This is a genomic window from Anaerolineales bacterium, assembly GCA_015075625.1.
In the GTDB taxonomy this organism is placed as follows: domain Bacteria; phylum Chloroflexota; class Anaerolineae; order Aggregatilineales; family UBA2796; genus UBA2796.
The window spans coordinates 519045-576715 of record JABTTZ010000001.1 but is presented as its reverse complement, the minus strand read 5'-3'; the positions used below and the strand labels follow the sequence as shown (position 1 = coordinate 576715).

At 56.6% G+C, this 57671-nt stretch carries 46 protein-coding genes (1 of these 46 only partly in view); 27 read left to right on the top strand and 19 right to left on the bottom strand.

Going from position 1 to position 57671, the window contains the following annotated elements:
• The 5 genes from HS103_02470 to HS103_02450 form a co-directional block, all read right to left on the bottom strand.
• A protein-coding gene (locus tag HS103_02470) for an alpha/beta fold hydrolase (GenBank protein ID MBE7511667.1) crosses the window boundary here: on the bottom strand, positions 1–450 show its 5' portion. 504 nt of this gene lie to the left of the window's left edge; only the first 450 of its 954 coding nucleotides appear in the window; its start codon is at positions 448–450; its stop codon lies off the left edge, out of view.
• 12 nt (positions 451–462) lie between these two features.
• Positions 463–1251, bottom strand: coding sequence for a class I SAM-dependent methyltransferase (locus HS103_02465; GenBank protein ID MBE7511666.1), 789 nt, complete (start codon positions 1249–1251; stop codon positions 463–465).
• Complete coding sequence (locus HS103_02460; GenBank protein ID MBE7511665.1) at positions 1248–2015, bottom strand: DUF2085 domain-containing protein; 768 nt, start codon at positions 2013–2015, stop codon at positions 1248–1250. The genes HS103_02465 and HS103_02460 overlap by 4 nt, the downstream gene beginning before the upstream one ends.
• Before the next feature lies 1 nt (position 2016).
• Positions 2017–2370, bottom strand: a complete 354-nt coding sequence (locus HS103_02455; protein MBE7511664.1) for a hypothetical protein — start codon at positions 2368–2370, stop codon at positions 2017–2019.
• A 113-nt stretch (positions 2371–2483) separates the two neighbouring features.
• Positions 2484–2954, bottom strand: coding sequence for a hypothetical protein (locus HS103_02450; protein MBE7511663.1), 471 nt, complete (start codon positions 2952–2954; stop codon positions 2484–2486).
• 225 nt (positions 2955–3179) lie between these two features.
• On the opposite strand from HS103_02450, the gene HS103_02445 reads away from it, so the two are divergent.
• From HS103_02445 to mltG, 4 genes are all read left to right on the top strand, one after another.
• Complete coding sequence (locus HS103_02445) at positions 3180–3320, top strand: hypothetical protein (GenBank protein MBE7511662.1); 141 nt, start codon at positions 3180–3182, stop codon at positions 3318–3320.
• Positions 3321–3714: 394 nt separating this feature from the next.
• The gene (locus HS103_02440) at positions 3715–5097 is read left to right on the top strand and encodes a tryptophanase (GenBank protein ID MBE7511661.1); all 1383 of its coding nucleotides are present in this window, start codon (positions 3715–3717) and stop codon (positions 5095–5097) included.
• 366 nt (positions 5098–5463) lie between these two features.
• Positions 5464–6744, top strand: a complete 1281-nt coding sequence (locus HS103_02435) for a glycosyltransferase family 39 protein (protein MBE7511660.1) — start codon at positions 5464–5466, stop codon at positions 6742–6744.
• A 167-nt stretch (positions 6745–6911) separates the two neighbouring features.
• Positions 6912–8081: an endolytic transglycosylase MltG gene (gene mltG, locus HS103_02430; GenBank protein ID MBE7511659.1), complete on the top strand. Its 1170-nt coding sequence runs from the start codon at positions 6912–6914 to the stop codon at positions 8079–8081.
• Between the two features lie 86 nt (positions 8082–8167).
• On the opposite strand, the gene mvk is transcribed toward mltG, so the two are convergent.
• Together mvk and HS103_02420 are read right to left on the bottom strand one after the other, a co-directional pair.
• Positions 8168–9124, bottom strand: a complete 957-nt coding sequence (gene mvk / locus HS103_02425) for a mevalonate kinase (GenBank protein ID MBE7511658.1) — start codon at positions 9122–9124, stop codon at positions 8168–8170.
• Positions 9121–10065, bottom strand: a complete 945-nt coding sequence (locus tag HS103_02420) for a decaprenyl-phosphate phosphoribosyltransferase (protein ID MBE7511657.1) — start codon at positions 10063–10065, stop codon at positions 9121–9123. Before HS103_02420 ends, mvk begins: the two co-directional genes overlap by 4 nt.
• Before the next feature lie 109 nt (positions 10066–10174).
• On the opposite strand from HS103_02420, the gene HS103_02415 reads away from it, so the two are divergent.
• Complete coding sequence (locus HS103_02415) at positions 10175–10813, top strand: MBL fold metallo-hydrolase (GenBank protein MBE7511656.1); 639 nt, start codon at positions 10175–10177, stop codon at positions 10811–10813.
• Between the two features lie 11 nt (positions 10814–10824).
• Positions 10825–11133, top strand: coding sequence for a hypothetical protein (locus HS103_02410; protein ID MBE7511655.1), 309 nt, complete (start codon positions 10825–10827; stop codon positions 11131–11133).
• A 128-nt stretch (positions 11134–11261) separates the two neighbouring features.
• On the opposite strand, the gene HS103_02405 is transcribed toward HS103_02410, so the two are convergent.
• From HS103_02405 to HS103_02390, 4 genes are all read right to left on the bottom strand, one after another.
• On the bottom strand, positions 11262–12998 hold the full coding sequence (locus HS103_02405; protein ID MBE7511654.1) for a M3 family oligoendopeptidase: 1737 nt from the start codon (positions 12996–12998) through the stop codon (positions 11262–11264).
• Between the two features lie 337 nt (positions 12999–13335).
• Positions 13336–15660 carry an amino acid ABC transporter substrate-binding protein gene (locus HS103_02400; GenBank protein MBE7511653.1) on the bottom strand — a complete coding sequence of 775 codons (2325 nt, stop codon included), beginning with the start codon at positions 15658–15660 and terminating at the stop codon, positions 13336–13338.
• Positions 15661–15723: 63 nt separating this feature from the next.
• Positions 15724–16974 carry an ABC transporter permease gene (locus HS103_02395; GenBank protein MBE7511652.1) on the bottom strand — a complete coding sequence of 417 codons (1251 nt, stop codon included), beginning with the start codon at positions 16972–16974 and terminating at the stop codon, positions 15724–15726.
• 6 nt (positions 16975–16980) lie between these two features.
• On the bottom strand, positions 16981–17703 hold the full coding sequence (locus tag HS103_02390; GenBank protein MBE7511651.1) for an ABC transporter ATP-binding protein: 723 nt from the start codon (positions 17701–17703) through the stop codon (positions 16981–16983).
• A 219-nt stretch (positions 17704–17922) separates the two neighbouring features.
• Between HS103_02390 and HS103_02385 the strand changes: the two genes are divergently transcribed.
• From HS103_02385 to HS103_02375, 3 genes are read left to right on the top strand one after another with little or no spacing between them, the layout of a single operon-like run.
• Positions 17923–18744 (top strand): MBL fold metallo-hydrolase, encoded by an 822-nt coding sequence (locus tag HS103_02385; protein ID MBE7511650.1) that lies wholly within the window; start codon positions 17923–17925, stop codon positions 18742–18744.
• A gap of 40 nt (positions 18745–18784) precedes the next feature.
• Positions 18785–19048 (top strand): hypothetical protein, encoded by a 264-nt coding sequence (locus HS103_02380; protein MBE7511649.1) that lies wholly within the window; start codon positions 18785–18787, stop codon positions 19046–19048.
• A complete protein-coding gene (locus tag HS103_02375) occupies positions 19045–20007 on the top strand; it encodes a GNAT family N-acetyltransferase (GenBank protein ID MBE7511648.1) in 963 nt (320 codons plus the stop codon). Before HS103_02380 ends, HS103_02375 begins: the two co-directional genes overlap by 4 nt.
• A gap of 22 nt (positions 20008–20029) precedes the next feature.
• Here HS103_02375 and HS103_02370 read toward each other — a convergent pair whose 3' ends face one another.
• The 4 genes from HS103_02370 to HS103_02355 all read right to left on the bottom strand — a co-directional run bounded on the left by HS103_02370 (position 20030) and on the right by HS103_02355 (position 26190).
• The gene (locus HS103_02370; protein MBE7511647.1) at positions 20030–21316 is read right to left on the bottom strand and encodes a tetratricopeptide repeat protein; all 1287 of its coding nucleotides are present in this window, start codon (positions 21314–21316) and stop codon (positions 20030–20032) included.
• Between the two features lie 4 nt (positions 21317–21320).
• The gene (locus HS103_02365; GenBank protein ID MBE7511646.1) at positions 21321–22652 is read right to left on the bottom strand and encodes a tetratricopeptide repeat protein; all 1332 of its coding nucleotides are present in this window, start codon (positions 22650–22652) and stop codon (positions 21321–21323) included.
• A 172-nt stretch (positions 22653–22824) separates the two neighbouring features.
• Positions 22825–24141 (bottom strand): tetratricopeptide repeat protein, encoded by a 1317-nt coding sequence (locus HS103_02360; GenBank protein ID MBE7511645.1) that lies wholly within the window; start codon positions 24139–24141, stop codon positions 22825–22827.
• 126 nt (positions 24142–24267) lie between these two features.
• Positions 24268–26190, bottom strand: a complete 1923-nt coding sequence (locus tag HS103_02355; protein MBE7511644.1) for an alpha/beta hydrolase — start codon at positions 26188–26190, stop codon at positions 24268–24270.
• Between the two features lie 193 nt (positions 26191–26383).
• Here HS103_02355 and HS103_02350 point away from each other — a divergent pair, with 193 nt between their 5' ends.
• The 11 genes from HS103_02350 (at position 26384) to HS103_02300 (ending at position 42268) form a co-directional block, all read left to right on the top strand.
• The gene (locus HS103_02350; protein ID MBE7511643.1) at positions 26384–26875 is read left to right on the top strand and encodes a low molecular weight phosphotyrosine protein phosphatase; all 492 of its coding nucleotides are present in this window, start codon (positions 26384–26386) and stop codon (positions 26873–26875) included.
• On the top strand, positions 26872–27759 hold the full coding sequence (locus HS103_02345) for a fructosamine kinase family protein (protein MBE7511642.1): 888 nt from the start codon (positions 26872–26874) through the stop codon (positions 27757–27759). The genes HS103_02350 and HS103_02345 overlap by 4 nt, the downstream gene beginning before the upstream one ends.
• A 226-nt stretch (positions 27760–27985) precedes the next feature.
• Positions 27986–29056, top strand: a complete 1071-nt coding sequence (locus tag HS103_02340) for an EfeM/EfeO family lipoprotein (GenBank protein ID MBE7511641.1) — start codon at positions 27986–27988, stop codon at positions 29054–29056.
• A gap of 103 nt (positions 29057–29159) precedes the next feature.
• Positions 29160–31520, top strand: a complete 2361-nt coding sequence (locus tag HS103_02335; protein ID MBE7511640.1) for an iron permease — start codon at positions 29160–29162, stop codon at positions 31518–31520.
• A gap of 256 nt (positions 31521–31776) precedes the next feature.
• Complete coding sequence (locus tag HS103_02330; GenBank protein MBE7511639.1) at positions 31777–32190, top strand: cobalamin B12-binding domain-containing protein; 414 nt, start codon at positions 31777–31779, stop codon at positions 32188–32190.
• A gap of 8 nt (positions 32191–32198) precedes the next feature.
• Positions 32199–33194: a methylmalonyl Co-A mutase-associated GTPase MeaB gene (gene meaB, locus HS103_02325; GenBank protein ID MBE7511638.1), complete on the top strand. Its 996-nt coding sequence runs from the start codon at positions 32199–32201 to the stop codon at positions 33192–33194.
• A 226-nt stretch (positions 33195–33420) separates the two neighbouring features.
• Positions 33421–34032, top strand: coding sequence for a hypothetical protein (locus HS103_02320; protein MBE7511637.1), 612 nt, complete (start codon positions 33421–33423; stop codon positions 34030–34032).
• Positions 33948–35339 (top strand): hypothetical protein, encoded by a 1392-nt coding sequence (locus HS103_02315; protein ID MBE7511636.1) that lies wholly within the window; start codon positions 33948–33950, stop codon positions 35337–35339. Before HS103_02320 ends, HS103_02315 begins: the two co-directional genes overlap by 85 nt.
• A 16-nt stretch (positions 35340–35355) precedes the next feature.
• On the top strand, positions 35356–39078 hold the full coding sequence (locus HS103_02310) for a tetratricopeptide repeat protein (protein ID MBE7511635.1): 3723 nt from the start codon (positions 35356–35358) through the stop codon (positions 39076–39078).
• A gap of 89 nt (positions 39079–39167) precedes the next feature.
• Positions 39168–41078, top strand: a complete 1911-nt coding sequence (locus tag HS103_02305) for a polysaccharide biosynthesis protein (GenBank protein ID MBE7511634.1) — start codon at positions 39168–39170, stop codon at positions 41076–41078.
• Entirely contained in the window at positions 41075–42268 is a 1194-nt protein-coding gene (locus tag HS103_02300; GenBank protein ID MBE7511633.1) for a DegT/DnrJ/EryC1/StrS aminotransferase family protein, read from the top strand. Before HS103_02305 ends, HS103_02300 begins: the two co-directional genes overlap by 4 nt.
• Before the next feature lie 13 nt (positions 42269–42281).
• Here the strand turns inward: HS103_02300 and recA are convergent, their stop codons facing one another.
• The 3 genes from recA to HS103_02285 all read right to left on the bottom strand — a co-directional run bounded on the left by recA (position 42282) and on the right by HS103_02285 (position 45390).
• The gene (recA, locus tag HS103_02295; GenBank protein MBE7511632.1) at positions 42282–43283 is read right to left on the bottom strand and encodes a recombinase RecA; all 1002 of its coding nucleotides are present in this window, start codon (positions 43281–43283) and stop codon (positions 42282–42284) included.
• On the bottom strand, positions 43280–43999 hold the full coding sequence (locus HS103_02290; protein MBE7511631.1) for a helix-turn-helix transcriptional regulator: 720 nt from the start codon (positions 43997–43999) through the stop codon (positions 43280–43282). The genes recA and HS103_02290 overlap by 4 nt, the downstream gene beginning before the upstream one ends.
• A 203-nt stretch (positions 44000–44202) precedes the next feature.
• On the bottom strand, positions 44203–45390 hold the full coding sequence (locus tag HS103_02285; protein MBE7511630.1) for a BMP family ABC transporter substrate-binding protein: 1188 nt from the start codon (positions 45388–45390) through the stop codon (positions 44203–44205).
• 164 nt (positions 45391–45554) lie between these two features.
• Here HS103_02285 and pheS point away from each other — a divergent pair, with 164 nt between their 5' ends.
• On the top strand, positions 45555–46583 hold the full coding sequence (gene pheS / locus HS103_02280) for a phenylalanine--tRNA ligase subunit alpha (protein MBE7511629.1): 1029 nt from the start codon (positions 45555–45557) through the stop codon (positions 46581–46583).
• 112 nt (positions 46584–46695) lie between these two features.
• Here the strand turns inward: pheS and HS103_02275 are convergent, their stop codons facing one another.
• Positions 46696–47913 carry an acyl-CoA dehydrogenase family protein gene (locus tag HS103_02275; protein ID MBE7511628.1) on the bottom strand — a complete coding sequence of 406 codons (1218 nt, stop codon included), beginning with the start codon at positions 47911–47913 and terminating at the stop codon, positions 46696–46698.
• Between the two features lie 373 nt (positions 47914–48286).
• On the opposite strand from HS103_02275, the gene HS103_02270 reads away from it, so the two are divergent.
• The 6 genes from HS103_02270 (at position 48287) to HS103_02245 (ending at position 56845) form a co-directional block, all read left to right on the top strand.
• Positions 48287–48925, top strand: coding sequence for a histidine phosphatase family protein (locus HS103_02270; GenBank protein ID MBE7511627.1), 639 nt, complete (start codon positions 48287–48289; stop codon positions 48923–48925).
• 203 nt (positions 48926–49128) lie between these two features.
• Positions 49129–50994: a phosphoenolpyruvate carboxykinase (GTP) gene (locus HS103_02265; GenBank protein ID MBE7511626.1), complete on the top strand. Its 1866-nt coding sequence runs from the start codon at positions 49129–49131 to the stop codon at positions 50992–50994.
• Between the two features lie 346 nt (positions 50995–51340).
• Positions 51341–51811 carry an Hsp20/alpha crystallin family protein gene (locus tag HS103_02260; GenBank protein MBE7511625.1) on the top strand — a complete coding sequence of 157 codons (471 nt, stop codon included), beginning with the start codon at positions 51341–51343 and terminating at the stop codon, positions 51809–51811.
• A gap of 6 nt (positions 51812–51817) precedes the next feature.
• Positions 51818–54385 (top strand): endopeptidase La, encoded by a 2568-nt coding sequence (gene lon, locus HS103_02255; protein ID MBE7511624.1) that lies wholly within the window; start codon positions 51818–51820, stop codon positions 54383–54385.
• 31 nt (positions 54386–54416) lie between these two features.
• Positions 54417–54776 carry a response regulator gene (locus HS103_02250; GenBank protein ID MBE7511623.1) on the top strand — a complete coding sequence of 120 codons (360 nt, stop codon included), beginning with the start codon at positions 54417–54419 and terminating at the stop codon, positions 54774–54776.
• Between the two features lie 65 nt (positions 54777–54841).
• The gene (locus tag HS103_02245) at positions 54842–56845 is read left to right on the top strand and encodes a putative DNA binding domain-containing protein (GenBank protein ID MBE7511622.1); all 2004 of its coding nucleotides are present in this window, start codon (positions 54842–54844) and stop codon (positions 56843–56845) included.
• Positions 56846–57671: the final 826 nt, after the last annotated feature.

Genomic DNA, 57671 nt, shown 5'->3' with positions numbered 1-57671 from the left:
GTCTTCTCCCGCCCCGTGAACGAGCAGCAAGGCGGGCGCCGGGCGGACGGGCGCCCCGTAAAAGCGTCCGGCAAGGCTCACCCCGTCGTCCATGACAAAATTCATCGGGATGCTTTGTTCGGTGGCGGCGGGCGGCGGGGTGATCGTCGCCCCGCCGATCACCTCTGGGGCGGCGGGGGTGAATTCAAGGACGTGTGTCCCCAAAAGCGCCACATCGCCGCTATCGCCGCCGCCATCCCCCTCTGACGAGGCGGGGGTGACTGGCGCGGGGTTCACCGTTGGGCTGGCGGGGAGGAGGTAGATCGTTGGCGTGATCGTGGGGTCGGGGGGGAGTGGCTCAACCTCGCAAGCGGCGATGAACAGCCCCAAGAGAAAGAGCGAAAGCCCGCCCGCCATGCTCGCCGGGAAGATGCGTCGGTGGGGGGAGGCGTTCAGGCGGATGTAAGACATGAAGTGGGTTGCTCAGCGCCGTCCGGCGAGGACGATCATCCGTTGGCTGCCATCCTCAAACGCGCCGCCCTCGTAATCGCCATAGCGTGCCTGAATTGCCAACCCAGAGGCGTTCAGCAGCAGATCGAACTCAGCAGGGAACACATAGCGCAACGTGAGCGGGGCAACCGTCCGCCGCAAAACGCCATCCGCCGCCGTCTCATCATAGACCCACGAAATATGCTGAATTTGCGCTGTGCGGTCTATGCGGCTGAGCGAAAACTGCATCACCATGCCGCCCGACTCCGGCTCGGTAAAAGAGCGCTCAAAGGTGAGCGTATCATCATCGCCGCCGGCAAAAACCTCTCCCGCGTTGGGCAGATCGAAGGCGATTACGCCGTCCTCAGTGAGGTGATCGCGCCAGTGTTTCAACGCCTGAATCTGCCCATCAAGCGTGCGAAAATGCATGAACCCGTTGTAGGGGACAAGGATCAGCGGGTAGCGCGTTGGGTAGGGATGGGCGGCGGCGTCACCCGTAAAAAAACGACACTTGTCACGGAGATCGGCGCGGGCGATGGCGCGGCGTTCCCCCCGCCGGAGCATCTCCACCGAGACATCGACGCCGTGTGCGGTGTAGCCCAACCCCGCCAGATGAAGCATGACGCGCCCCGTGCCGCAGCCAACATCAAGGATCGGATCGCCGTTTTCCTCGGCAAGCGCGGCATAGAAGGGCAGATCGTCCGTCATGAATTCGTTTTCGGCGTCGTAGTAACGGGCGATCCGATCATAAAAGGCGGCGGAGATAGTGTCTGTGCCTGTCATTGGGCAGCCTTTCGCAGGCTTCGGCGGGCAAACTTCACGGCAATTTCCTGATAGGTTTCCCGTGCCGCTGCCTCTAGATAGGGGAACGCCAGCCACCCCGTCATGACGCCTAACAGGACTCCGGTGATAAAGCGGAAGGCGGGCGTTGTCTCACGGACGACCCAAAAGCCCGGCAGATAGCTGAACAACTGGCTAAAGCCATCCATCCCAATGGGGGCTAAGCCAAGCAAAAGGTAAAGCCAAATGGGACAGGGGCGCACGACGCGCCGGATGCGGGGAATACTGTAAACCAGACCGGTGAAAAAGAGCGCCCAATAAATGCCTATATCGCGCTGGCAGACGGCAACCTTATAGCCCATCGTCTCCGTCCCTCGAAAGTTGCGGGCGTTCGTCTCCATCGCCAAATTGGACTGATCAAGACGATCTCCGAGAGATTGCATCACCGTCGGCAGGTATGCCTCCCACGAGAGAATCCCCGGCAAGCTCACCGTAGCGCGTGGGTAGACGGGCTGTTCGCCAAAGAGGAACAGCGAGCGGTAGGCGAATTGGTGGCACATTGGGCTGTAGGCGCTGTAGATCAGCGAGGCGGGGGCGGTCAACCCGACGCGCATCAGGATCGGCGCGGCAACGGGCAGCGCGGCGAAAATGAAGATCACCGTCAAAAGGAAGGTGAGATAGCGCCGTGAAAGCACCATCATCCAGCGGTTAAGCCGCACGGCAAGCGATCTATCAGCAGGGGGTGGTTTCGTTATTTGGTGTGTCATCTTAGAGCAGAATGAGGATTGCCGCAAAGAGGTATTCGGAAACGACGCTGATCACGTTCGAGGGGGATTTATCTTTCTCGAACTGGGCAATGGAGAGCGTCCGCGTGAGGGCGATAGCAAGGTACGAAATGCCCAACACACGGTAACCTTGAAGGGGAAAAAGAATCGCCGCCACACCCACGCCAATAAATGCCCCGCCGAGGATCGAGCGCACTTCGGCAACACCACGCATGTTGTCGTTCGAGGCGCTCAACCCGACGAATTTTGCCGCCATTTTTGGAAACACCGCTGCGTATGCGCCAAAGCCAATGGTAATAAGCGCCACAATGAGTTTCAGAACGTCTGCCACACCCATAAAATGCCCACCTTTCCCGTAGTCATGAGGATTGTAGCACAACAGGGGGTGGATCGTCGCTTGGAATTTTGAGGGGGGAGTTTTGAACGGTGACTCCCCTTAGCAAAACATGCTTAGGTGCGTTTCATCACCACAACCGTTTCCTGCGTCATGGTCACCTCGGTGCTGCCCGCTACGTTGGAGGGGCTGTTTTTAGCGGGCATTCGTTTATTGGGAATGTGCCGATAGTGGGTGGCGATGTGGGTGAAGCCCTGCGCCTCAAAGAAATGACGAATGGCGAGATCGGTGGGCAGCAGGACGCCCTTCACCTTCCGATTGCCAACCACATAGCGGCGAATGGCGGTTAGGGGATGCATTTTCCAGACGGCTCGATTGAAAGTGAAAAGAGTGATCAAAGATTGTGTCCCCACCCGATGGGCTTTTAGTTCAATCGCTCCCAAATCGGGGATAGCAACATTCGTCTCCGTTAAACCAAGCGCGGTTTCGAGTGTAAAACCGATTCCGGTGGGTCCTTGACGCCGTGAAGGAATCCACCCTTGTTTTTTTATTGCATTAAAGCGTTGAACAAACGTTTGCTCATCCATTCTCTTATTATAGAACACATTTATAGATGTTACGTCCTCACCCCCGCAAGGGGAGAGAGGGCAGCGAGTTTTTGAGGGGGAAGCCCCCTCAAACTACCCCTTTGCCACCCACTATAGGGGAAACAACCCGACCCGCATGGGTAATTCATCCTCACAAGAAATGCTGCCTCAATAGCCAGAAAAGCCACGCTACAATTCTGCCCTATGTCTACAATGTTGTTTCGGATGCGATCCCGATACGGACTTCCCGTGATCCTTGCGGCGCTGCTTGCCTACACGCTGGTGGGGGTGTTTGCCGTCCCCTTTCATGGCGATGAGGCAACGATCATCACCTTAGGTGGGGATTACTCTCGCTTGTCTTTCTGACCCTTGCAGCGTCTGGCAGACTATCTGGCAGAAGAGACCGGGATCCAGGTGGATGTTGAGACAGTGGTGCAAGCGGCAGCCAGGCGATTGGTCGTATTGTATCTACCCACGTATAGCCCCTGACTCAATCCGATTGAGCATCTGTGGCGGCAGTTCCGTCGGGAAGTGACCCATCGTGAATTGTTTGAAACCGTCAAAGCCTTACTGTCAGCAGCACAGGATTTCTTTGCCGGATGCAATGCTCAATATTGGGTCGCATCCGTAAGTTTCATTTTGGATGTATTTAGGGTGAAAAATCGACCCGATCAAATCTGCTGTGAGTTTGTCAGCAAACAAGCAGACGCGGTAAAGTCACCTCGAATATGCTTTTCCAAGGAATCTACCCATGCCCAAAATGAACTACCCCAACCCAAAGACCATCATCGAACCATTTCGTACCCGTTCGGTCGAGCCAATCGCCATGATCAGCCCAGACGAACGTGAAGCCGCGCTGCAGAAGGCTTTTTACAACCCGTTCTTGCTGCGGGGTGATCAGGTGCTGATCGACCTGCTGACCGACAGCGGAACTGGCGCACTATCTGCACAGCAGTGGGCCGCAATGATCGCCAGCGATGAATCGTATGCAGGGGCGCGTTCGTTCTTCAAATTACAAAGTGCCGTACAAGATATTTTCGGTTTCAAGCACTTTATCCCGACACACCAAGGTCGTGCCGCTGAACGTCTGCTATGTCAGGTGGCGGTGAAACCGGGTGACGTAATTCCGAATAATTCGCACTTCGATACAACCCGTGCCAATATCGAATACGTTGGTGCGAATGCACGCGATTTGGTCATCGCTGAAGGCCGCCAACCGGCGCTTGTCCATCCCTTTAAGGGCAATATGGATATCCATGCCCTGCGCGACACAATCCGCGAAGTGGGTCGTGAGCGCATCCCCTTCATCATGATCACTATCACCAACAATTCCGGCGGCGGTCAGCCAGTCAGCCTAGAAAATGTGCGGGCGGTGAGCGACGTGGCGCGCGAACACAGCATCCCCTTTCTTATTGATGCCTGTCGTTTTGCTGAAAACAGCTACTTTATTCACGAACGTGAGACCGGCTACCACGATAAGACGCCCATCGATATCGCACGGGAAATGTTCGCCCTAGCCGATGGCTGTACCATGAGCGCAAAAAAAGATGGTATGGCCAATATCGGGGGCTTCCTCGCCCTAAATGATAGTGTCTGGGCTGAGAAAGCACGCAACTTGCTGATCTTGACCGAAGGCTTCCCGACTTACGGCGGCATGGCGGGCTATGATATGGAGGCTGTCGCGGTCGGTCTGTACGAGGCGTTGGACTTGAACTACCTGCGCTACCGAATTCGCTCCATCGAATACCTAGCGGAAAAACTGAGTGCGGGCGGGGTACCAACCGTACAGCCGCCCGGCGGTCATGCCGTGTTCATCGATGCACGCGCCACATTGAGCCATCTTTCGGATGCGCAATATCCGGGTTGGGCACTTAGCAATGCGCTGTATCTGGCCGGTGGCATTCGCAGCGTAGAAATAGGATCGGTCATGTTTGGACGTAAACCGGATGGCTCTGAGCAGCCTGCTGCGATGGATTTGGTGCGGCTTGCTTTCCCGCGCCGAGTGTACATGCAGAGTCATGTGGACTATCTGGCCGAGGTAATATTAAGCGTCGGCGCAGCGCGGGAGAATGTGCCCGGCTATCGGATTGTCTGGCAGCCGTCCTTCCTACGGCACTTCACGGCCCGTTTCGAGCCGATCTGAGTTTGGGGGCATGCTGGAACTGTGCAGCTACACCGGCGGCTAACGGTTGATCGCTGCCTCAAGGTTAACCCGGCTCTGCGTCAGCATGATAATAGATCGATTTGTTGGATGCCGGCTAGCTATCGGCAAGCTGAAGGGCTAGAACATTATCTGAACATTGAGCTGGGCAACCCCTCAACTTGTGGGGCGTCGGATAAAAATTGCCACACCGAAGATGGACATGAATCTGGAACACGTACTGTGGAGATGCCGTCTACTGTGTTAAACACTTAAACACTAGGGCGGTTGAAGATGGAGATGTCTTTAAAGTAGCACACTCATGATCCCAAGAGTCAACTCCTACCTGTTACGCTACAATTCTGCCCTATGTCTATGATCCTGCGGAGACTTCGCTTTCGAGATAGCATCCCCTTGATCCTCACCGCACTGCTCACCTATGCGTTAATGGGGGTTTTTACCGCTCCCTTTCATGGCGATGAGGCAACGATCATCAGCATGGGCGGGGATTACTACCGTTTCCGCGACGACCCTGACTCGCTGCGCCTGCGTCTCCCCCCGCCGGATGCCGAGTATGCCGCCGCACAAGATTTGCGACTGCTGAATGGGGTCATTGCCAAATACCTGATCGGCGGGGCATGGTCGTTCGTCGGCGTGCCGGCTGACCTGAACAAACAATGGTTGTGGGGGGCGGATTGGGACTTCAACCGTGCGAACGGGCATATCCCCTCCGAACGGTTGTTGATTCTCGCCCGCCTGACCTCGGCGCTGTGCCTTGCCCTGAGTATCCTGATTGTTTATGCCTGTGGGCAGCGGTGTGGTGGGGAATGGGCAGGTGTGGGCGCCGCACTCGTCTATACGCTGATGCCCGCCGTGCTGCTCAACGGGCGGCGTGCCATGCACGAAGGGTCATTCCTATTGGGGATCAGCCTTGTGATCCTCGCCACATTGATCGTCCTTGCCCGTCAGGGGGAGGGTCGCCGCCTGTGGCGGGCATGGCTTTACCTCGGTATGGCGGGGGGATTCGCCCTAGCCACGAAACACACAGCAGCCTTGCTTCTGATGACCGTGTACCCACTCCTCGTCTGGGGCGGACGACGCACGATCTGGCGCACACTCGTTCAGGTGGGCGCGGCGGCGGGAATCACGGTGGTGATCTTTTTTGCCCTCAACCCCACATGGTGGGATGATCCGATCCGCGCCGCGCAAACCGTCCTCACCCGCCGCGATGAGTTGATGCGCGGGCAAGTGGCGGCGTTCGGGGGTTTTCAGGATGGACTTGAGCGCCTCACGGCGTTGGTCGGTCAGCCCTTTGGGGGGGCGCAGTATTTTGAGATCGCAGAAGGGTGGCGGGATTGGCTGGCAGAGCCTATTCAGCGCTACGAGGGAGTCCTTCTCGGTGGGCTAGGGATGGGGCTAGGGGGTGGGATGATCTTGCTTGGGGTGGGCGTCTTCGGCGTAATCCGGGTGCGCTTTGCGGGGGCATTGGCGCTGCTGTGGATAGCAGCGGGGACAGCCATCCTCTTGTTAGCGACAAACCCACTGGCATGGCAGCGCTATTACCTTCCCCTAAGCGTCCCCTACGCGCTGCTGATCGGGGTGGGCTGGCGTGGGGAGATCGTCAGGCTGGCGCGGCGAAAAGGCGGTTAAGATTAAGAGTGCGTGGGGCTAAAGCCCTTGCGCTAGGAATGATCACCCCGTTGGGGTAGTCAACTACATCTACGGCTTTAGCGGCGGGCAAGGGCGCGGAGATAACGGACAGTTACGAAAAAATCGCCTTAGACGGGATTGGCAAAAGAAAGAGACGAACCATCACGATGCGAACGACTTTGATCGTGTTCCGAAACCTTCTGATTCCGCTCATCTTGGCGGGGCTGCTGATGCTTGGCTTACTGGTTGGCTTGGTTTTTCTGATCGGGCGATCTGCGCCGCACCTGAATCCCCTCGATGCTTTTGCCTTGCGGCTCTCGCTGGCGCTGCGCAGCGCTGATCTGGACACCCCCGCTGGCATTGATGGGACAGTCGCCTGTTTCACCGTCATAGAGGGCGACACGGCGGCGACAATCGCCAACCGTTTGGTAGCCCAGGGGTTTGAGATCAACCCCGAAGTGTTTCGTGCCTATGTGCGCTTTTTTGCCATTGATTCAAAATTGCAAGCGGGATCGTTTGTCCTCAAAAAGACGATGACGATCCCGCAGATTGCCACGAAATTGACGAATGCTGGCGCAGATTCAGTCACCTTTCGGGTGATTGAGGGCTGGCGTCTGGAAGAAATTGCGGCGACGATTGACCAAACGCCCGATCTCACCTTTCGGGGGGCAGAATTTCTGACGCTTGTGGGGGCGGGCTTTGGCGGGGTGGGCGGCTACCTTCCCGAATTCGCAGCGCGGGCGGGCATTCCACCTGGGCACTCGTTAGAAGGGTTTCTGTTTCCCGATACCTATCAACTTCCGGCGTGCGGGACGGCAGCCGATCTGGTGGTGCGGATGCTGCAAAACTTTGATGTGCGTATCCCGCAGCAGCTGCGCGATGATTCGGTCAAGGGGGGCTTGACACTCTATGAGGCAGTGACCCTCGCCTCGATCATCCAGCGCGAGGCAGTTTTGGATGAAGAACGGGCGGTCATTGCTGGCGTCTATTTAAACCGCCTGAAGAACTCGCGGGCGGGGACGCCCGATGCCGCCACCCCGCGCACGCTGGACGCCGATCCGACGATCCAGTATGCATTGGGAAACACGCGAGACCCCAACACATGGTGGGCGGCACTGACTCTCGCTGACTATCGGGGGGTGAATTCGCCGTTCAACACGTATTTGAATCCAGGACTTCCGCCAACGCCGATTGCCAATCCCGGGCTGGCGTCCATCCGCGCCGCGATCTACCCACAGACGACGGATTACATCTACTTTCGGGCGTGCGGTGGCGAAGGGGGGCGGCATCGCTTTAGCCGGACATTTGCCGAACACAACGCGGCGTGCAGCAATTGACATGATATGCTCACCCCTTGATCTCGGTCTGGCAAGGGTTAGGGGATGCAGGCGACTTTCTTCGATACCTTTGTGTTCCCCCTCGGTTATGGCGCTGGCGGCAGCACGGGCATGATCCATGTGCGGGCAGCCCCCGCCCCCCGCAGGGCGGCGACGATGCCCACTGCCGCACCCTCGTCGGGGGCAAGGGCGATGATGTTTCCGCCGCGCCCCCCACCAGAAAGTTTCGCCCCTAGCGCCCCGCTTTCACGTGCCGCCTCGCAAAGCCGATCCAGCAGCGGTGAGGACACTGTAAGGCGCTGCAAGGTGCTGTGATTCTCATTTAAGAGTGTCCCAATGGTGGGGGCATCCCCTGCCTCTAGGCTTATCCGCGCCGCCCTGACCAACGTCCCAATGTTCTCAAGGAGAGGTTGGTAGGTTGCTGGCTCTGATTCAACGAGGGTGCGCACCGCGCTGACCGTCTCCCGCGTGGAGGCAGCCACCCCCGAATAGGCGACGACGAAAGTCAGTGGTAGCCCAACACTGAAGGGTTCTAACGCCGCGCCGCGCACAAAATAAACGGGGCGCTCATAGACAATGACCGTGTTGTCGATGCCGCTTGGCGTGCCGTGATGATGTTTTTCCACCTCGTAGACAAGGCTGTTCAACGTCTCGTTATCTAGCGTTCGGCGGAACGCCTTCAACAGCACCCGCATGATCGCCGTGCTGACCGCCGCCCCGCTGCCAAAGCCCCCCCCAATTGGGATGGTGGAGGTCACTTCAAGGGTCAAATCGGGTTTCGGCAGTTTCAGATGCCGCAGCAGGAGTTGGGCGGCAAGGGTCAGGGCGTTATCCGGCGATTCATCGTCAAGGTGGACGGGTAACACGCGCCGAACATCACGGGCAAGGATGGTAAAGCCCGTTCCCACCGGGGCAAACGCCGCCCGTGCCGTCGCCCGTACTGCCGGAAAAGGGAGAGCGACAGCAGGCTGCCCATAAACAACGGCGTGTTCGCCAAAAAGGATCACTTTTCCCATTGCGGCAGCCGCGATCATCGCTGTCATACTGCCCCCGCTATGGGAAATAGGCGCGGAAAAACATAAATCACCAGCCCCACCATGAGGACAAACACCATCACGGCAATCAGCAGGGGGCGATCTTTGAAAAGCAGTTCATCGGGGGCGCCACCCTCGCCCCTGACGTGGATCAAGTAGAGGTAGCGGAAAATGCCGTAAATGGCAATCGGGATGGTGAGCATCATCCACCGCCCGCCGAGGTTGGTGGGCGCTTCAATGGTGTAGAGTGTGTATGCCATGATGCTGCCAGTAGTCACCATCCGCAGCATGTCATCCAAAAGGGGGAGGGTGTATTCTTTATAGGTAGTGCGCACCTCTTTTGCTCCCTCTGCTAAAAGGATCAATTCTTGGCGGCGTTTGCCCACTGCTAGAAAGAGCGCCAACATGCCCGCTACAAGATAGAGCCAGGGCGAAAACGAGGTGATCGTGATGACCACCGTCCCCCCAATGACGCGCAGAATGAACCCCGCCGCCACAACCAATACATCGATGAGGACGATGTTTTTCAGGGCGAACGAGTAGGCGATGTTTTTCAGGTAATAGATACCGATTACAAGGGCAAGCGCCGGGCTAAAAAGAACTGCCCCGCCAAGCGCCACCAGCGGCAAAAGTGCGGCGGCTGCTTGTGCCAGCCGGATGGGAAGCTGCCCAGAGGGAATGGCACGCAGTTTCTTCTTGGGGTGAAGGCGATCTTTTTCCACGTCCACAAGGTCGTTCAGAACATACACCGCGCTGGAGATCAGGCAAAACAGGAAAAACGCCAGAAGCACCCGAACGAACGATTCGGGGCGGGTGATCTGTCGATCAAATAAAATGGGGATGAATACAAAGCCATTTTTCGTCCATTGGGTCAGGCGCATCGTTCGGATCAAGCCGCGCCACGAGGGAGGTATAACCCGCCAGAGGGCGAATAAGGAGGATAGCTTCAAAACAAAACCTCGGCATTCGTTTGAGACACTCGGTGGGGATTGTACCCAACAGTGGACACAGAAGGGAGAAACGGCTACAATTCAAATGTTCTAACGATAGGAATTTCACATGGAAATTGCGTGGTACGGGCATAGCTGTTTCAAGCTTTCTGAGCGCGGGAAGGCGACCATTGTCACTGACCCCTTTAATGACGCCATTGGGTATGCACTCCCTAAACTGAAGGCGGATGTCGTCACGGCGAGTCATGACGCGCCGGGGCATAGCAGTTACGAAACGGTGAAAGGCACACGCCGCATCGTGGATCGCCCCGGTGAATATGAGATCGGTGGGGTGTTCATCGCTGGTGTTGCCCTTCATAATCTAGAGGTGGATCCGCCCAAACGCAACATTGCCTACATCTTCGATTTTGACGGGCTAAGCGTCGCCCATCTTGGCGATCTCGATCATATCCCTCCCCAATCCCTTATGGAGATGCTTGGGACGGTACATGTTGCCCTTGTTCCGGTGGGCGGTGGGCGCGGCTTGAACGCCACCCAAGCCGTCGAATTGATCAATCTGATTGAGCCGAATATCGTGATTCCGATGCACTTCAAGGCAACGGAACACGGTTTGGCGCACCTTGACCCACTGGAACGCTTTTTGAAAGAGATGGGAATGAGCCGCATTCATCAAGAGCAGACCTTCAAGATTACGGCATCAGGGCTGCCCGAACAGACTCAGATCGTCGTCTTGGAGATTGCTAGTTAAGGAACGCTGCTATGCAAATTCGCTTACTCCTGCTCTATGACATTCTTCCCGGACGGGATCAGGACTACTTTGAATTCCTTGTGCGGGAATTAGCGCCCGGCTTGGCGCGGTTGGGGATTCAACCAAACGAGAATTGGTACACCCAATTTGGTAGCGATCCTCAAATCTTATTAGGGGGGATTGCCGAAGATGCGGCGACCTTGCAAAAAGCGCTGACCAGCAAAGATTGGGACGCCCTGAAAGGACGGCTCAGCGACTATGTGACGAACATCCAAGAGCGGATCGTGCGCATGTCGCCCTATTTTCCGCTGGTGAAGTAGGGTGCATGATGTGTGCCCGCCGCGAAAGCAGCGGGCTAAAGCTGACCACCCCTGCGGGGCTTGAAATACGCCCGTCGTTTGCCTTTAAGCCTCAACGGGGTGGTTACTCCTAGCGTTTTGCTGAATGCCTAATTCACCGCGCTCAGTTCGGTGATTGTCTTTTCGATCAAGCTCACCAACTCCCCAATCATCCCCGCGTCAAAGGCAAAGGTTGCCCCCGCCGCCTGAAAGAGTGCCGGAAGGGAGGCTGCCCCGCCAAGCGCCAAGCCCTTTCGATAGCTGGCAACCGCACCCGCCTGATCGCGCAGCGAATTCCGCCAGACTTGCGCCGCCCCAAGCTGCGCCAACCCATACTCTACATAGTAAAAGGGAATCTGGTGAATGTGCAGTTTGCGATGCCAGCCCGTCTTCATTTCCTCGTCCAGCCCGCTCCAATCAATACCCTTGATGTAACGCCCCCACAGTTCCGCCCACTTTGCGTCACACTTCGCCGGGTCTTTGGCGTCGGCAATATTGCTGTAGACCCACAGTTGGAAGGCATCCACCGTCGCCATGTAGGGCCAGAAGGTCAGCATCCCCTCAAAGTGGCTGATGCGGGCGCGGGCAGCGTCGGCATCGCTATAGAAGCCGCCATAGGCTTGGCTCAGGTATGGCGCGGCGAGCAGTTCCATGCTCATCGAGGCAACTTCGGCAAACTCAATGGGGTACTCACGCATTTGGGTGTAGGGCAGGTTAGCACACTCAAAGGCGTGGAAGGCGTGACCTGCCTCATGAAGCATCGTCTGCACATCATCGTGAATCCCGACGGCGTTCATGAAGATGAAAGGGCGCTTGATCACCGGATAGGTGGTACAATAGCCGGTCATTGCCTTGTTCATCCGCGAACCGAGATCAAGCAGACTCTCTTTGCGCATCGTTCCCCAGTAAGCCCCTAGTGCGGGATCAACATGGCTGAAGATCGACTCTGCTTTGGATTCCATCTCCTCCACATTTTTGTAGGGGTGGAGGGCGGGCTTGCCTGTGCTGTCAAAAACAATCGCCTGATTGTGGGTGGGGTCAACATTCAAATCCCAGGGGCGAAGCGCCGCCAAGCCCATCTCTTTACGCTTGCGCTCAAACATGCGCTGTGTAGCAGGGACGACCACTTGTTCAATGGCGGCGTGGAATTTGGCGTTATCAGCGGGCGTGTAATCAAAGCGCCCCATCTGCTTCCAACGAAAATCGATGTAGTTATCGAAACCAACGTTTTTCGCCTGCTGAACACGCAGATCAAGGAATTTTCCCCACAGGTCGTTGATCCGTTCGCGGCTGTTGAGGAAGACCTGATGCGCAGCCCGCCAGGCTTTTTCCCGCACGGCGCGGTTGGGGTTTTGCCCCTCTGGTTGGAGTTCCGTCAGCGGTATCTCCTTGCCTTCCCATGTCACCTTCATCCCGCCGAGGATTTCATCAAAGGCGACGCCTAGTTTGCGCTCCTCAATAAAAAGCGGCACATTCGCTTCGCGGAAGATTTCCGCCTCCACGCGCATATTCCGTAGGGGAATCTCAAACCCTTTCGGCTCTAAGCCGCTTTTCAGCAGTTTCTTTTTCAGTTCGTTTTCAATCGGTTGGAAGTACGGCGCCATGACTTCAAGGAAGGTAATAAAACGTTTCTTGGCGTCCTCATCGGCGGTGTTTTGGGTGGTCGCTACATTCAGGCGGCTAAATGCCTCGCCCAAGAGGTCATTCACTTTTGTCCAATCGGCAAGGAACTGCTCCACCGTCGCTGCGCTTAGGTCGCGCCCTAACAGATCGTCCATAAACGGTTTTAAATGCTCTGGCGTCCAAGTCATAATCGCTTGGGCATTGGTGGGGAGGGAATCAAACAGCATCGAAGTTTCTCCTAAGATCGTTTATCAAACTTATGCGATTTTACGCATAAACTCCCCGTTTGTCGAATCATGAATCATCCCAATCCCCCGTATGTATCCGAACCTATAGCGGGCTTGATCTGGCTCAGGGCGGGTTGCCTTCAACACGGGGTTGGACGTTGGTGCGGGCGGTTTTACCAGCCAACTTCGGCTGACAAGTGATCCCACCGCGAAAGCAGCGGGCTGAAAGTAGCCACCTCTTCGGGGCTTGGAAACCCTAACCCCCACCCCTTACCCCTTTACATGGTAAACACATTCAACTCCATCCGTCCTATCTTGATACGTTAGGGTGGACTCAATAGCATGAATTGATGCAGTTCCCGTTCTGCCAACGGCTAATCTCGCTGAGCGCCCCATCCGCCAGGGCAAAGAGGTAGATGGTTGTGCTTAGCTGCCCGCGCCCAAACGCCCCCGGACGGTATTCCCCCTGCACACCAGCAAACAAGCCTAAACGAGCGAGATTGGCTTGAATCGTCGCTGGAACAGTGCCGCCCTCGGCAATCACCCGCGCCAGCATATATACACCATCATAGTAGGCAGCCGCATGGCTGTCCGGCGCTTCGCGGAAGGTTTCCGTAAAGCGTTTGGTGAAGTTGGCACTAGCGGTATCCAACGCTGTGGCTGCCCATGTCCCCGTTCCGATCAGGTTTACAGTATCCTCACTGGTGAGCGCGGACAGAAAATCGGGGTTTGTGATCGCGCCGTAGGTGATTAACCCTGTGTAGCCGCCTCCCCGCAGCGCCCGAATCAAGCTGAGGGCGGCATCTGGCGTAGTGTAGAGGGTGATTACCTGTGGTTTGGCGGCGATCAGCAAGCGGGCGTTGGCGCTAAAGTCCGTCTCTGTCACGGGGTGACTGACCGCCGCGACAAGCTCTGCACCGCGCACCGTTTGGACAATCGTGTTGAACGCGCCGATGGAATCTTGGGCATAGTTCGTCGTTGCCCCAGCGGTGGCAAGCCGCGTAAACCCGCGTATATCGGTGAGATAGCGTGCCAATGTTGCCGCTGCGATGGAATCGGCGGGGCGCAGTTGAAAGATGAACGGTTGGGCATCAGTGGCGATGAACGCCGAGGACGAGGCGCTGATCAACTGCGGGACACGCGCTGAGGGGGCAAGGGTTATATTAGGGAGCAGCGGCGTGGCGAGGGTTGGTCCTAAAATGGCGGCAGCGGACGCGCTAACCAACCCTTGCAGAGCAAAACGGAGATCCTCGGAGGTTGCCGCGCTGACATTGCGCAGATCAAGTTTGTAGCGGGTGTTGTTCATCCCCAAGATGCCACCCGCCGTGTTGATCTCGTTCACGGCAAGCTGCGCCCCCGCCAGCGCCCGCCGCCCAACCTCTCCATCCAAGCCGGTTTGGGGGGCGACAAAGCCAATCCGCACAATTTGATCGCGCACCCCGCTGAGGGCGTTAATATCGCGGGGGCGGGTGTCTCCGCAGTTCCGCACGCAGTTCCCCGCACTAAAACGAGATTCTTCGAGCAGGTTGCCATCCTTGAGCCGAAACAAGGTGGTTGTTTCGATCAAGCGCCCGGCGGTGAAAGGGGCGGGATCATAAACACCGATGACCCCGCCAAAGACACCACCAGCATCAATCGCCTCTAAAATATCATCAGGTGTACCGCCAGCGACTTTCACTGCGCCAGCGATGAGCGCTACGCCATCAAAGGCGGTGGCGGCATCGGCGGTGGGCGCTTCCCCATAGCGGGTGCGGTAGGCAGCAGCAAACCGCGCTGAGCCAACATCCTCGGCGGTTTCCCACCACAGCGCGGGAAGGATAACATCGTCTGCTTTCCCCTCGGCACGCGCCAGAAACTCTGCGGGGGGGGCATAAACAACGATTGCCCCTGTGTAGCCTTTCGCCCGCAGGGTGCTGACCATGAGCGCCGCCGTGCGCCCCGTCCCGAAAATGGCGACCACCGGAGGATTTGCCTCGTAAAGGGTCTGGGCGGGGGCGCTTAGATCGGCAGCATCCCGACTGTAGGTGACTGCTGGGTTAAGGGTGGGAGCAGCCGTTCCCTCCGCCCCTGTTTTGAAGGCGTTTAGGGCTTCTGTCGCCTCCGTAGAATCATCGGCAGCAGTGGCGATTTCGCGGTAGTAGCGGGTGCGGATGAGATAGGTTGCCAGATCGCGGGCAAGCGCCGTCGCTCGCGTCCGAATACGGTAGGTGTACCTACCACCTGTCCCGCTTGGATCGGCAGAGGTGGCGAGGAAGTGCGGGATGGCGCTGCGGTTTGCCAAATCGAGATTCCCGTTTGCTTGCGTCGTCAGAAACGGACCGACAATGGCAAGCGGTGAATCCTCAATAGCGGCTTGTAGGGCAGTGCGCATCTCGGCGGCGGTGGGTGCGCTGCGCTCGCTGAGTTCAAAGGTGAAGTAGATCGGGTTTGTTTGGGGGCTGTCGGGATCGAGGATACCGCTCCCCGCGTTGATCACCTCAATGGCAAGCCGCGCCCCTTGCTTGGCATGGCGGGCAGAGTCGGCGTCTTCGCTGCTGCTGCTGGTGAGCAGGGCAATCCGTAGCCGCTTTGTCGTTTGGGCGGCGGCGGGAATAACGCCAATACCAATCAAGGCAAGAATCAGAAACCCTGTGAATAGGCGAGCAAGGCAGTTGGGCATGAAAGTATCCTATACGCTAGGTAGTGGGTTTAAAGGGAGCATCTATGACGTTGCCCTTGCGGGTTACTCGTAACGAAGTGCCTCAATCGGCTGCAAGCTCGCAGCACGGCTGGCGGGGTAAATCCCGAAAAAGAGTCCCACAAAAAAGGAAAAACCAAAGGCAAGCAGGACGGATGAGGCAGTGACCGTCGCCTGAAGAACGCCCGTCGCGCTGATGAGGGTGGCGATGCCGATCCCGATCAAAATACCAATGATCCCGCCGATCACGCTGAGGGTGACGGTTTCGACCAAAAATTGGGTGAGGATGGTGCGCTTCTTTGCCCCCACCGCCTTCCGCAAGCCGATCTCTTTTGTTCGCTCTGTGACGGAGACGAGAGAGATGTTCATGATCCCGATTCCGCCCACAAGCAAGCTAATTCCGGCAATTGCCCCCAAAAAGAGAGTCAAAATACCCGTGATGGCGCCGGCAATGCTCAAGAATTGATCTTGGGTGAGGACGGTGAAATCGTTCGCTTCGTCAGTCTTGATCTTATGCATCGCCCGCACAATTGCCGTTGCTTCGTCGGCAACTGTGGCGAGGTTGGCGCTCTCGGCAGCGGAAATGTAGATCACGCTGACGCGGTTCATGCCCCGATAGGCTGTCCGTGAGCCGAATAAGCTGCGATAACCCGTCGTCAGCGGGATGTAGACACTGGCATCGGGGTTGCCAGCAAACCCGCCCCCCACTTTGACGGTTGTCCCAATGACGGTGAAGGGGACGTTGTTGATCTTGATCTTTTCGCCAATCGCGTTGAGTTCCCCAAAGAGGTTTTTCGCCGCATCTGCGCCCAAGACAACAACCCGCGAGGCGGCAGTCACCTCCCCCGAATCGATCCAGCGCCCTTCGGCAATCGTCTGGTTGCGGACGACGAGGTAATCGGGCGTGACAGAACGCACCGCGACGGAAATGCTCGTCCGTTTGTAACTGACCGTTGTCCCATTGGCGGTGAATTCAGGGGCGACGCCAACGACCTCAATAAGGCGTTCGGCAAGCGCTCTGGCGTCGCTATCGGTGAGCGGCTGACCGTTCACCGCGCCGGCTTGTTGGGGGGGACCTCCGGCGCTCAGGTTCAAAATCCCCGGCACAATGGTGACGAGGTTCGTGCCGATCCCGTTGATCTGGTTGAGGATGCTCGCCTGCGCTCCGTTCCCAACAGCAAGCAGGGAGACGACTGAGCCAACGCCGATGATGATCCCCAACATCGTCAGGGCAGAGCGGAGCTTGTTGGCGCGGAGGGCATCAAGAGCAATGCGAATATTTTGAAGTGGGCGCATCGTCGGCTACGCTCCCAACGCGGCTGCCCCACTGGGGCGTTTGGGGAAGGGGCGAGTCTCATCTTCGGGGATGATCACGCCATCACGCAGCTTGATCACCCGCCCGCATTGGGCGGCGATCTTCGGATCGTGGGTGACGACGATCAAGGTGATCTTTTGTTCCTCGTGGAGTTTGTGAAAGAGTTCGAGGATTTCTTCCCCCGTTTGGCTGTCCAGATTGCCTGTTGGCTCGTCAGCAAGGATGATGGAAGGGGTGTTCACCAGCGCCCGCGCAATGGCGACGCGCTGCTGCTGCCCGCCCGAAAGTTCGTTCGGCTTGTGATCAAGGCGATCCCCTAAGCCAACGAGGGAAAGCACCTCTGCTGCCCGTTTTCGTGCTGCCCGCGCCGGAACACCGGCATAGGTCAGGGGGAGCTCAACGTTGAATTGGGCGGTGTTGCGGGCAAGAAGGTTGAACTTCTGGAACACAAAGCCGATTTTCTCGTTGCGAATGGCGGCCAGCGCATCATCGCTGAGGGTGGCAACCTCTTTGCCATCGAGTTGATAGCTGCCGCTGGAGGGGACATCCAACGCACCAAGAATGGCAAGAAGGGTGCTTTTGCCCGACCCCGACTGCCCCACAATGCCAACCATCTCGCCAGCATAAATATCGAAGCTGACGCCCCGCAAGGCGCGGACTTCGGTTGTTCCCATCTGGTAGATTTTCGTCAGATCGCGTGCCTCAATCAAGGCTGGTGGTAGTGTATCCATGCGCTCCGCTGTGTGTTCGTTCACCCCTTAAACAGTAGCGCAAGGAAGGGTTGAATGGCAACTTCAGAATTAAGAAAGGGGGTATCGCACCCCACCGCAGCGGCAAGGTCGCGGGAAAAGCCATTTCCTTTTGCAAAACGCTACAATTTGGAGATGAATCACTCCCGTAGGGCTTGACGTGACGTAAGGATACACCGTATGACAACGACAACTTATCGATTTTCTATTGGCGAGATACGGCTCATGGTCATTGCCGATGGTGGCGATGTGATGGGGGAAAAACACTTAGGAACAATGCTGAATCCCCTTTCTGAGGATGTTTTACAGGCGTTTCGAGAGGGCGTACAGCCCTATCTATTCAGCCTGAGCGCCGTTTACCTTGAAACAGGGACAGAGCGCATCCTTGTCGATGCGGGGGAAGGGGAAGGGAGTAAGCCGCGCTCTGGGCATTTGATGGATCGTCTGCGCGAGGAAGGGATTGCCCTGGAGTCGATCACAAAAATCATGATTACCCACTGCCACCGCGATCATATTGGAGGACTTCTCACAGCGGAAGGAACGCCCATGTTTCCCCAAGCGGAGGTTTATATCTGTCGTGAGGAATGGGCGTGGTGGGTAGAGAGCGGCAGCGTACCGGCGGAACGCACCGCATTGGTCAAGGCAGCTTTGTCACCCTACGGGGAGCGGCTGCATTATGTCTCTGATGGGGATGTGCTGGCGGAGGGAGTCACTGTGCTGGCGCTGCCCGGGCATACACCCGGTCACTGCGGCTTGATGATCGAATCAAACGGGGAGCGTCTGATCGATATTGTGGATGCCATTCATCTTGTCGTGCAGATGAAATTTCCTCATGTATCGCCCAAATTTGACACAGACCCAACGCTTTCGGCACAGACACGGCGGGCAATTTTAGAGCGGATCGCGGCGGAAGGCGTCCTCACCCTCGCCTATCACCTCCCCTTTCCCAGTTTAGGGCATGTCCGCCAAGAAGAAGAAGGATTTGCGTGGATGCCCGTATGACCCCTAGAAAGAGGGAGATAGATTACGAGATGAGACGCCCATGCCGACCAATGAAGTAGCCATAGTCATCATCACCATTGCCTTGCTGGTGAGCGTTTTGCTTAGTAAGGTGTCCACACGGTTAGGGACTCCTGTGCTGCTCTTGGTGCTGTTCATCGGGATGCTTTTGGGATCGAATGGTGTGGGGGGCATTTATTTCGATGACCTCGGTCTTGCCCAATTGGTAGGGTCGCTCTCCCTTGCCTTCGTCTTGTTCTCTGGCGGGCTGGATACTCACTATCCTTGTTGGGAGTTGCCTTTATGACGCACACTATTGATCTCTATCATCCAGCGGATTTGCCCGCCCTTGCCCTTTGTTGGAACGATGCCTTTGGCGAGGCGTGGCACACCTCCCCCGATCTGCTAAACATCATGCTCAGCGCCGATGGGTCATGTATTGCTCGTGATCATTTTGTCGCCCGCGTCGATGGCCAGATCGTGGGGGCGGTGATCACCCAAACGCAGCGGGAATCAGAGCGAACGCCGCACCCTTCGGGGAGCATTGCCGCGCTCTACGTCCGGCGCGATCAGCAGCGGCGAGGGATCGGACGGGATTTGCTCTCGACTGCCATTGATTATCTGCGCGGGATTGGGATTCGGCGGGTGGTTCTTGGGGGGCGCGTTCCGCGTTTGTTTCCGGGAATCCCGACGAACTTACCCGCCGCCCTCGATTTTTTTCGGACTCAGGGTTGGACAGGCGAAAAACACGTTTACGATCTGGTACGCGATGTGAGCGAGTACGTGACGCCCAAGACGATCAGCGCACGGTTGGCGGCGGACAAGGTGAGCATCCTCCCCGCCGCATCACCCGCTGAGGCGGCGGACGCCCTGACGATGCAGGCGGCGGAATTTCCCGGCTGGTATGATGAATTTGCCTACCCAATCCGCGTTGGGGATTACCGCGATGTGTTGATTGCCCGTGAGGGGGATGGGACGGTAGTTGGCACGCTGCTGATGTGTTCACCGGATGCGCACCCCACGCGGGGCGAGACAATCTGGCGCTCTGTGTTGGGGGCGGGGATGGGCGGGATGAATGCGGTGGGCGTGACGAAAACAGGGCGAGGGCGGGGGATTGGGTTGGCGCTAGTGGCGCGGGGATCAGCCATCTTGCGCTCACGCGGCGCACGAAACGTCCTCATTGGGTGGACAGATTTAGTCGATTTCTATGGGAAACTCGGCTACAAGGCATGGCGTGAGTACCTCGCCGTGTCGGGGGCTGTTTAGGGTTTGCGATTACGTCTGTTCCTTACTGTCCGGGCGTGGGGGTAGCAAACACATTGTTCCCCGCCCCACATGATCGAAGGGCATCACGGAATTGCGCCACCCAATCTGCAGATGACCCCTGCGTTTGGGCGAGATTTAACCCCGCTTGCAATACACTAACCGCCTCGCCGCAGCGCCCATTGTAGGCAAGCGCTGAGCCAGCGACGAGGTATGCCCCCACATCGGTTGTCCCTAATTCAATTGCCCGCAAGCCTAGTTCTGCCGCCCGTTGATAGTTTTCCTGACGAAACATCATCGTCCCTAGCCAGCGCAAACACTTGACCTGATCGGGGTCAAGATCACGGCAGCGCTCTAGGCTGATGATCGCCCGATTGGGATCGCCCGCTTTGATGTAGGTGCGCCCCAAAAGGTAGGCATTGATCGGATCGTCTTTGTCGCGGGCGGTGGCAAGATCAAGGGAATCGGTGATCTTTTGAAAGTCGTTGACGTTGAAGTAGTAACTCCACAGCCATTGGGCAATGTAGCCAATGGGCATTTGGCTATCTTGCTGGGCAACCCGCCACCCCTCCTCAAAGGCGCGGATCGCTTGCTCGCCGCTGGACGCCAAGAGGATTTTCCCCTTCACCACATTGGCGTAGGCGATAACAACGACATTGTTCCCATTCTGGCTGGCGGCTGTAGCCTTTGCCGCTTCCAACGATTCTTCAACCAACCCTAAAGCGCGACTGCCGCGCCCTATGGCGTCATAGGTATCTGCTAAGACCGCCAGCAGCCAGGGATCGCGGGTGTCAAAATCGCGGGCGCGGAGCAGGTAGGGGAGCGCCTCACTTGGGCGATCTAGGGCATTCAGCGCCATCGCCACCATGATCCACCCATCAGCCGCTTCGGGATTGGCGTTCAGAGCGCCCTCTGCGGCGCGGAGTGCCTCCTCACGGGCTTTGGGGCTGTCGTCTCGAAAAAGGATCATTTTCGTCAGACGGGTATAGGCATCAAGATCATTGGGGCGGGCGCTGGCGAGACTGGTCAGTGTGGAGATAGCATTTTTCATGTTCCCCGATTGGATATAACTGACCAGGCGTGTTTGGAGGTCAACAGCGGGGATCGTCGCCGTTGGGGTGGGGGGATTCACGTTGAATTTGATATTTCGTTCTACCCAACGCCCCACATCGCCGCTGATCTGCCCACGAAACTGCCACAAAAGCATCGCTGGAATGATGATCACCGGAAATAAAATATAGAGCCACAGCCAGCGGAAGTTGAACAAACGGCGGCGGGTTTTACGGTAGCGTTTGGGCGTGTTTAGGTACATACGCTTAGCCTCCCGTCCCTAAGACGATGGTGCTGCGCGGGCTGAGATCAGGTTCGGGGGGAAGGGGTTCCGGCGTTGCGGTTGGAGCCAAGGTGACGTTTAGCGGACGTCCGGTGCAGATGCGCAAGCCTTTATTAATTCGTTCGATGGAAGTTGTCCCGCGAATCCAACTGAGCGCTTCGGTGAAGATCAGATTTGCCTTGCGGCAATCGCCCATTTGAACGTAGGACAAGCCGCGAAACACCCAACACTCTGGCTGGCGGGCTTCAACCGCGAACCCCGACTCTAGGGCGAAACAACGCTCAAACGCCTGCGCCGCTGTCTCATACTCCATAGTGAGGTAGCTGATCTCACCCAACCAGCGCCACGCACGGGAATTATCGGGCGCAAGTTCCGTCGCCGTGACACAGTTATCGCGGGCAAGGTTGCGTTCACCAATGGCAAAATAGACCTGACACAAGCCAATATAGGCGCGGACATTGCGCTTGTTGGTGGCAAGGATGGTGTCATAGGCGCCAACGGCAAGGCGAAGTAGGTCGGGATCGCCGCGCCGCAAGCCTACCCCAAAAGCGTTGAGGGCAAGGTTGAAATAGGGGTATTCAAGCTGCTTGTTATATTCGGCTGCCTTCACAAAGTAGGGGATGCCTGCCTCTGGCGTTCGGGAGGTGAGTTGGATCAAGCCGTAAGCGGTGTTCGCCTCTATGCTGGTGGGGTTCAGTTCAAGCGCTTTGCGCCCAATGGTGACCGCCTCGTCGTACCGTCCTAAGTCGTAATAGACTTGGGAGAGAAAAGCAAGGGCGTCGGGGTTCTCCGTATCAAAGCTGAGGGCGCGGTTGCAATATTGCGAGGCGCGTTCGGGTTCGCTGGCACGGGCATATGCTAAACAGGTGATTGCCAATATACGGGCATTGTTAGGATAAACCTCCAAAAGGCGGTTCGCTATGGTCACCGCCTCTTGTCTATCCGCCGCCCCCTGATCGCCGCCCGCATAGCTGCGGTAAACGAGCATCCGAATGACTTCATACCCAATGCCAATCTCGTTGGGGGCAAGGCTGAGCGCAGCGCGATAGGCAGCAATGGCGGTATCCAAATCGCCACGCCAAAAGGCAAGATCGCCGCGACGGGCGTTCTCTAGCAGGGAAAGGGTTGGGGTAGGGCGAATTCCAACAGCATAGAGGGCAATAGGGCGCAATAAGTCGATCTGCCAGATCACCAGCCCTAGCACCCCTAAAGCAAAAACGACCAGTGGGTAGACCCAGAGCATCCGGCGGCGGCGGATGGTGCCACGAAAGAGGTCACCGCTTGTCAGCGCAGAGCGATCCCGACGAACATACATATTGCTTGCAGTACCCTCACTGGTTGGATTGCAACCAGCCTTCTTACAAGAAGGACGGGCGTCGTTCGTTTCCCTTGATCGCCACCGCCTGCCCATCACCAAGTATATCGTGATAAGCGGGGCTGTCAACCACTGAGGGTCAATCTCGTTGAAAAATGCTGTAGGTGTCCCCCTACAAAATCGGTGTTGGGCGCGGGGTGGCGGTGGGGACAGGGGTGGGCGTTTTGTACGTCCCTTGATAGGCAGTGGCGCATTTCAAGAGCGTGCGGTTGGTCTCCCGAATGGCAATATCATCAGTTGTCCACCGCAAAACCTCCTCCAAAAGGGGAATAGCGCGATCACACTGCCCTAAAATGAAGTAGCCGACGCCCTGTAACCACCAACAGGTGGGGTCGCGGGCATCAGTGGGCAAACCGAGGGCGATCTCTTGGCGCTGGCACTCGGCAAAGGCATCGACGGCATCTTCGTAATTGCGACTCTTATGGTAAACCTCTCCCAACCAGCGCCAGGCAGCGGTATAGCCGGGGTCAACTTCTGTCGCTTCCATGCAGTATTGACGGGCGAGTTTCGGCTCACCCTTTGCCAAATAGGTCTGGCACAGACGGGTATAGGCTTTCACGCTCTTGGGGTTGCGTTTTAGAACGGTCTCGTAGGCGTTAATGGCAATTCGGTAGCGGGCTTCGTCGCCGTTATTTCGGTTGGCAAGGTTATAGGCGAAGAATGCCATCTCAAAGTAAGGAAATTCGAGATTCATATTGACCGATGCGGCTGCTTCGTAATGGGTGAGCGCCATGCTTACCCGCCCCTGAAAGGAAAGCGTTCGGGCATAAGCAATGTTTGCGTCAATATTTTTCGGATCAAGGCGAACCGCTTTTTCTGCTTCGTCAAGCGCGGTTGCCGTGCGCCTGAGGTCGAAGGACGCCATCGAAAGGTAAGCGTGGGCATCGGCAGCGTTCGGGTCAAAATCGAGGGCGCGAAGGCACTCCCGCGAGGCATCAGAAGATTTCCCCGCCCGAACGAGGGCAAAACAGTAAATGGCATAGGCGCGGGGGTTTTCAGGGGCAACCTGAATCGCTTTTCCCGCCCAGGTAAGGGCTTCATCTATATCTTGAAAGTTACGCACGTCGCCGTAGCTGCGGTAAATGAGGATGCGGGCAAGTTCGTAGATGATAGAGATGTTATTGGGAATGCTGTTGGCAGCACGACGGTAATTTTCAACAGCGGCATCGAGATCGCCCGCCCAAAATGCCTGATCACCCCGTTGGGCATAACTGATTCCGCCAGGGGTTATCGTGGGGTGTTCGGCAACCATTGCCAGTACCTGCGGTTGGATTGTTTGCATATTGGCAATGACGTAGAGGACGCCTGCCATCGCCATTCCCCAGGCAAGCAAAAAGAGCGGGGAAATGCCCCGCCCTTTTCGCCGCCCAAAGAGATAGCCTTGTGTTAGGGAGGATTGCTCCCGCCGCAGATAGCCGTAATCGCGCATTGCCCTTGCCATACCCCTAAGAGGTCGTTGTTTGTAGGATAGCCGTCTTGAAGGGGTGTGTCAACGGCGGAGCAGCGAACCCTCACGCGGCGCTAAAGCGCGGGGTGAGGGTTCGTTGGTTGGCTGCTACTTGATTTGGAATGCCTGAATCGCAGGGATTAGGTAATTCTGCCGTGCTTTGGCGCTGTCGGCGTTGGGAGCAACCCCAACGATGAGGACATAGGTTGTTCCCTTTTGTTCGGCTAAGGCGAGGGTCAAGGTCAACCCAAAGGACGACCCAAACTCGGTGAGTGTCCAGGTGAGACCATTCGCCTCTTGAACACCTAATTCCGTCAAGTCTGTGTTGACCGCCAAACTGTTCAGAAGGCTTTCCGTGAGCAAATCCTTCCCCACACTGGCAGAGGTGACAAGGAACAGACTTTGCCCGCCATCGCTCGCGAAAACCCCCGGCGAGGATTCCGCCCACCCAACCGGACGCACCGTCCTGAACGCGCCTCCCGGTGCGACATATTCGGTGAGCAGTTCCCCGGTGAAAAATTCAATAGCCATCTGCTCAATGCAGGCGCTGTCTGGTTTCGTTTGCGGCGCTTGCACAAATGCGCTCAGGATTCCGAAGGCACAACTGCTGCTCAGGGCAGCCCCATGCCCTGTGCCGGGGAAAATGAAATGGCTGCCGTTGGGGAGCGTCTCCACCGCCAGCGCACCGTTGGCGGGCGGGGTGATCGGATCAAGCTCCCCGGAGAGAATAAGTGTTGGCAGGGTGCTGGTGACAGGCGTCGTCTCTATCTCAGCGGCTTTTCCAACGCCCCACGAGGCGCAGATCGTTGAGCTATCGGTGAGACCAGGGGCGATCCCCGCAAATTCGGGCGGTAAACTGCGCAGGGATTCTTCAATGGCGGCGCGATCTGCATACGCGCCTTCAGAAGCACAGCCCACCGAATAAAACATGCCAAAGGCGACATCTTCAAACTGGAAAAAGGTCTGGCTGACAATTGATTCAAGGGCGGTGAAGTCCCCTTTGCTGGCTGTGTCAATCATCGCCGGAAGTTGGGGGATAAAACTCGTCACGTAAAGGGCGCTGTAGAGTTGGCTGAGCAGGACATTGCCGGTGACCAAAAGATCATACGTTTTGTTTGTCGTGGGGTGTTTTATGCTGATCGTCGTTGGCGCAGCGTTCAGCGTGGTGATCAGGTCATAGGTTGTCTTTTTGAGCGTTGGGTAAGCATTGGCGCAGGCAGAATTGGCAGCACAAGCAGCGAAAAAACGCTCGAAGGTATCGACCACCGCCGCAATGGGCGCTTCAAACTGATTCCACTGCGGGGGGGCAATGGCATCAATGACCACCGCCCGCAGCACTTCGGGGCGATAGCGCATCACAGACAGAGCTAAGGTAGAGCCATACGAGACGCCGTAGAGGTTAGCGGTGGTGTAGCCCAACGCCGGAATCAGATCAGCGACATCGTTCGCATTTTCAACATTGTTGAACGCGCTCAGGTTGACCCCTTCACCAATCAGGCGATCCCGACAAGCGGCTGCCGCTTCCTGATTGCGCTCCGAGGTTTCTTCGGGGGTCAGTTGAACGGTGAGCGTCGCGTAGGTCATCTCGATGAATTCTTGGCAGCCCAAATTGGGCAAGGAATAGCCTACGCCGCGCTGATCAATGGCAATAAAATCGCGGCGAAGGGTTTGGGCAAAGGTCGCCGCCAAAGCCGTCCCTAATGGTTCGATGCCGGGTCCGCCCGGTCCACCCTGAAGAAGAATGACGGGATCAGCAAGCGGTGTGGTAGCGGGAGAGCGAAACCGCGCAAAGGCGACCTTCACCGTCTTGCCATTATTTGCCCCCCGCACTTCGGGGACAACGAGATACCCACAATCAAGGGTTTTCCCCTCCAAAAAGCCGCTTGGGGCGGGAAACCAACAGGTGACCGATTCAACGGCTGCCAGTGCGCCACTTTGGGCGCGGGCGGGCATCCCCGTGAGCGGGAAGAGGGTGAGGAAAAAGACAACGCTCAGTGTGAGTCGAGCTATCTGCTGCTGCCAACGAACCATGAGTGCAACTCCATAAATTCTATTGCCATTTATAAAGCAATCTTAGCACAGTGGTCATTTGGACACGTGGAAAGGGGAGAAATGCACGCCCTATCCATGTGAGCGGGGCGTAACACCAGACAATGAGAGCCGCATTAGCACAATCTGCCTATGGTATACTTTTTGCTAGAAACAGAGGTGGTATCACGACGTTATGAATGAAGCCAAGCCAATCCGCGTTTTATTCGTCTGTACAGGGAATATTTGCCGCTCGCCAATGGCGGAGGGTATTTTTCGCTATTTAGTCAATCTAGCAGGATTGACCGATCAGTTTGAGATCGATTCGGCTGGCACAAGCGACTATCATGTCGGGGAAGCAACCTACCTTGGCACGGTGACAACGCTGCGCAATCACGGCATTTCCTTTAGCACAACCTCACGTGCGTTCCGCTCTGATGATGTGACAACCTATGATTACATCATAGCGATGGATAGGTCTCATTTTGATCATATTATGCGGGCGAAACAGGCACTGAATGGCACCGCACAGGTTGCCCTGTTGCTTGATTACACGCCGAATTACGCTGACAAAAACGTCCCCGATCCGTATTATGTCACACACCTTTTAGAACCCGTCTATACGATGATCCGCAGCGGGTCAGAGGAACTGTTGAAGGCAATTCGTGCGGAGCGTGACCTGCCATGATTGCTGGCGGACTTAAAGCACGGCTCAGCCAAGTATTGGGGAAAGCCCCGACGAAGATTCACTACATTGGCGGCGGGTCGATCAACCAGGCGGCACGGGTGGAGGTGGGCAAAGAGACCTACTTTGTGAAGTGGAAGTACAACGCCCCCTCCCTCTTTTTTGAACGAGAGGGACGAGGACTTCACCTTCTGCGCGAGGTGGGGGCGATTCGCGTCCCAGAGGTCATTCATCAGGAAGAAGCCGCTCCCGATCACCCTGCCTACCTCATTTTAGAATGGATAGAGGAATCACCACGCGCCGAGCCGCTCACGTTTGCCGTCACCTTTGGGCGGGCGTTGGCGGAACTCCATCGGATTGAATCGCCAGATGCCCTTTTTGGGTTGGATCACGACAATTTTATTGGGGAACTGCCCCAGTCTAACAAAGCAAACCCGTCATGGATTACTTTTTACCGCGAGAGACGCTTGCTCCCTCAGATTGAGATTGCCCGTACACGGAAACGCCTTCCCCTAGCACGCCAGCGGCTTTTGCGCGGTGTGGTTGATACGTTAGAGGACAGCCTTCAAGGGGCAGCCACCACCCCCGCGCTGATTCACGGCGATTTGTGGGGAGGAAATTTCCTTGTCACAGCCGGCAACCAACCTGTGCTTGTTGATCCAGCCGTCTATTACGCGGATCGGGAAATAGAAATTGCCTTCACCGAACTGTTTGGTGGGTTTCCGCCTGGGTTTCTCGCCGCCTATCGGGAGGCATTTCCGCTTACAGGGGGCTATGAACGCCGCCGCCTTGTCTACCAGTTGTACCCGCTCCTTGTCCATTTGAATCTTTTTGGCGAGCGCTACGGCGCACAGATTGATACTCTTTGTGGACGGCTGATGGGGTGATGTGCCTATGCGCCGGGCTGAACGCAGCCACCCCTTCGGGGCTTAAAGGCATCCCAAAACCCTTCTAACGCACCGTCTTCGGTGTGGAGTTTAACCCTCGTGAAAAACACGTTTCTATCCGTATAAAACTCTCTTTTCACCCCTGACATTGACCTCCATCTTAGGCTTGCTTTATCCTTAAAACCATCTATCAAGAACGGAAATTACCACTCACAAGGATCGCCCTATGACAGGTTGGGTTAAGCGTTGGGTTGGCTTGATCGTGGTGGGGGCGTTGTGCCTCCCCATGCTGACACATCGTTTTGTTCGTGCCGAAGACGCTGCCGATTTGGGCGGCATTAAGGCCTATCTTCTTGAAAAAACGAGCGCATTAAAGACGAGTGCCGATGCGCTTCTTCTTGCCAGTATTCGTTATTATGACCTTGCGGAGGCGCAGAACTTCGCCTATCCCACCCTTGCCAAGACAAACCGTGAGGCACTGGCTGAGGCGTTAAAGACGGCGAAAGCGGCATGGATCACTGCCAGCCCTCTTTACGAGCAGATGGAAGGGATTGTGGCGGGCGTGCCGAGTCTTGCCGAATTCGATGTGATCCTTGATGCGGGCGCGTCCGGCGCAGAAGACCCAGCAAACGCTGTTCCCTTTGATCTCACCCTTCCCGATGGGCGCATCCTCCCCCAACCGGGAAATCTGTTCGGCGTGCTGGAATCAACCCTGTGGGGGACGCATGGGGATTATGTGGGCATGGCGGATGTCGATTTGGATGGCGATGGCGTCGTTGGGTTTGGCGAAGTCCTCCCTGAGGCAAACGTTTTGAAAGGGGCGGCTGCTCTCTTTGCCGATTATGTGATCGCCCTTGATGAAGCAGCCTCGGCATGGACACCCAACGAGACGGACGCTTTCACTGCCCTTGTGGTGATGATCCCCACCATGAGCGAGTATTTTGAAAGTTGGAAGCAGTCACGGTTTATTGCCGGAGACGCCAGCGAACAGGCAACCTTTGCTGTTATCTCACGCCTTGCTGATATTCAGGACATTCTCGGCGGGCTGGCAATCGTTTATGAGGGTGTCATGCCGCTGATTAAGGGCGTGGATGCCGTGCGTGCTGATCAGATTGGGGCGGCACTGGCTGACCTCCGCACCTATGTTGCTGAACTGTATAAGCAAGAACAAGCGGGGAAGCGCTTTACGCCTGAGGAAGCCGACTTGTTCGGGAGTGAGGCGCAAGCCCGTGCCGAGGGAATCGTTGGGGAAATCACCCAAATGGCTGCCCTGTTGAAGATTCCCTTGCCAGAATAATTAAGATCGATTGCATCCTGAATAGGACACCTGGGGCGCATCAGTTTGTTGCGCCCCTAGCCGATCTTCATGCTTGGTATAACGAGTAGAAAGACCCTGCTTTATGAAACGTACTGCCATTGTCGTCCTAAGCATCATGCTCGTAATCAGCGCGTGCCTCACCACGCTCCGCCCTGTCCTTGCTGAAGGAGGGCGCACCATTGCCCCTCAGCAATCCGCCGAAACGATGCGTCGGGCGCTGTTCAACGTTCAAGCGGCGCTTATGATGGGAAATGGCAGCGACGCCCAATCCCATCTCGCGGCGGCAGAGGCAATTTATAATGATGACCTGTCCGCGCCCATTCGAGGTGCTGATAAAGCGACTGATAAGCGGATCAGAGCGCTTTTTAAGCAGGTGGAAGCAGGCATTGCAGCGGGCAACGCGGTGCAGGTCGCGGCAGCACGGGGGCAGCTTTGGGGGGAGATTCTTGGCGGCAGCGCGGCGATTATTTTTCAGGCATTGGAACAGGGTGACGCCGCTACCGCCAAATCATGGTTATTGTTGAGAGAATTTCGCACCGCGACGAAGTTTAGCCGCCCGCCTGCCGATGCCACCCTTGCCCTAAGCGCCCTCGAACGGGGGGAAATCACGGCGAAGGTGGCGTTGGAGACGGTGCGGGCGGATTTATGGGATACCTATCAGGCAAAGATGAATGAGGCATTTGCGGAGGCAGCCCTAGCCAATACGCGGCATTTCCTAGCCAAACGCGCCGAGGCTGTGGGTATGGCTGCCGGATATTTTTCCGCCCTGACCGTCCCTTTTGAGGCGCAAAAGGGGGCGGAGGGACTTCTCACCGCACAGGCTGCGTTTATCACCTTGATTGATGCTGCCATAGCCGAGCGCCCCTTTGAGCCGGCTCTGACGGATGTGGAAAACACGCTGAGGGGATTCCGGGCTGTGGCGCTCTCGGCAGCAGCAGCGGCACGGCGGGCAGGGCAGTTCAGCCGATTCATCGCCCTTGTTTCGGTGGAATATGGGCGCGGTGTGCGCGATGGGCAGGTTATCAACGATATTGAAATTCAAGAAGCGCTTACCTTCCGCGATGCGGCGCAAGCGGCATTTGACGATCTCTACTTCTCGCTGGTAGAGCAAGAGACGGCTGCGGCGGACGAGATTCGGGAGCGGCTGCGCCAAATCGATGCCGACATTCGGGCAACGGTCAATCCGGCTCAGGTGGACAATTCGGTGAATCAGGTGGCGGTGCTTTTTAGCGCCCTAATCCCAACCGAATGGGGAGCGCTGAATACGGAATCGGATTTTGATGTTATTGAGGCGGTATTGGATCAGCTTTCCGCCGCGCTGCGGGCGGGTCAGTATGACAAAGCGGAATCGGCACGGGTAGAAGCCTACGCGATCCTTGACTCTGGGATTGAGCAAAAATTGCGCGGGTTTCAACCCGAATTGGGCAACGAGATTGAAATGCTCTTTTGGCATGGAACAGCCGAGCAGCAGGGGTTAGCAACCCTTCTTGGCAGCCATGCGCCGGTTACGGAGGTCATGCGTGGGCTGGGTGTTCTCCGCGCCAAACTAAACGAGGCAGAAAGTTACCTGAGCAGCAAAAGCGCCCCCGCTGCGGTGATTGGAAACTCGGCGGTGATTGTTTTTCGAGAGGGATTGGAGGCAGTGTTGATCCTTGCTTCACTGCTGGCATCGCTGCGGAGCGCGGAAACACGCAAATTCCGCACACCGATTATCGGTGGCGCGATTCTGGCATTAGGGGCATCGGCACTGACATGGGTAATCGCCAACAGTTTGCTCATGGCGCTCATTCGCTATGGGGAACGATTGGAGGCAGTGGTTAGCCTGATCGCTATCGGCGTGCTGCTCTTGATTTTGAACTGGTTTTTCCACAAGGTGTATTGGACGGGCTGGATTGCTGGCTTTCACAGCCGCAAGGGGCGGATTATCGCTGGCGGGCTGGCGGTAGGGCAGATCATCAGCCTGATGGTGTTGGGCTTTAGCAGCATCTACCGCGAAGGCTTCGAGACCGTCCTCTTTTTGCAATCGCTTGTATTGGACGCGGGTATCGGCGTTGTGTTGCAGGGAGTTTTGATTGGCTTGATCGGTGTTGCCATTGTGGGAGTGATCACTTTTGCCCTTCAAGTGCGCTTACCGTACAAGAAAATGCTGATCGTCACCGGAATCATGATTGCCGCTGTTCTGTTCATCATGGTGGGAAACACCGTTCACGTGTTGCAAGCGGTGGGCTGGCTGCCGATCACACCGATCCGAGGCATCTATATGCCCCATTGGGTAGGGCAATGGTTTGGTCTATACGCCACATGGCAGGGAATAGGCTTGCAAGCGGCTGCCCTTGTCTATGTTGTGGGGACGTATTTTTGGGCGGAACGCGCCATATACCACAAGAAACATACACAAGCGAAAGCGAAAAAAGAAACGAAGATCGCTGGTCAGGTTGGTTAGGCATTGTACCTTCCTGCCCGATCTTTACAGTCTAACCTTACTCCGGTGACTTCATTCCCTCGCCCCTTTCCACCATCGGAAAAGGGGCGTTCGTCTTTGGAGGGGAAGCCCCCTCAAACTCCCCCTTAGCAGCACCAAAGGGAAATGAACTCAGCAGCGTAATATCAGTTACAAAAAAACACCTAAATTCGGGCTATAATGGGAGAAATACAGGGGTATTTTCCCAGAAGACATCTGAATTTAGAGGGTTTTTCCAATGACTGAGACAAAAGAACGAAAAATTCGCGTTCTGGTGGCAAAGCCGGGGTTGGATGGGCATGATCGGGGGGCGAAGGTTGTTGCCCGCGCCCTGCGCGATGCTGGCATGGAGGTGATTTATACCGGGCTGCGTCAAACACCAGAAATGATTGTTGAGGCAGCCTTGCAAGAAGATGTGGACGTTATTGGTCTGTCCATTCTTAGTGGGGCGCATATGGCGCTCATCCCCCGCATTATGGAATTGATGAAAGCCAATGACCTGAGTGATGTGAAAGTGATTCTTGGCGGTATTGTCCCTGATGATGATCTGCCCGTGCTGAAAGCGATGGGTGTTAGCGGGGTGTTCGGTCCCGGCGCAAACACCGAAGATATTGCCAAACACATCCGCCAAGTGGTGGGAGCGTCGGCGTGAGTACGAGCTTGACATTGCCCCCTGTGGTAGCAGCTATCCGCGCCAGCCGCCGCGAACTTGCCCGCTTGCTGACGCGCATCGAAAACGGTGAGGCGAACGCTGACTTGGCGGCGCTTTACCCGGCGACGGGGAAGGCGCACATCATTGGGGTAACGGGTGCGCCGGGGACGGGGAAAAGCTCCCTTGTGAACAGCCTTGCCAAACACTATCGGGGCTTGGAGCAAACCGTTGGCATTGTCGCTGTTGACCCCACCAGCCCTTTTAGCGGGGGGGCGGTGTTGGGAGATCGGATTCGGATGCGCGATCTGTCGGGCGATCCGGGTGTTTTCATCCGCAGCATGGCAACACGCGGCAGTTTGGGCGGTCTGGCGCGAACGACGAGCGATGCCGTCCGCGCCCTTGACGCCGCCGGCTTTGAGATAATCCTGATTGAGACCGTTGGGGCGGGGCAAAGCGAGGTGGATATTGCCAGCGCCGCAGCGACAACATTGGTCATTGAAGCGCCCGGATTGGGTGACGATGTGCAGGCGATCAAAGCGGGGATCATGGAGATCGCGGATATTCTCGTGATCAACAAAGCAGACCGCCCCGGTGTAGAAAACACCCAACGGGCGCTGCGGGCAATGCTTGATCTAGGGCATCGGGCAGAGCGAATCGCCCATCACGGACGGCTGCTGACCGTTCCGGCGACGAACCTTGCCGTAGACGAGAGCAGCGCATGGCAGCCCCCAATTGTCCAAACGGTTGCCACGAATGGGACAGGGATCACCGACCTTGTCGCCCAAATTGCCGCCCACCGCGCCTACCTGATTCACACTGGGACGCAGGCACTGCGGGAACGGGCAACCATTGAGGGGGAAATTACCGAACGCCTGCGTGAGGTGCTTCTTGCCCGACTTTTGGCAGGGACAGACCGAGCGGTCTTGGCAGGGCTGGTCGATCAGGTTGTGGCGCGGCAGCTTGATCCGGCGGGGGCGGTAGAGAGCTTGCTTGGGATACGGTAGCCGTTCACCAGACTGATGTTTTGTGTCTCCGGCGCTTTTAGCGTCGGGCTGAGATTCGCCCTCTAGCACTTTTCTTTCTATGAGAAATGAAAGACGTATTCTGTAGATAACGCTTCTAAGAAATTGCCATACCCTACCTGTTTTCGTGCGAAGACGCGCCTAGGTTGACTAATTATGCAAAGATCAGTATATTAAGTGAAAGTGAAGGCTATGGAGGGCGCCTGTTTTGTTATCAATTCCAGATGCCGCACGCCGCCTATCTCTTCTCCTTGAACCACGATTCCACGATCTGAACAGTCAGGAAGCAATTTATAATCTCATTTTTTCAGAAGACGACCCGAAACCCCCCTTTACGTTTGGGGGCATAACGCGTGACACATCGATTAATTTTGTTTTCCTCTGTTCTCGTTATGGCAAGTTAAAAAGTGGACGAGAAGCGATAGAGATTTTGGGTGATCTTATCAGCGAAAGCTATGGGTTGGATCAAAAAGATGCAATCAAAGAGAGTGTGCGCATTCTTTCCGTTTCTACACGGGTTAAATCGGGCAAGACCTATACAGAAAGCCCACCCCAAGCTTTGGCGTTTATTGCACGGTTCAAAGCAGGCGAAATTCTTGAGGCTGCCCATACCATAACCGTTGATTATATTGATCCCATCCCTCTAGACCCCAACAATTTCAGAACAGTTGTCAGCGGCGCAAAGGGTATAATGCGGGTGTTCACTGAGACTGTGATTTGGGGTAAAGACCCATTATGCACCACCCATCGGCAGCACAAGTGCAACCTTCCTTTGCCGTGTGGGGGAGGGTCTTTGTGCTGGTTGGGATCGGCGTGGTGAATGTTCTCGCCGTATGGTTTATCCTCACCTACACAACAACCTACCCGCTCGCCATCGATGAATGGATTCGGAATGTTCCGCTGACAACCTTATGGCTTGATGGACGGCTCACGGTGCAGCACCTAATCAGCTTGCAAAGCCCCGTTGTGGCTGCCCCACCAGGTCCCCAAATGGTTTCGTGGCTGCTCAGCCTTCCCAATGTAATCCTCCTTCATTGGAATCTTCGGCTGGATGCCATGCTGAACTACTTCTTGATTGTGATCAACGCGGTGCTGCTGCTATCCCTCATAGGACGAGAAGGGGGGCGTCGTTGGCTGTTGGGAATCCCCGTCGTTGCCTTGCTGCTCGCTGTTCAGCAGCGCTATACGCTTCTTGTTGGGGCGCACAAATATTTCCACATGCACATCTTGTGCGCCTACCTCATGCTCTATGCCCTCGTTTGCCTTCGCCCCACATGGCGAACGTTATTCATGGCAATGGGTGCGGCGTTCTTCGCCACATTCAGCATCTTTTCAGGGGGAATTGTATGGTTGGTAACGCTCCCTTTTTTGGCGGCGTTGGGCTACCGCCGCGCTATGATCGCCGCGTGGCTGCTTGGTGGGGCGCTCTCGTTGTGGCTTTTTGTCAACCTTCCCGGCTTCACCCTCAACTCAGAATTCTACATGACAGGGGGGGCAAACCCGCTTATACTTAATCGTATTGTGAATGGTTTGCTCTTTGTGGTGACTTACATTGGCGGAGTCTTTGCCGCTGGACCAGAGAGCGCTCTATTGCCAGCAATGACCTTAGGGGCGATGGCGGTGGGGCTTTTTGCCCTGAATCTGTGGGTATTACGGCGTAGTTCTGAGCGCCGCTTGATTCTGCTTTGCAGTGTGTTGGCACTCTACGGGCTGCTGTTCGGCGTTTTGGCTGCCGTTGGGCGGGCTGATGGGTATGGTGTACGGGGGGCGCTTTTAGAACACTATATTCCGTTTTCTGTTCAGATTTGGATTGCCCTCAGTGGTATGATGGCGCTCACCTTTCGCCATATGCTGAGCAGGACAACGCGCCCATCCTTCGTCATGACGGCAAACCTCGTGGTGCTACTCTTGGGGACTGTCTTTTACGGTTCAGCCGCCCTTGAGACGGTGAAATATGCCGAAGCCCATCGCTCGTTTGTGGCTGAGGCTGAGCAATGCATTGTTGAGACAGCCGCTGGACAGCGAGACAACACCAATGGCTGTCTGGTTGTCGGGGGCTATGCCCTCCCCGAATGGATCAAGTCCCTCGCGGGGCATCAGTTGACAGGTTTCGCGCCCAAGCCGTGACCAAAGTAGGATGATCATGACCATCGGCAGCCAATCTTTGATCAACAACCGCTATGTGCTGATGGAACTGCTTGGATCGGGCGGGATGGGGAGCGTTTATCGGGCATCGGATCGCCTTAATGGGCAGGTCGTCGCCTTGAAGCGCGTCTCGGTGGAGACCTCTGCCCTTGTTTTTGGGCTGCACCCTGAGCGGGTCGATCTCCGTCTGGCGCTGGCACGCGAGTTTCAGACTCTTGCCTCGCTGCGCCACCCCAATATCATCAGCGTCTTGGATTACGGCTTTGCCATGGACGGGCAGCCCTACTTCACCATGCCGCTTTTGGAAGGGGCGGTGGATGTCCGTGAGGCGGCGGAGCGCTTCGATTTACGGGGGCGGGTGGGCTTGATCGCCCAAATGTTGGAGGCGCTCCGCTACTTACACCGACAGGGAATCATCCACCGCGATTTGAAGCCGGGCAATGTCCTTGTTACGCCCGATGGCGTGCTGCGCCTGCTCGATTTTGGGCTTGCCATTGAATCCGAAAAGGCGATCGGTGTTGCTGGCACCTTAGCCTACCTTGCCCCTGAAATACTGCATGGGCATCGTCCGGTGATCCCAACGGATTTATATGCCGTCGGCGTTATGTCCTATGAACTTCTAGCGGGGCGCTATCCTTTTGAAACGGGCACGCCACAAGTGATGATGCGCCAAATCATCGCCATGCTTCCAGACCTGACGCCCATTCCAGAGGGACTTGATCCTGATGCCCCTCGGCTTTATACAGGCGGCAGTGCCCACAGCGAAGGAATCACGATCATTCTCCCCGATTCATCCACTCACGCAGGGTCGCTGCCACTTGATGAAGAAACAAAAACATTCGTCGCCGCTGAAGTTCCCAAAACGGCTGATTTGATCAGCGCCACCCGCCCGATTATCCCCCTTGCCGAGGTGAGTGGGACTCCACCCGAAGGACAGCGTAAACCGACCACCCCGCCAAGCCACCTTCGTGCCTTTGTGGGGCGTCTATTGGCGAAAGTTCCTGAAGATCGTTATGGCGATGCGGGCGATGCCCTCCATGATCTTGCCGCCCTTACAGGGCTGCCGGAACTTGCCGAGAACGCCAACGCCCGCGAGAGCTTCTTGGCGGCGGCAAAATTTGTCGGACGGCAGCGCCCGTTGGGAGCGCTTCAAACGGCACTCAATGCCGCCATTCGCGGCGAGGGGTCGGCGTGGCTGGTGGGGGGGGAAAGCGGCGTGGGAAAATCGCGCCTAATCGATGAAATTCGCGGGATGGCGCTCGTCAATGGTGCCCTTGTCCTCACTGGGCAAGCGGTGGATAACGGGGGGCTTGCCTACCAGATTTGGCGTGATCCGGTGCGCCGTTTACTCCTCTCTACCGAGGTGAACGACCTTGACGCTGGAACACTGAAGTCCATCATCCCCGATATAGCCGCCTTGCTAGATCGTCCCATCCCTGATGCGCCAGCGCTCGATGGGCGTTCGGCAGAGCAGCGCCTCGCCGTGACCATCCTTGATCTGTTCCGGCGTTATGCCCGTCCGATACTCTTGATTGCTGAAGATTTACAATGGGTGACGGAAAGCCTTGATCCCTTGAAATTGATGATCAAGACGGTGGGCGACCTGCCGCTGATGATTATTGGGAGTTATCGTGACGACGAACGTCCCGAACTTCCCGCCGAACTCCCGGAAATGCGCTTGCTCACCCTAGAACGCTTTGACACCGCTCAGATCGTTGCGTTCAGCCAGTCCATGCTTGGCGAGGCAGGGACGCAGCCCCGCCTGATCAACCTTCTGGAGCATGAGACAGAAGGCAACGCCCTTTTTATGGTCGAGGTTGTTCGGGCGTTGGCAGAGGAAGCGGGAAGTCTGGGGGCAATCGGGCGGGCGACGCTCCCTGATCATGTCTTGTCGGGCGGCATCAAGTCGATTTTGCTCAGACGTATCGCCCGTGTGCCGCTGATCGCCCAACCCTTGCTGCGTCTAGCCGCAGCGGGCGGACGGTTCGTCGATCTAAACGTGATCGCTCACCTTGATCCCACTCTAAACGTAGAAGGGTGGCTTGCCGCCTGTGTGAACGCCGCCGTTTTAGAGGTGAATGACGGACGCTGGCGATTTGCCCATGAAAAACTGCGTATGACGCTCTTAGAAACCATGGATAGTGCCGAATATGCTCAGGCAAACCGCCGCATCGGTGTGGCAATTGAAAACATCTATGCGGGAGATGACGCCTACGCGCCGCTGCTGATGGATCATTGGAAGGCGGCGGGCGAACGCGATAAAGAAGCGCACTATGCCACCCTGACGGGGGAGCAGCTTGCCCTCCGTTCACTCTTTTCCGAAGCGCGAAAGCTCTTTACGCGGGCGCTGGCGCTGCTGCCGCCAACCGACCACGCCCGCCGCGTTGAGGCGCTGGTGGCGCTTGGCGAAACGGCGGAACGGACAAGCGATTACCCCGAAGCGCAAATGCGCTTTATGGAGGCGCTGGAAAGCGGCGCGGCAACCCCCGCCCTTGAAGTGCGGGCGCACAACGGTTTAAGCGCTGTTGCCCACCGCCGGGGCGATTATGAGCGTGGCGAGGCACAGGCACGCGCCGCCCTTAGCCTAGCGCAGAAGGCGGGGGATCGGCGCGGGATTGCCGCCAGTTTCAGCAATTTGGGCAACATCGCTTACGCACGGGCAGACTACAGCAACGCTGCCCGCCACTATGAGGACAGCCTTTTCATTAGCCGCGAGTTGGCAGACCGTGCAGGGATTGCCGCCGCACTCACTAGCTTGGCAAATGTTGCCTATGCGCGGGGCGATTACCCCCTTGCCCGCGCCCGCTACAGCGAAACCTTTGATATTTGGCACGAGATTGGCAACCGCTTGGGGATGAACATCATCCTGAATAATCTGGGGGCGGTGGCATCCGCGTTAGGGGATTATCAGAATGCCCGCCAACATTACGAGCGCAGTCTGACGCTTCAAAATGAAATTCATGACCGGCGGGGGATTTCCTTTAGCCTGAACAATCTCGGCACAATTGCCTACCGCACGGGCGATTATCCCCGCGCCGCGCAATATTATGAAGAAAGTTTGAACATCAAGCGCGAGATTGGGGATCGCAAAGGGGCTGCCAGCAGTTTGAACAACCTTGGCTTTGTTGCCTATGATCTGGGTGATTATAATCGGGCGAAAGCATACTACGCCGAATGTTTGAGCATCGGGCGGGAGATCGGAGACCGGCGGGCAATTGCCAACGGCTTGGATGGCTTGGGAATCACCGCCGCCGCCCAGAACAACCATGCGGCGGCAGAGACTCATTTCAGCGAGAGTTTGGCGCTTTTCCGTGAGATGGGAGATCGCGCCGGGGCAGCGACAACCTTAATTAACCGAGGATTTTCCCGCTTGCAAGCGGGCGATCTTCCCGGCGCAGGGGATTCCGGGTGGGAGGCGGTCAGTCTCGCGCAGGAAATCGGCGCATCGGGTATAGTGGTAGATGCGTTGATGCTCTTTGCCCAACTCAACTTAATGCGCGGAGCGCCGGGCGATGGCGAACGGGCAGCGGTGTTGTTAGGGGCGGCAGAAGTCCATCCCGCCTTCAGCGGCGGGCAAAAGAGGCGCTTTACAACCCTTTGGGCGGAATTTGAGGAAAATTATCCTGAGGAAGCCCGACCTGCTCCTATTCAAGCAGCGCTTATCCGAGGCAAAACGCTGACCAGCGACGAGGCGATTCAAACCTTAGTCAGTCAACGATAGCCGTTTTAAGGGATTCCAAACAACACTTAGCACGATCTTCATGAATCAAGGCTTTCATCCCTTAGTGCATCATCGTTGGAGTATATGCTATGCTTTTTGCGCGTAATCCGTTCAACATCCGCAACCGCTATTATTTTCTGATCGATCTGGTCATCTTCACCCTCTCGGCGTTTGCCAGCTATGTGCTGCGTCTAGAGGGGCTTGCCTTTGCCTCCGATGCGCTGCGGGGGTTGGTCGTCTTTCTCATGTTTGCCATGCCCATCCGCTTAGCCATCTTTGCCCTGATGGGTATCTACAAGCGCCATTGGCTGAATGCCGGACCCAGCGAACTACTGACAGTGGCGGCTGCCTCCCTCATTTCGGGGGGGATTATTTTCCTGACGGTTGCTATCTTCGCCCAATTGACCACGACGGATCTGAAAATTCCCCGCTTTGTCCCCATCACCGATACACTCATCGTGATGATTGCTGTTGGCGTCTCACGGTTTAGCTCTCGCGCTTATTTTCATCTTCGCGCGCGGTGGCTTATCGGCAAGATTGATCCGCTGAACAAGAAGCGCGTCCTCATTATCGGCGCGGGAAACACTGGCACGCAGATTGTCAGCGCCCTTGAATATGCCCGCCAGCGGGTAAATATCATCGGCTTTTTGGATGATGATGTGGCAAAAGTTGGGGCGCAGGTGCGCGGCTACCGTGTGTTGGGCAAGGTTGCCGATCTCCCTAGCGTTACCAAACGATGGGAGATCAATCAGGCGGTCATTGCCATGCCCGGCGCCCCGGGCAGCGTGATTCGTCAGATTGCCGCCGATGCGGATCGGCTCAAACTGGACTACAAAATCATTCCTGGGATGTACGAATTGATCAGCGGGCGTGTCAGTGTGAATACGCTCCGCCCGCTCGCCATTGATGATCTGCTGCGTCGCGCTCCGGTCAACTTGCGGATGGATGATATTGGAGAGTATATCCAGGGGCGCACAGTCTTAATCACCGGCGCAGGGGGGTCGATTGGCTCAGAGTTGGCGCGGCAGATTGCCCGCTTTATTCCGGCAAAACTGATCCTTTTGGGGCATGGCGAAAACAGCCTCTTTGCCACGGAAGTACGTCTGCGGATGGAAGCGCCCAACTGTCCCGTATCCGTCGTCCTTTGTGATGTGCGCGACAGCCAACGGTTATGCCAAGTCTTTGAGCAGCATCGCCCACAGGTTGTCTTTCATGCCGCTGCTCATAAGCACGTCAACATGTTGGAGACGAACCTGATTGAGGCGGTGACGAATAATATCCTCGGAACGCGCAACATCATTGAGCGTTGCAATGCGGTGAATGTGGAGCGGATGGTTTTGATCTCTACGGATAAAGCAGTTACCCCAACAAGCATCATGGGGACGACAAAACGGGTTGCCGAACTGTTGATCATGGATGCCGCTGCCAAAGCCCCCAACCGCTTTGTCGCCGTGCGCTTTGGGAATGTCCTCGGCAGCCGCGGAAGCGTCGTCCCCTTGTTCCAACAGCAAATTGCCGCTGGCGGTCCGATTACGATCACCGATGAGCGCATGACGCGCTATTTTATGAGCATCCCCGAAGCCGTCCTTCTTGTGCTGAAGGCGGGCAGCCACGTCGATAGCGGTTCGCTTTATGTGCTGAATATGGGCGATCCAGTGCGCATCATCGATCTCGCCCACGATATGATCCGGCTCAGCGGGTTGGAAGTGGGGCGCGATGTGGACATTGTAATCACTGGCGCAAAACCGGGCGAAAAACTCCATGAAGACCTTTTCTGGGAGTATGAACACAGCGAACCGATTGAAGAAGGGGCAATCTACCGCGTGACACTGCCCGATGAGCATCAGCGGGAGCGTGTTCATACCGGAATCACTTTCATTGATGACCTGATCGTCGCCGCCCACAACCATTCTGAGGAAAATGTGCGCCGTTTGCTGCGGGAAATTGTCTTTGATCACGCCCGTACAAAAACATCCTACCCTGTTCATCCTGCGGCATGAGAACAAACAATCGGGGCGCTTTTGTCAGCCGCCGCACCTTTTTACCCTTTTCACCACCCTCCATTGGGGAGGACGAAATTGCCGCTGTGGTGGAAGCGCTCCGCTCCGATTGGCTGACCACCGGTCCCCGCACGGGGGCTTTTGAGAGCGCCTTTGCCGCATGGCATAACCTTCCGGCGCAAGGCGCTTTGGCATTGAATTCCTGTACCGGTGGGCTTCATGTGGCATTGGCGACGTTGGGCATTGGGCAGGGCGATGAGGTGATTCTTCCGCCGCTCACCTTTGCCTCGGTTGCCAATGTGGTCGAACAAATGGGGGCGACGCCCATCCTTGCCGATGTTGACCCCGCCACCTTAACCCTTGATCCAGCGGCGACAGCGCAGGCGATCACCCCGCGCACACGGGCAATTATCCCCGTTCACTACGCCGGACACCCCGCCGAGATGGATGCCTTCCGCACTCTTGCTCAAAACCACAATCTGCGCCTGATCGAAGATGCTGCCCATGCGCTCAGCGCTGAATATCGGAGGCAAAAAATCGGGACGATTGGCGATTTCACTGCCTTCAGCTTTTATCCCACGAAGAACATCACCACCAGCGAAGGTGGGATGCTCACCGGAGCGCCCGATCAGATTGCGGCGGCGCGGTTGTGGAGTCTGCATGGGTTGGATCGGGATGCGTGGAAACGCTACAGCAATGAGGGATCGTGGTATTACGAGGTTGTGGTACCGGGCTTCAAATACAACATGACCGATATTCAGGCGGCGCTTGGGCTTGCCCAACTGAATCGCCTTGCCGAATTTCAAGAACGGCGGCGGGTGGTGGCGGGGCGCTATAACGCCGCCTTCACGAATCACCCTAGCCTTGAACCGCCAACAGTGCGCGATTATGTCGTCCCCTCATGGCATTTATACGTCTTGCGCTTGAATCTAGAGACGCTGAGGATTGATCGGGCGCAGGTGATGGAAGAACTGAAGGCGCGAAACATCGGGGCGAGCGTCCATTTTATCCCCGTTCACCTCCATCCCTACTATCGGGATCGCTATCGTTGGGCGGCGGATGCCTTTCCCATTGCCTACCGCGAATACCAGCGGATGGTGTCGCTGCCGCTTTTTCCCAAAATGACCGATGCCGATGTGGAGGATGTGATCGCCGCCGTCTTTGATGTGGTGGAACGCTTCCGCCGCTAAGCGAGGGGCAACCTCATAAGCCAAAGCGGGCGCGAATCGCATTTTCCAGCGCCTCAAGTGTCTGTGGGTGATTGTCCAGATGGCGCTTCACGAACTCCCGCCCTTGCCCCAACGCCTGCCCGCCAAACTGGTAAAACGCGCCGCGCCGCTCAATGATCCCCACGCGCACGCCCAAATCGATCATATCCCCGCTGCGGCTGATTCCGCGCCCAAACATAATGTCAAATTCCGCCTCGCGGAGGGGAGGGGCAACCTTGCTTTTCGTCACGCGGACGCTGACACGGCTGCCAATATCGTCCAACCCCATCTTTAAGGGGGCAACGCGGCGTACCTCCAAGCGAAGGCTGGCATAGAAGGGGAGCGCCCGCCCGCCTGTTGTCGTCTCTGGGTTGCCGTAGAGCACGCCAATTTTTTCTCGAAGTTGGTTGGTGATGATCACCACCGTCCCAGAGGCGTGGATCGCCCCGGTCAGTTTGCGGAGCGCCTGACCAACCAACCGCGCCTGCGCCCCGACATGATTCTCGCCCATCTCGCCAGCGATCTCGGCGGCTGGCACAAGGGCGGCAAGGCTATCCAAGATGAGAACATCGAACGCCCCCGAACGAATCAGGGTTTCGCTGATTGTCAGGGCATCTTCCCCGCTGTCGGGCTGCGTAAGGTAGAGACGATTCAGGTTCACGCCGACGCCAGCGGCATACCGTGCATCAAGGGCATGTTCCATATCGACAAAGGCGCAAACACCGCCCTCTTTTTGCGCCTCGGCAATGGCGTGCAAACAGAGCGTCGTTTTGCCCGAACTTTCTGCCCCATAAATCTCGGTGATCCGTCCGCGTGGGTAACCGCCTACCCCTAACGCCACATCAAGGGAGAGCGCCCCACTAGGGATAGTTGCTAGGGCAAGGTGTTCGGCGTCTCCCAAGCGCATCACCGTCCCTTCGCCAAAGCGTTTCGTCAGATCACGAATTGCCGCGTCTAGCGCCTGACGTTTCTTGGCGACGCCTTGCCCATCGGTCATTCCCTATCCTCACTGGGTGTTGGTGGGGGTGTCGGTGGGGAAGTCATTGCTGGCGTTTCAAAGCCGGGCGGCGTCTTTTTCTGGTGGCTAGGGAATTCGAGGGTTGTCTGCTTATGGATTGAGTCGGGGTCTTGCGGAAGGACGACTTGGCGATTACGGGGGATGATAGCGGGTTCAATGACCACTTCGGGATCGCTGCCCGCCTGTGCCGACCATTCCTCAATAAACGTTCGCAGCCATGCCAATTCCGCTTTGATCAAGGTGATTCGGTGGGAAAAGAGCGCCCCTGCCTGAAAGGAATCGGCAACTTTACCCGCCCCAACCATCGTTTCTAAGCGCCCCAACTGGACGGTGAGGTCTTGCTCACGGCTTGCCAGCGCCCCGCGAACATGGGAGGGCTTTAAGACATGGAGGTTTGCCAAGCCAAGCTCAAAACTTTTGTCGTAGGCACGGGGGCTGCTCAGAAGGTCGGTTACGGCGGTTTGTAAAACACCTGTCCCCGCCGCTGTGATCTCGTATTTGCGGCGCGGATCGTCGGTTACGACACGGGCGATCAAGCCTTGTCGTTCCAGTTTATCGAGGATGTAATAAAGGGAGGAATTCCCAATTGCCGTCCAACGGCGCAGCCCTCGCGCCTCGATCAATTCATTCAAGCGGTGATCGTAATTGGGTGATTCAGAAAGCAAACTGAGAACAGCGAGTTCGGCGTCGGTCATGGGCGCACCTCAACGGGCAAGCATCCGATATATTCAGTGTAGTCCTATGCGGGGTAGGCGTCAACTGGTTTAATCGCGGCAGGAACGCTTGGGGTGACTCCCTACCCGCCGATGAGGAGGGGAGGGGAAGGATGAGGGGCGACCCCATGTGGTCGCCCCTACGGGGGTGGAGGGCGAACGCGCTGTAAGCACGTCGCTACTTGTTATTGGGCGGGTTTGCTCTCGCCCTTCATGCCTTCCAAAAGCTGTGGCAAATACCATACTTGCTCATCGGTGGCAACCTCGCCCTCCTTCAGGAAAACCGTCCCATCTTGGTAGTTCAGCGGTCCCTTAAAGAGAACAACCGAGCCATCCCCCAAGCCGGCAATGAAGGTATCAAGGCTGACAGCATTATCGTCGCCTAAGGCATCGCCCTTCACAAAACCAACGGCGGAGGTATCCCGATCATTGATGTCTTCCCAATCGGGTCCAACCCAATCCCACGAGGGCTGCCATGTTCCATCCTTGATCGCTTGGATGATCTTGACATAGCTGGGACCCCAATTGAAGAAGGGTGTTCCCAAACAGACCTCTGGGGCAATCTCACAGGCACCTTCGTAATCATAAGGGACGGCGTAGACCTTCTCGCCTTTATCGGCACGTTGTTTTGTGACGACGATTCCCTCGGTGGTGTCAATCCCTGAAATAATCACGTCTGCCCCACCGTTGAAGAAGCCATTTGCCACTTCGGTTGGATCAAGGGTGACGCCGGGCAGGTTGAACCAGAAGCCGATCCACTTCACCTCAAAGCTGAGATCGGCGGCTGCCCCACCGCGATAGGTTTCAAAGCAGTAGCGTGCGCCCAAATAGGCGGATACCACCAGACGACGGGTTTCGTCGTTGATCAGTGGACCTAAGTAGGCAATCGAATTCGTCTCTGTTTTCAACGCCGCTGCACAGCCCGCTGCCATTTTCATATATTCCATACGTCCCATGACATTCCCCACGTTCTTCGGAGCAACGCCCTTCAGGACGCCATCGCCAGAGACATGGATAAAAATGACATCGGGAAAGGCTTCTGCCGCCTTAAGCGTGTCGGGACCGAATTCATCGGAGGTGGTGAAAATGATCTTTGCGCCTTGCTCGACCATGCTCTCAACCACCTGCTCAAGAGTCACATTGGGACGATCCCCTGGATTGAGCTTGTCGAGAACGATCTTCTTGACGCCTGGGATCATGTTTTCGGCGTAGACCGCCCCATCAAAATGAGCCTGACTCCAGCCCCGATCATTTTCGGGACCGACCAAGACAACCCCAACAATGAGTTCGTCTTGCGCCGCAATAGACCGAGGGGCGTTTGCTGCGCCAAGCAGCAACGCCGTAACAACCATCACCGATAGCAGCCATCGCATCGTTTTCATTACCACGCTCCTTCACCCTGTCTTGTTCAGACACGTTTTACCAACAAGATAACTCTAACCTCCCACCGTTCACCCGTCAACGTCCGTATGCTATACTTTGCGCACAAGGGCGGGATTAGCGCTGCCAAAGATAGCCACGAAAGACAGGACACGTCATGTCGCTGCACGAATTAGAACGTCTCTATGATGAGGCAAAGATGGCACTCCCCACCATCCGAGATGCCGCCGCGTTGGAGGCTTGGGAAAAACACTACATCGGGCGCGGGGGAGCGGTCACGCTCTTGCTGCGCTCTGTTGGGACACTCCCCAAAGAGGAACGCGCTGCCTTTGGCGCACGGGCAAATGCTGTCAAACTCGACTTGGAGACACTTTATAACGCACGGGCAGAGGTCATTCGTCAGCATGATCTTGCCAAAAGTCTTGAAGAAGATGAACTTGATGTGACGCTCCCCGGACGTCCCACCCCAACGGGGGGAATTCATCCGGCGACGCAAACACTGCGGGAAATTTACGCGATCTGGGCGGAGATGGGCTTTCAGGTCTTTCGCACCCGCGAGGTGGAAGACGACGAGACGAATTTTGAGCTATTGAACATCCCGCCGCACCACCCCGCCCGCGATATGTGGGATACCTTCCATACGACGACGCCGGGGGTCATCCTGCGCACACACACTTCGCCGGGGCAGATTCATGCCATGCGTCGCTATGCGCCGGGTCCGATCCGCGTCATTTTGCCCGGCATGTGCTTCCGCTATGAGCAAATCTCGACCCGGAAGGAAGTTCAGTTCAACCAAGTAGAAGGGCTGGCGGTGGGCAAGAACATTCGCCTAAGCGACCTCAAAGGGACGATCACTGCCTTTGCCCACCGGATGTTCGGCGCGGATCGGAAAGTGCGCTTTCGGGCGTCTTACTTCCCCTTCACCGAGCCGAGCATGGAAGTCGATGTGGAGTGTATCCTCTGCGAAGGGGAGGGCTGTTCGGTATGCAGCGGGACGGGATGGCTGGAGATTGCCGGCTGCGGGATGGTCCATCCAACGGTGCTGACGAACGGCGGCTACGATCCGACAGAATTCAGCGGCTTTGCCTTTGGGATGGGTCCCGAACGGATCACCATGTTGAAACATGGGATCACCGACATTCGCTACTTCTGGGGGAATGATCTGCGCTTTTTAGAGCAGTTCTAGAAGAACCCCTATCCCCCCCACCCTCGTATACAGGGGAAGGGGACACGACGGGCGACCACAAGGGGTCGCCCCTACGGGACGCGCCGAAGGGGGATGTTTCACCCCCAATCCATTACGCCCCTACCGACTCGGCTTGCCACGACTCGGCATTATAGGCGGGCATTTCGCAGCGCAAGGGGCGGTCTTGGCGGAAACCAAGCGCGTATTCTGCTTGCATCAATTGGTGAATTTCGCTTGTCCCCTCGTAGATGGTCGCCCCCTTGCTGTTGCGGAGGTAACGTTCCACGTCGTATTCATCGCTGAAGCCATAGGCGCCGTGCAGTTGGATTGCCTCCAGCGCAGCTTGAACGCTGTGATCAGTAGCGTACCACTTCGCCATGCCCGTTTCGCGGGTGTTGCGCAGTCCGCGATTTTTCATGAAGCCCGCCTTCAGATAGAGCAAGCGAGCAGCATCATACCACTGCTGCATAAACCCGATCTTCTGCTGGATCAGTTGGTGGCGGGCGATCTCTTTGCCAAAGGTGGAGCGGCTCATCGAATAGGCGAGGCTGTCTTCAAGACACGCCCGAATCAGCCCCGTTGCGCCGGCAGCGACGGTGTAGCGCCCATTATCCAAACAGGACATAGCAATATAGAAACCTTCACCTTCCTCACCGAGGCGATTTTCGGCGGGAACTTCCACATCCTGCATGGCAACCCACCCCGTAGAGCCAGCACGCACGCCTAACTTCCCATGAATATCGCCCGTCGTCACGCCCTTCATGTCGCGGGTGACGATGAACGCCGTCATGCCTTTGTGTCCAGCGGCGGGGTCGGTCTTGGCGACGACAAGGAAGTGATGGGCTTTCGTAGCGAGGCTGATCCACATTTTCTCGCCGTTTAGGATGTATGTATCGCCCTGCCGTTTGGCACTCGTGCGCATGTTGACCACATCGCTTCCGACACCGGGTTCGGTCAGGCAAAAGCCCGCGTATTTCTCGCCCCGCGCTTGGGGAGCAAGGAAGGTTTGTTTTTGCGCTTCAGTCCCCCATTGAAGAAGGGCGAGGCTGTTCAAGCCCATGTGGACAGACATGATCACGCGCAGGGTGGTATCGACGCGCTCTAGTTCTTCGCAGACCAAGCCAAGCGTCACATAGTCATAGCCCTGACCGCCGTAGCGGGCGGGGATGCTGATCCCCAAAATCCCCAGTTCGCCCATGCGCGGCAGCACAGCGGGATTTAGCTCTTGTTTGCGATCCCAATCTTTGATGGTGGGGCGAATTTCTTTGTGGGCGAAGTCGCGGGCGACCTTCTGTGCCATAAGATGATCGTCATTGAGGAGGAAATCCATAATTTAGCAGCCTTTTTTACTTGTTTCCCCATTGTTTTCGAGGAAAGTACCGAATTTTTCTATCGAATACGCTATCCCTATGATTATATCGGAAATCGGCGCGGCGTCTGTGGTCAGTTCTCGATTTGGGGGGTAGCAAAGCCCTTAATGAGATTAAATACTTACATCTCATATGATATTAGAAGGCAGTGAGGTTTGGGGTTCAGGGAACGATGCGGTGCTTGCCAAAGGTATCGTTCCCAACACGATCCTGATCACAAGCCAACCCCGAAGTTACGGATACCTTCTGAGGGGCATCATCGGGCATATCAGGTTATCCTTAGAGGACGCAATTCAGAATCGCAACCCGTATCATGGTAGGTGAATGACCCGTATGACCACCACACACATTCTCTTGATTCGGCACGGCGAAACCGATTGGAATAGATCGGGGCGCTGGCAGGGACTCGCCCCAATCCCACTTAACGAGGATGGACGGGAACAGGCGCGGCGCTTGGCGGCATATCTCGCCGCCTGTGAGGTCATGGCAAGCGCCATTTACAGCAGCGATCTTTCCCGCTGCCGCGAGACGGCAGCGATCATCGCCTCGCGCTTGAACAAAGCCCTTCACCTTGATCCGCGCCTCCGCGAGATTGATCTAGGGCAGTGGCAAGGGTTAACGGCTGAGGAAATTCGCTTTTGGGATGGCACCGCACACAGCTACCGCGAGGCAGACCGCCACCACCGCCCTTTCCCCGGCGGGGAAAGCCCGCATGAATTAGCGGTGCGTGCCTGTGCCGCCCTTGACCATGCACGGGTGAACCACGCCGGCGGCGAAATTGTGATCGTCACACACGGCGGGGTGATTCGGAACATTGTCCGCCACTTAGGGCTGCTGGCGGAGCCGCCCCCCCCCGCCAATACATCCCTATGGAAACTGGCATACAACGACGATGGCTGGCAGTTGGTCTATAGCAACCGCATCGATCATCTTGCCCCCGATGCGCATCTTGCGAAGGGGGGTGAGGGTTAATATAGGGGCAGACAGCGGCGGGTGTCACCGCGCACAATTGACTATCCAATAACCTTAGTTTCTTTTACGGCGTTTGATAGTGCAAAATTTCACGAGGAATGTCACCCACGTTTCATGCCATTCAGCCGTACTTCCCTCAGACGGTGCATGATAGGCTTTTAGGCAGGTAAACATACAGATAACGACACACAGGAGAGAGAATCATGGAATTTCCGAGCTACATTCGGCACGGAAAAGCGAAGGATTGGATCACGCGCATGGTGAAGCTTTGCCAGCCAGCGCATGTTCATTTCTGCGACGGTTCACAAGACGAATATGACACGCTCTGCGAAGAACTTGTTCAAGCAGGGACGTTTATCCGCCTGAATCAGGCGCTCCGTCCGAACAGTTTCCTCGCCCGCAGCGACGCAAGTGACGTGGCACGGATGGAAGACCGCACCTTCATTTGCAGTCTCAGCAAAAACGAGGCGGGTCCGACGAATAACTGGGTAAACCCCCGCGAGATGCACGCCACCTTGAATACGCTCTTTGATGGCTGTATGAAGGGGCGGACGCTCTACGTCATTCCCTTCAGCATGGGTCCGTTAGGATCGCACATTGCCTACAGCGGGATTCAGATCACCGACTCAGCCTATGTTGTGGTGAATATGCGGATCATGACCCGCATGGGGAAAGCCGTGTACGACTATCTCGGCGAAGATGGGGCATTTGTCCCCTGTATGCATTCCGTTGGGATGCCGCTTGAGCCGGGGCAAGCGGATATTCCATGGCCCTGCCAAAAGGACGCTGAAAACAAGTATGTCGTTCACTTTCCCGAAGAACGTTCGATCTGGTCGTATGGGAGCGGGTACGGCGGGAACGCGCTGCTGGGCAAGAAGTGTTTCGCCCTGCGTATTGCCTCCAACATTGCCCGTGATGAGGGCTGGCTGGCAGAACACATGTTGATTATGGGCGTTGAGTCGCCGGAAGGCAGCAAAACCTATGTGGCTGCCGCCTTCCCAAGCGCCTGCGGCAAAACGAACTTTGCCATGCTCATCCCGCCAGATGCCTTTGAGGGATGGAAGGTGACCACCGTTGGCGATGACATTGCTTGGATCAAGCTAGGATCGGATGGCAAACTTCACGCCGTTAACCCAGAGGCGGGGTTCTTTGGGGTTGCGCCGGGGACGAACGTCAAGACGAACCCGAATGCGATGGCAACCATTGTCTCGAACACCATTTTCACAAACGTTGCCCTGACGCCGGAAGGGGATGTGTGGTGGGAAGGGATGACCGATACGCCCCCCGCCCGCCTGATCGATTGGCAAGGGAACGAATGGACACCAGAAAACGGCAAGGCGGGCAAAAAAGCGGCGCACCCCAACGCCCGTTTCACTGCGCCGGCTGCCCAATGCCCAAGTATCGACACCGAATGGGAAAACCCCGATGGTGTACCGATTAGCGCCTTCATCTTCGGCGGACGGCGGAATTCTGTTGTGCCGCTCGTTTTCCAAGCCTTCAATTGGGTCTATGGCGTTTACTACGCGGCGACGATGGGTTCGGAAATGACCGCCGCCGCCTTTGGGAAGATGGGCGAGGTACGCCGCGATCCCTTCGCCATGCTCCCTTTTGCTGGCTACCACATGGCAAGTTACATCAACCACTGGCTCAGTTTCGGGCGCTATATTCCTGAGCCACCACTCATGTTCTTTGTGAATTGGTTCCGTAAAGATGCCCAGGGGAACTTCCTGTGGGCAGGCTATGGGGAGAACATGCGTGTCCTGAAATGGGTTGTGGATCGGACGCGGGCACGGGCGCGGAGCAAGGAAATTGCTTTAGGACGTGCGCCGCGTTACACGGATATGGATTGGCGCGGGATGGAAAACTTCACCGAGGCGGACTTTGAGCGCGTCATGTCTATTGATAAGGAACTGTGGAAGGCGGAAATTCTGAGCCATGAAGAACTGTTCATCAAGCTCTATGACCGCCTGCCAAAGGAACTGATCGCCGTGCGTGAGCTGCTGCTTTCCAGTTTGTGGCGCGAACCCGAATGGTTAAACGTCGCGGAGACAAACGGCGAGGGTGCGTAGGGACAGTTACGCCCGCTGCTTTAGCAGCGGGCTAAAAGGCTGACCACCCCGTCGGGGCTTGAAGGCAACTACATCAGGTGGTTTGTCTTTCCAAGTTCCACAGGGGTGGCTATTCTTAGCTCGGGCGTCTCACCCCCGCGCTGGTGTATTTGTCTCACGCCCTTCTTCCAAAAGAAGGGCAGCATATTCGGACAACAAAGGGTTATTGGTTACCCCCCCAGAGTGAAACTCTCCTCCCGCCAAATTGCCCCCTTCTGCATCATATTGCGTCAGATTGCGTCAGATTCAAAATGGTGTGGTAGAATCGCACCATAGTTTCGGAGATATGCCAATTGCGGAGTCGTCTGTGGACACCACCCAACCTCCCATGCTCATCCTCGGCAGTGCAGAGAATGATCTCTCCCTCGACTCCCCACATTATGGTCAAGTGAACCAATGGATCGTGATGCAGCAGTCGAACACCTGGCGTCCACCAACGGATGTTTTCGAGTTGGAAGACCGCCTCATTGTCATGGTTGAAATTGCGGGGATGCGTGATAGCGAATTTAACGTCGTTTTGCAGGATCGCCGTTTAATCATTAGCGGCGTTCGGCGGCGGGTAGGGCAAGACCGCATGGCGTTTCACCAAATGGAAGTTCGCTATGGCGAGTTTCGCACGGCAATTAGCCTCCCCTGGTCCATCGAACGAGAGCGCGTCGCCGCGACCTATAAAGATGGCTTTTTGCGCGTTGAGCTTCCACGCGCTACAAATCAACAAGTGCATATTGTCAACGTCGATGTCGAGCGCGACGAGGCAGCCAAGACGGACGAACGTTAGGAATCCATGTCCGACCAACCCAAAAAACGCCCCCAAGACACGGACGAATTGCTCTCTGTGACGGTCAGCGACGACGAACGCGGCGTCGAACTGAAAGAAGATGAACCACCCGCCCCCGAAAACGGCTTGCCCGTTGTTCCGGCGGTTTTGCCCATCTTGCCCTTGCGAGGGTTGGTGGTCTATCCCCAAACGGCAATGCCCCTCAACATTGGGCAGCCGCGCTCCAAACGCCTTGTTGATGAGGTGGTTGCGGGCGAGCGGTTGATCGGCTTGGTCGCCTCCAAAAACCCCGAATTGGAGACGCCCGGACCGAATGATGTTCATACTATTGGGACAATGGCGCAGGTGCTGCGCTTGTTCCGCGCCCCCGATGACACGATCCGCCTTTTGGTGCAGGGCATTGCCCGTATCCGCATTGGCGAGTATGTCACCACAGAGCCGTACCTGAAGGCGATGGTCACCCCGATCCCCGAAACGGTGGAAAAGGGAATCGAGGTTGAGGCGCTCATGCGCAACGTGATCGATCAGTTCACGCGCCTTGCCGATCTCGTCCCTAATATCCCGGGTGAGTTGATCAACTCCGCGCTGAATGTGGAAGACCCGCTCCAGCTTGTCTATGCCATTGCCACCTACATCCGCCTGAGCATCGACAACTACCAACGCATCCTTGAACTTGATAGCGTCGTTGAAAAACTTCGCCTGCTGATGACCATTCTCAGCAAAGAAATCGAGGTCTTGGAGTTAGGTCGAAAAATCCAAACCGAGGCGCAGTCGGAAATTGAGCATGTTCAGCGTGATTACTTCCTGCGCGAGCAGTTGAAGGCAATCCGCCGCGAACTGGGCGAAGAAGATGATCAGGCTGCCGAAGTAGAGGAATTCCGCCTCCGTGTGGAGAAGGCGGGGATGCCCGAAGAAGCGTTGAAAGAGGCAAATCGCGAACTGGATCGTATGGCGCGACTCTCCCCTGCCAGCGCTGAATATGGGGTGATTCGCACCTACCTTGATTGGATCACCACCGTCCCCTGGCAAACGCGCACCGAGGACAGCCTGAACATCGGGAGCGCACGGCGTATCCTTGACGAAGACCACTACGGCTTGAAGGACATCAAAGAGCGCATTTTGGAATTTCTTGCCGTGCGCCGCCTTCGGCAAGAGCGGTTCGGCACGCCCGACGAACGCCGCGCCAAAGCAGAGGGCAAAGCCAAGACGGGCGATCCCGTCCGCCGTGACCGCGAAGGGGCGATTCTGTGCTTTGTTGGACCGCCCGGCGTGGGGAAAACCTCGCTAGGGGCATCCATTGCGCGGGCGATGGGGCGTAAGTTCATCCGGCTGAGTCTTGGTGGGGTGCGTGACGAGGCGGAAATACGCGGCTTTCGCCGGACGTATATCGGGGCGCTGCCCGGGCGGGTGATTCAAACCTTGCGTCGCGTCGAGACGATCAATCCGGTGATTATGCTTGATGAGATCGACAAGCTAGGGCGTGATTTTCGGGGCGACCCGGCGTCTGCGCTGTTGGAAGTGCTTGACCCAGAGCAGAACTTTGAATTCCGCGATCACTACTTGGATGTTCCCGTTGATCTCTCGCAAGTCATGTTTATCACCACCGCCAATGAACTTGACCCGATCCCCGGACCGCTCCGTGATCGGATGGAGATCATTGCCCTATCGGGATACACCGAACGGGAAAAACTGGAGATTGCCAAACGTTACCTTGTCCCCCGCCAAATCAAGGAAAACGGGTTGCGTCGCAATGAGGTCAGTTTCACCGATGATGCCCTTCATACCCTGATCCGCGATTATACGCGGGAAGCGGGCGTGCGCAGTTTGGAGCGCTCTATTGGTGGGGTGGTGCGCAAAATTGCCACGCAGATTGCCGAGGGGATCAAGAAAAAAGCGCGGATTAGCGAAAAGCAACTTCGCGACCTGTTGGGAAAACCGCGTTTTGGCTACCAAGATGAGCTTGCCCAACGGACGACTCTGCCGGGTGTGGCAACAGGGCTGGCGGCAACCGCCTTTGGGGGAGATGTCCTGTTCATTGAGGCAACGGCGATGCCCGGCGCGAAGGGCTTTCAATATACAGGGCAGCTAGGGGAAGTGATGCAAGAGAGCGCCCGCACCGCGCTCAGCTACATCCGCAGCCGTGCCGGGGAACTGAATATCCCGAAGGATTTCTTCGAGAAAAACGATATTCACCTGCACGTCCCTGCCGGAGCCGTTCCCAAAGATGGTCCCTCCGCCGGGGTGACCATGGCAACCGCCCTTGCCTCGTTAATTACGGGGCGGGTTGTCCATCACAACGTTGCCATGACGGGGGAAATCACCCTTCGCGGGCAAGTTCTCCCTGTTGGTGGGATCAAAGATAAAGTCCTTGCCGCCAACCGCTTTGGTGTGGATACCGTCATTTTGCCTAGCCGCAACGAACCCGATTTAGAGGATATTCCGTCCGATATTCGGGAGGCGATGACCTTTATCCTTGCTGAGCGCGTCGAAGATGTCTTAGATGCCGCCTTAGAGGATGCCCCACCCGCCAAGAAAACCGCCAGAGCCGCAAAGAACGGCAAAAGCGGAACGTAAGTAACTGACGTACCCACAAAGGAAAAATGCCTTGGCTAAAGTAATGATCGTTGACGATGACCGCATCACCGTGACGCTGCTTCAAACGCTGCTCAGTTTAGACGGGTTCGAGGTGGTGGTCGTGTCGCGTGGGGGAGAAGTATTGGCTGCTGCCCAACGCGAACGCCCTGACATTTTCATGATCGATTACAACCTCATCGATATTACCGGAATACAGGTGATCAAGGAACTTCGCGCTCAGACGGAGTTTGCCAAGACGCCGATTCTTATGGTTTCTGGGATGAATGTTGAGGATGAGGCATTAAAAGTTGGTGCGTCGGTTTTCCTTGTCAAACCCTTTGAACCCGCCAAACTTGCAGGGCTATTTACCCAACTGTTGAGCGGGAGATGATTCACATGAATTGAACATGAACGGATACTATGAGTAACAAACCGACTACACAAAAATCCAAGAAGATGCAGTGGTATCGTATGGATTTGCATCTTCATACGCCCGGCTCGCTCGATTATCAAGAGCCGAACGTGACCATCCTTGATATTTTACGCCGTGCCGAAATGCGCGGGCTGGATATTATCGCTTTCACCGATCACAACACCGTGCGCGGCTATGCGGCTATGCTCGATGAAATTCATGAGCTAAAGATGCTCACCAAACGGGAACGGGCGCTCCCCGAAGAAAAGCGCCGCCTTGCCGAATACCAACGCCTGCTGGATAAAATCCTCGTCTTGCCGGGGTTCGAGTTCACCGCGACCTTTGGCTTTCACATTTTGGGGCTTTTTTCGCCCAGTGTCCCCGTTCGGCAGATTGAGCATGTGCTGCTTAGCCTGCGTGTCCCCCCCGCCATTTTGGATGAAGGCAATCCAGCAGTGGGGGCATCTTCCGATGTGCTGACCGCATACCGTATCATCAATGATGCCGGCGGGATGGTCATTGCTGCCCACGCAAATTCAACACACGGGGTTGCTATGCGCGGCTTCGATTTCGGCGGGCAAACACGCATTGCCTACACCCAAGATGCCCACCTTCATGCCCTTGAAGTGACCGATTTGGATCGGCGCGGACGCAGCACCACCGCCCGCTTCTTCGATGGCACAAAACCCGAATACCCCCGTCGGATGCGCTGTATTCAAGGCTCAGATGCCCATCGCCTCGTCCGCGACCAGCGCGGAGACCGCAACCCCGGTGTGGGTGACCGCATCACCGAGATTTTCCTGCCCGAACGCACCTTTGAGGCAATTTTTGAGGTGATCCGGGGGAACGATTTCGCCCGCACACGCCCCTATCGCGGCACAGGGACAGAGGTCTACGATCACATTCAATCAGCGCGTGAGGCAGGACCGAGCATCGTTCAATCTTTCCACGATTCGATGGCGCGGCAGGGTGGGCGACTTTACGGCGTCCTTGCCGATGTGTGCGCCTTTGCCAACACAAATGGGGGGACAGTTTACATTGGTGTCTCGCATGATTTAACGATCCCGCCCGTTGGCGTCTCCAACGTTGGCGAGAGCATCGAAACACTTCAAACGGAGATCAGCCACCGCATTAACCCCACCCTAGAGGTGGAGATTGACGCCCAAGAGACGGGCAGCAAAACGGTGATTCGCCTTCGCATCCCACGCGGAGACGATCCGCCCTATGCGATTGATGACAACAAAATCTACGTCCGCGAGGAGACGGAAACCAGCCTCGCCGTGCGCGACGAGATCGTTGGTTTGGTGCAGAAAAAGTACGCCGCCAATGCCGCCGCGCTCATCACTCAGGGTCAATCTTCCCCACCGCGTCAAGCACAGCGCCAAGAGACGCCTCCAGAGCAGAGCGAACGTCCCGCGCAAGGGGAAAGTGGGCGCGGGCGGCGAGGACAATCCACCGCGCCCGTTGAGGTTGCGCCGCCAGTAGTGGCGGTTGCCGCCGAAGCGCCGGCTGAGGATGGCACAGCACCAGCCCGCCGCCGCCGAGGGCGTGGCGGAAAAGGACAGCCAGAGGCATCCCCCGCCGCCAGCCCCCTTGCCAACGAAAACGATTCCGCCGCTGATGATGCACCCTTGCCGCCCGCCCCCCCGATGATGGGCAACACCGCTCCCCGCACAGGCGTAGAGATTGTGGGAACGGAAACACGCAAAGGCGAACAATACCACGTCATGCGTGACCTCCGAAAGGGAGCCGTTGTGAAGAATGTCACCCGTAGTTCGGCGCGGCGACTGTGGCACTATGCCATTATTGAGCATGAGACAAAGCCCCTCCAAGCGAAAGCTGTTCAATGGGAGGGCGATTATGGCTTGCGCAAACGTTATCGACGTAGCGGTATGATCCGCTATGACCTTGTGCTGCGTGATCAGGGGAAACTGCGCATCTTCTATGGTGTCACTGAGGATGGGATGCACGGGAAATGGGCATCCTTTATCAGCGATGAAGAACCCACCATTAACGAGGATGCCCCTGACGAATCCGGTGAGGAATAAACCTTCTCCGGTAGCCTCGCTGAGGGCTTAGCAAAACGCCTCTTTGCTTGCCCCCTTTCCTTGCCTGCAAGGAAAGGGGGCGGGGGATAGGGGCAGGGTGGGGACAACATAGAGGTGATCCCGCCGCTAAAGCAGCAGGCTAAACCCAGCCACCCCTTCGGGGCTTAGAAACCTTTCCCCCCGCCCCGTAAACAGTGCTGAGGGGGTGACAGTAGGGTGTACAGGCATTGGTTACCCTCATCCCTCTGCGATCCACTTTCGGCGTGTACCCGCTTCTTCCACATACGGGCAAAGGGTGAATCGCAATTCGGAGGGGTAGACCGCTCCCATGCCCCACTCTGGGGGGTGTGGGGGGACGCCCCCACACGATAATCCCCCTTCTCTCCCACATCGTGGGAGAGAAGGGGGCAAGGGGGATGAGAGGGCTGTTATCCTCATCGATCCGAAAGTGTCGCCCCCTCAGCCCGTAAACAGCGAGAGGGACTCTCTCCCCCTTTCCCTCTATTCTTCGGCTTGATCTGAGGCAACAAACTAGGTTCTGTTGACATTCTAATCCGCGTAGGGACGCAAGCTCTTGCGCCCATCGCCGCCTGTGAGCGCCCGCCGCTAAAGCAGCGGGCTAGGAGTAACCACCCCTTCGGGGCTTGGAAACCCTACCCCGTAAACAAAGAGAGGGACTCTCTCCCCCTTTCCCTGTGTACGGGAAAAGGTGACTGCTGCGCAGTAACCGGGGGGATAGGGGTTCTGACCCAAAACGTCAACACAGCCTAGCGGTGAATCCGCAGATTTCTAACGTGCCGCCGATGCTGATCTAACAGAAATCCGC

What these genes read in the sequence shown, in the direction of transcription:
- pheS (MBE7511629.1), top strand. Translation starts at nt 45,555, where the DNA reads ATGTCGCTGCACGAATTAGAACGTCTCTATGATGAGGCAAAGATGGCA.
- HS103_02395 (MBE7511652.1), bottom strand. Translation starts at nt 16,974, where the DNA reads ATGCGCCCACTTCAAAATATTCGCATTGCTCTTGATGCCCTCCGCGCC.
- HS103_02400 (MBE7511653.1), bottom strand. Translation starts at nt 15,660, where the DNA reads ATGCCCAACTGCCTTGCTCGCCTATTCACAGGGTTTCTGATTCTTGCC.
- HS103_02305 (MBE7511634.1), top strand. Translation starts at nt 39,168, where the DNA reads ATGCTTTTTGCGCGTAATCCGTTCAACATCCGCAACCGCTATTATTTT.
- HS103_02385 (MBE7511650.1), top strand. Translation starts at nt 17,923, where the DNA reads ATGACAACGACAACTTATCGATTTTCTATTGGCGAGATACGGCTCATG.
- HS103_02265 (MBE7511626.1), top strand. Translation starts at nt 49,129, where the DNA reads ATGGAATTTCCGAGCTACATTCGGCACGGAAAAGCGAAGGATTGGATC.
- HS103_02330 (MBE7511639.1), top strand. Translation starts at nt 31,777, where the DNA reads ATGACTGAGACAAAAGAACGAAAAATTCGCGTTCTGGTGGCAAAGCCG.
- HS103_02270 (MBE7511627.1), top strand. Translation starts at nt 48,287, where the DNA reads ATGACCACCACACACATTCTCTTGATTCGGCACGGCGAAACCGATTGG.
- HS103_02450 (MBE7511663.1), bottom strand. Translation starts at nt 2,954, where the DNA reads ATGGATGAGCAAACGTTTGTTCAACGCTTTAATGCAATAAAAAAACAA.
- HS103_02340 (MBE7511641.1), top strand. Translation starts at nt 27,986, where the DNA reads ATGACAGGTTGGGTTAAGCGTTGGGTTGGCTTGATCGTGGTGGGGGCG.
- HS103_02445 (MBE7511662.1), top strand. Translation starts at nt 3,180, where the DNA reads ATGCGATCCCGATACGGACTTCCCGTGATCCTTGCGGCGCTGCTTGCC.
- HS103_02285 (MBE7511630.1), bottom strand. Translation starts at nt 45,390, where the DNA reads ATGCGATGGCTGCTATCGGTGATGGTTGTTACGGCGTTGCTGCTTGGC.
- HS103_02370 (MBE7511647.1), bottom strand. Translation starts at nt 21,316, where the DNA reads ATGTACCTAAACACGCCCAAACGCTACCGTAAAACCCGCCGCCGTTTG.
- HS103_02345 (MBE7511642.1), top strand. Translation starts at nt 26,872, where the DNA reads ATGATTGCTGGCGGACTTAAAGCACGGCTCAGCCAAGTATTGGGGAAA.
- mltG (MBE7511659.1), top strand. Translation starts at nt 6,912, where the DNA reads ATGCGAACGACTTTGATCGTGTTCCGAAACCTTCTGATTCCGCTCATC.
- recA (MBE7511632.1), bottom strand. Translation starts at nt 43,283, where the DNA reads ATGACCGATGGGCAAGGCGTCGCCAAGAAACGTCAGGCGCTAGACGCG.
- HS103_02380 (MBE7511649.1), top strand. Translation starts at nt 18,785, where the DNA reads ATGCCGACCAATGAAGTAGCCATAGTCATCATCACCATTGCCTTGCTG.
- HS103_02300 (MBE7511633.1), top strand. Translation starts at nt 41,075, where the DNA reads ATGAGAACAAACAATCGGGGCGCTTTTGTCAGCCGCCGCACCTTTTTA.
- HS103_02315 (MBE7511636.1), top strand. Translation starts at nt 33,948, where the DNA reads ATGCACCACCCATCGGCAGCACAAGTGCAACCTTCCTTTGCCGTGTGG.
- HS103_02410 (MBE7511655.1), top strand. Translation starts at nt 10,825, where the DNA reads ATGCAAATTCGCTTACTCCTGCTCTATGACATTCTTCCCGGACGGGAT.
- HS103_02310 (MBE7511635.1), top strand. Translation starts at nt 35,356, where the DNA reads ATGACCATCGGCAGCCAATCTTTGATCAACAACCGCTATGTGCTGATG.
- HS103_02335 (MBE7511640.1), top strand. Translation starts at nt 29,160, where the DNA reads ATGAAACGTACTGCCATTGTCGTCCTAAGCATCATGCTCGTAATCAGC.
- HS103_02365 (MBE7511646.1), bottom strand. Translation starts at nt 22,652, where the DNA reads ATGTATGTTCGTCGGGATCGCTCTGCGCTGACAAGCGGTGACCTCTTT.
- HS103_02360 (MBE7511645.1), bottom strand. Translation starts at nt 24,141, where the DNA reads ATGCGCGATTACGGCTATCTGCGGCGGGAGCAATCCTCCCTAACACAA.
- mvk (MBE7511658.1), bottom strand. Translation starts at nt 9,124, where the DNA reads ATGACAGCGATGATCGCGGCTGCCGCAATGGGAAAAGTGATCCTTTTT.
- HS103_02275 (MBE7511628.1), bottom strand. Translation starts at nt 47,913, where the DNA reads ATGGATTTCCTCCTCAATGACGATCATCTTATGGCACAGAAGGTCGCC.
- HS103_02440 (MBE7511661.1), top strand. Translation starts at nt 3,715, where the DNA reads ATGAACTACCCCAACCCAAAGACCATCATCGAACCATTTCGTACCCGT.
- HS103_02415 (MBE7511656.1), top strand. Translation starts at nt 10,175, where the DNA reads ATGGAAATTGCGTGGTACGGGCATAGCTGTTTCAAGCTTTCTGAGCGC.
- HS103_02460 (MBE7511665.1), bottom strand. Translation starts at nt 2,015, where the DNA reads ATGACACACCAAATAACGAAACCACCCCCTGCTGATAGATCGCTTGCC.
- lon (MBE7511624.1), top strand. Translation starts at nt 51,818, where the DNA reads ATGTCCGACCAACCCAAAAAACGCCCCCAAGACACGGACGAATTGCTC.
- HS103_02465 (MBE7511666.1), bottom strand. Translation starts at nt 1,251, where the DNA reads ATGACAGGCACAGACACTATCTCCGCCGCCTTTTATGATCGGATCGCC.
- HS103_02455 (MBE7511664.1), bottom strand. Translation starts at nt 2,370, where the DNA reads ATGGGTGTGGCAGACGTTCTGAAACTCATTGTGGCGCTTATTACCATT.
- HS103_02245 (MBE7511622.1), top strand. Translation starts at nt 54,842, where the DNA reads ATGCAGTGGTATCGTATGGATTTGCATCTTCATACGCCCGGCTCGCTC.
- HS103_02435 (MBE7511660.1), top strand. Translation starts at nt 5,464, where the DNA reads ATGTCTATGATCCTGCGGAGACTTCGCTTTCGAGATAGCATCCCCTTG.
- HS103_02350 (MBE7511643.1), top strand. Translation starts at nt 26,384, where the DNA reads ATGAATGAAGCCAAGCCAATCCGCGTTTTATTCGTCTGTACAGGGAAT.
- HS103_02290 (MBE7511631.1), bottom strand. Translation starts at nt 43,999, where the DNA reads ATGACCGACGCCGAACTCGCTGTTCTCAGTTTGCTTTCTGAATCACCC.
- HS103_02355 (MBE7511644.1), bottom strand. Translation starts at nt 26,190, where the DNA reads ATGGTTCGTTGGCAGCAGCAGATAGCTCGACTCACACTGAGCGTTGTC.
- HS103_02375 (MBE7511648.1), top strand. Translation starts at nt 19,045, where the DNA reads ATGACGCACACTATTGATCTCTATCATCCAGCGGATTTGCCCGCCCTT.